We start from the raw sequence: 56,637 nt of genomic DNA on the forward strand, positions 1-56,637 counted from the left end.
TACAGCGAACCGATGCTCACCCCGGCGCGCTCCGCCACCCGCGCGGTGGTGAAACGTTGCGCGCCTTCGCTGGCCAGAACCTGAACAGCCGCCTCCAGGATGCTCGCCACCAACTCGCTGGAACGGGCCTGCTGCGGCTGCTTGCGCGAGGAAATACGCGGGTTTCGCTTGTCGCTCATGGAAGGCTCCGGAATGCGAATGGCGGAATGCGATGAATCCGTCGCATTCTAGGTCCACGCACTTACGCGCTCAAACATTCCCGGAGCCATCCATGAATACCCTCACCAACGCCCCGCTCGCCGATCTCCTGCAACGCCTGTTCGCCGAAGCCGAAGCCAGCGCACCGGGCGACAGTCCCGCCCTCGCCGACCTCTCGGAGGCCGAGCTGAAGCGCCTCATGGGCAGCAAGACCGAATACCGCGAGTTCTACGGCCGTCTGAAGGATCTGGCGCTGCCCGTCTCCCGCGAAACCGGCAGCCTGCTCTACATGCTGGCGCGCAGCAGCTCGGCGCGCAGCATCGTCGAGTTCGGCACGTCCTTCGGTCTGTCCACCCTGCACCTCGCCGCAGCGCTGCGGGACAACGGCGGTGGCCGCCTGATCGGCAGCGAGTTCGAACCCTCCAAGGCCGAGCGGGCACGGCACAACCTGGCCGCCGGGGGGCTGCTCGACCTGGTGGAACTGCGCGAGGGCGATGCCCTGCAAACCCTCGCCAAGGACCTGCCGGATAGCATCGACCTGGTCCTGCTGGACGGCGCCAAGGCGCTCTACCCGGAGGTCCTCGCCCTGCTGGAAAGCCGCCTGCGCCCCGGCGCGCTGGTGATCGCCGACAACGCCGAGCATAGTCCCGAGTACCTGGCCCATGTCCGCTCGCCGGCCAACGGCTACCTGTCGACGCCCTTCGCCGAGGATGTCGAGCTGTCCATGCGCCTGGGCTGAAGCCTAGCGACTGACGGCGTCTCGCGGGTTTGCTAGGGTCTGGCTCATGCCGCCCGGACAGCTCGAAGGAGACCCGCATGACCCGTGACCGACTCGCCGAGCGCTACCGCGCCTACATCGACTGCCTGAACCGCCAGGACTGGGCGCGCCTGGGCGACTTCGTCCATGACCGGGTGCGCTACAACGACGTGCAGATCGGACTCGACGGCTACCTGCGGATGCTCGAAGGCGACTTCCTGGCAATCCCCGACCTGCGCTTCGAGATCGAACGCCTGCTCGTCGATCCGCCGGGCGTCGCCTGCCGCCTGCACTTCGACTGCACACCCGGCGGCCGGCTGTTCGGCATCCCGGTCAACGGCCAGCGGGTACGCTTCGCCGAGAACGTCTTCTACGAATTCGAAGACGAGCGCATCGCCGGCGTCTGGTCGGTGATCGACAAGGCGGCGGTCGCCGCGCAGGTTCAGGCGACGCCGCCGTCGTCCTGAGGCGCCAGGGCACTGCGGGCCGACCATCTACCAGGTATCCACGAACGGCCGCTTGCGCCCCGTCCTCGGCGCCGGTTCTCCGGCGACGGCCAGGCCGCGCAGGAGCCAGGCGCGGGTCTCCGCCGGGTCGATCACCGCGTCGATCTCCAGGTAGCTGGCCATGTTCAGCGCCTTGCCATTGCGGTAGGCCTTGTCCACCATGCCGCGGAACAGCGCCTCGCGCCGCTGGGGGTCTTTCTCGGCCGCCAGCTCCTTGGCGAAGCCCAGCCGCACCGCGCCTTCCAGGCCCATGGCGCCGAACTCGCCGCTGGGCCAGGCGACGGTGAACAGCGGCGAATGGAAGCTGCCCGCCGCCATGGCCTGGGCTCCCAGTCCGTAGCCCTTGCGCAGGACCACGGTGAAGAACGGCACCGTCAGGCTGGCGGCGCTGACGAACATCCGCGAGACGTGGCGCACCGTGGCCTGTTTTTCCGCCTCCGGGCCAACCATGAAGCCAGGGGTGTCGCAGAGCGAGACGATCGGGATGTCGAAGGCGTCGCACAACTGCATGAAGCGCGCGGCCTTGTCGCCGGCCGCGGCATCGATGGCGCCGCCGAGATGGCCAGGGTTGTTGGCGATCAGGCCGAACGCCCGGCCCTCGATGCGCAGCAGCGCGGTGACCAGGCCGGGAGCGAACTGGCGCCGTAGTTCCAGCACGCTGCCCCGGTCGGCCAGGACCTCGATCGCCTGGCGGATGTCATAGGCACGCAGGCGGTTCTCCGGCACCAGGTGGCGCAACTCGCGCTGGTCGGCGCAACTCCAGTCGGCCAGCGGGCCCTGGAAATAGCCGAGGTAGCGCCTGGCCACCGCGACCGCTTCGGCCTCGTCCGCCACCAGTACGTCGATCACTCCGTTGGGCCCCTGCACGCCCGTCGGACCGACCTCCTCGGCGGCGAAACGGCCCAGGCCGCCGCCCTCGATCATCGCCGGGCCGGCCATGCCGATGGTGGCGTCGCGGGTGGCGATGATCACATCGCAGCAGCCCAGCAACGCGGCATTGCCGGCGAAGCAGCGACCGGAGACCACTCCCACCAGCGGCACCAACCCGGAGAGCCGGGCCATGCCGACGAAGGTATGGCAATCGAGGCCGGCGACGCCGACGAAATCGGTATCGCCCGGGCGCCCGCCGCCGCCCTCGGCGAACAGCACCAGCGGCAAGCGCCACTGTTCGGCCAGGCCGAGCAGGCGGTCGGTCTTCTTGTGGTTCATCACCCCCTGGGTGCCGGCGAACACCGTGTAGTCGTAGGCCAGCACCAGGCAACGCGCGGCCTGCGCGCCGAAGCTGGCGGCCCCCACCGTACCGGTGCCGGCGACCAGGCCATCGGCGGGGCTCAGCTCCAGCAACTCCTCGGCGGAGCGCCGGCGACGCTGGGCGGCCAGGGCGAAACCGCCATATTCGCTGAAGCTGCCCTCGTCCAGCAGGTCGAGCACGTTCTCCCGCGCGGTACGCTGTCCGGTCTTGCGCCGCCTGGCCAGCGCCTGCGGACGACGCTCGTCGCCCAGCGCTGCCTGGCGCTCGAGTACCTCGGCGAGATCGGCGCGGATATGCGCCAGGTCCAGCGCCTGTTCGGTCGGTGCCTGCTCGTCGTCATCCTCCGTCGGTTCAAGGAACAGCAGCGTCGCGCCCTCCTCCAGAGGCTCCCCGAGGCTCGCCGCGAGCCGCCGGACGATCCCCCCGCCGGGTGCCTTGACCTCGAATTCCATCTTCATCGCTTCCAGGATCGCGACCCGCTGGCCGGCACGCACCCGTTCGCCCTCGGCCACTTCCAGGGCCACCAGCACCCCGCTGCTCGGCGCAGGCAGCGGCAGGCTGCCGAGTGGCGCCTCGACCCGCGCAGGCGCGGCGTCCTCGGCGAGCGGGCACTCGGCGCGGAGCCGCGGATGGCTCGCCGGGATAGGCGCCAGCAGTGTCTCCAGGTGGCTTTCGACGAAGCGGGTGTCGACCCGGTTGGCCTGTACCGCCGGATGCAGCAGAAGGTTGCGCAGCAGGTCCAGGTTGCTCGTCACCCCCTCCAGGCGAAACTCGCAGAGCGCCCGGTAGGCCCGGCGCAACGCGGCGGGATAATCCACACCGCGCACGACCAGCTTGGCCAGCAGCGAATCGTAGCTGGGGCTGACCCGATAGCCGGCATAGCCGTAGCCGTCCACCCGCAGGCCGGGACCGCTGGGCGGTTCGTAGGCGCCGATAGTGCCCACCGCCGGACGGGCGCTGCCGTCGGCCGCCAGGGTCTCCAGGTTGATCCGCAGTTGCACCGCGCAGCCGCCGATCGCCGGCGGTCGCTCCAGGCCGAGGGCGGCAAGCTCCATACCGGCGGCGAGACGCAACTGGGCGTGCAGCAGGTCGACCCCGGTGACTTCCTCGGTGACGGTATGCTCCACCTGGATGCGCGGATTGGCTTCCATGAAATAGAAGCGCCCGGGGCGCTCCTCGTCGACCAGGAACTCGAAGGTACCGATCCCCCGATAGCGCACCGCGCCGGCCATGCGCAGGGCGCAATCGATCAGCGCCTCGCGGGTGGCCTCCGGCAGGTCCGGGCTGGGGGCGATCTCCAGCAGTTTCTGCTGGCGCCGTTGCAGGCTGCAATCGCGCTCCCAGAGGTGGCTGACCGCACCGCTGCCGTCGCCGAGCACCTGTACCTCGATGTGCCGGGCCCGCGCCACCCGTTGCTCGACGTATAACTCGTCCCGGCCGAACGCCGCCTGCGCCTCGGCACGGCAGCGGCGGTAGGCATCGGCCAGTTGCGCGACCTCCTCCACTGCACGCATGCCACGTCCGCCGCCGCCGGCAAGAGCCTTGAGCATCACCGCGGCGCCATCGCCCAGCCCTTCCAGGAACGCTTCGGCCTCTTCGACGCTGACCGCGCGGTTGATCCCGGCCACCAGCGGCACCTCCAGGCGCTCGGCCAGGGCACGCGCGGCAGCCTTGTCGCCGAACAGGTCGAGCACTTCCGCTTGCGGCCCGACGAAGTGGATGCCCGCGCGCTGGCAGCGCCGGGCGAATTCGCCGTTCTCGGCGAGGAAACCGTAGCCCGGATGGATCGCCTCGCAGCCCTGCTCCAGGGCCAGCGCGACCAGCCGATCCATGTCGAGATAGGCCGCCACGCCACGGCCGGCCAGCGGCAGCGCGACATCGGCCTTGCGCACGTGCAGGGAAGCGGCATCGTCCTCGGCGAACACCGCCACCGAGCGGATACCCAGGTCGGCGCAGGCGCGAGCGATGCGAATGGCGATCTCGCCGCGGTTGGCGATCAGCAAGGCGTTGAAGGGAGCGGTCACGGCAGGTTCTCCGGGGAGCGGGTCAGGCGGCCGGCGAAAGGAGCTGGCCCGGCGGCGCGTTGGTCATCATCGCAGGCATCTTAGGCAGCCGAAGGAAGCGGCAGAACTGAGGCTTATTCATCGCCATCCATGAAGCCTATGCATGGTTCTATCGGCGAGCATGCCTGCTAGGCTGGCGCCTTCCCCAGACAGGCGCGCGCAAACATGAATCAGCCACATGAATGGTCGCCCCTCAGCCGTTTCGATCTGAACCTGTTCCGGGTCTTCGAAGTGGTCTATCGAGAACGCAACCTGACCCGCGCGGCGGGCCTCCTGCATCTCAGCCAGTCGGCCGTCAGCCACGCCCTGGCGCGCCTGCGTGACCAGCTCGGCGACCCGCTGTTCGTCCGCCAGGGGCGCGGGGTTGCGCCGACGCCGCTGGCCGAGCGACTGGCGCCGGGCATCCATGACGCCCTCGCCGGCCTGCACCGCAGCATGAATCGCTGCCAGACATTCGACCCTCGGCGCGACGCGCGGACCTTCCAGTTGAACATGCCGGAGCAACTGGAGCCGCTGGTGCTCCCGGCGATCCTCGACCACCTGCGCCAGGCCGCGCCGCACATCGAGATACGCTGCAACAGCCTGCACTGGGCGGACCTGAAGGCGGAACTGGGCGCCGGACGCATCGACCTCGCCATCGAGATCGCCCGGCCCACCGACGCCGCCCTGCGCCGCCAGCACCTGCTCGACGATAGCCTGTGCGTGATGGCCGGGCCGGGCTTCGCCGGCGAACTGAGTGCGGAGGAGTACCTGGCGGCGGACCATGTCGCGGTGACCTCGCGGCGACGCGGCATCTGCATCGAAGACCTGGCCCTCGGCCACCTCGGCCTGACCCGCCAGGTGCGCCAGCGCTGCCAGCACTATCTGTCGGCGGCGTTGCTGGTGGCCCAGGGCGGCTACCTGCTGACCCTGACCCGAGGCTACGCCGAACTGATCAACCGCGGCCTGGGCAACCGCCTGCTACCGATGCCGCTGGCCCTGCCAGCGGTGACTCTGAATCTCTACTGGTCGCGCCAGGCCGACGACGAAGCCGGCAGCCTCTGGCTGCGCGGCGAACTGGCGGAGCTGGCGACGCGCCTGCGCTGAGCGCGGGCGCTGCGACTAGGGCTTCGCCGCCTTGGCGCGGGCCTTCTGCAGCCACTGCCCGGCCTTCGCCGAACACTCCGTGACATAGGTCGTATCGATCGCGCAGCGCTCCCCGGTGGCCTTGAGCAGGTAGGCGGCATCGGCTACCTCGTAGTCGGTGTGCCGGCGCGGCGTACCCTTCGCCTGGGATTCGCGTTCGTCCTCGCGGATGTCGCAGTACAGCGCATTGCTGCGGGCGAACAGTTCAAGGCACTCGGCATCCTTGCCCAGCAACGGGTTGGCGCTGTCCTCGGCGGACTTGGAGCAGCCGCCGAGCAGCAGGCAGGCGCAGGCGATCGTGGCAAGCGGGCTACGCATGTGTCCGTTTCCTTGGCCATGGAGAGTGCGCCATTAAAACAGCCCCGGCGCCTCGGCGCACCCGCGGCGTGCCCATGGTGCTACTCCGCATCCCCCTGCCCCAGCAGCGCCCGATACTTCACCGCCGCCGCGGTCCGCGACGGCACGTCCAGCGCCCGCAGCAGCGACGACACATGGATGCGCACCGTGTAGTGGGAGATGTCCAGGGCGCGGCCGATCTCCTTGTTGCTCTTGCCCTGGGCCAGCAGGCGCAGGACATCCAGTTGGCGCTCGGTGAGCCCCTCCAGGCGCGGGCTGGGCTGCAGCGGCAGGAGGCCGGAGGGTTCGTAGCGCACCAGCACTTCCCCGGCGCGGATGGCCAGAATCGCCTGGCCGAGCTCCTCGGGCGCGATGCTCTTGCCGAGGAAGCCGTCGGCCCCTGCGTTCATCACTTCGCCGATGAGTTGCGGGTCGTCGACCATCGAGACGACGATCAGGGTGGTGCGCGGGAACCGGCGGCGCAGGTCGGCGAGCATCTCGATGCGGGTCAGGCCGGGGAAACGCAGGTCGAGGATCAGCGAATCGGGCTGCTCGCCTTCACCAGCCAGGCGCAGGACCCCGGCGAGATCGCCGGCCTCCTCGATCCTGGCCTCGGGCAGCAGGCGCTGGAGGATACTCAGCATGCCCTCGCGAAACAGCGGATGATCATCGGCGACGATGATGCGGCCAGTCATTCTTGTAGTCTCCAGGAGTCGCAGTTTCCGCCGCGCATGCTACCTTAGCCCGCTACCGCCGCGCCCACCCTTCGTCCGTCTTCGTGACGAAGGGGGCGAAACAGAGGAAAAGGCGCGCGGCGCTCCCATGCACACGGAGGTGCACATGAAGTTCGAGAAGAATACCGAGCTGGACCAGGCCAACCTGCGACTGATCGTGGCCACCTGCGCGATTCTCTACGTGGTGCTGATCGGCCTGCTGCCCGGCCTGAAGGTCGAGACCTACCTGCCGATCGTTGCCTACTACGGCCTGTTCCTGATCGCCTCCATACTGCTGCGCCAGGCCATCGTGCGCTGGCCGGGGCACTACCCGGCGCGGCGGATCTTCTGCATGCTGCACGACTACGCCGGCACCTCGTTCGGCCTGATCGTGGGCGGCGAGGCGGCGCTGCCGCTGTACGCGGTGATGGTCTGGATCAACCTGGGCAACGGCATGCGCTACGGCTCGCGCTACCTGGCCATCGCCACCGCCCTGGCGCTGCTCGCGCTACTGGTCATCTATCGCCTGACCCCGGCCTGGCAGGCTCAGCCGTTCATGGTGCTGATGCTGATGACCACCAGCACCGTCATTCCCTTCTACGCGCACCTCCTGCTGGAGCGCACGCGCAAGGCCACCGAGGAAGCGTTGCAGGCGAACCAGGAGAAATCGCGCCTGCTGGCCCAGGCCAGCCACGACCTGCGCCAGCCGATCCACTCCATCGGCCTGTTCACCGCCTGCCTGCGCGACGCCCGCCTGGGCGACGAGGAACGGCGCCTGGTGGACAACATCGACCGCTCGCTGCTCAACGTCTCGCAACTGTTCCGCTCCATCCTCGATCTCTACACCCTCGACAACGGCCGGCTCCAGCCCAAGCAGGAGAACGTCCACCTGGGCGAGTTGCTGCGCGACCTGGTCCGGCGCAACGCCGAGGCGGCGCGCTGGGCCGGGGTGGAGTTGCGCCTGCGCCCTTGCCGCCTGTGGACGCGAACCGATCCGGGGCTGCTGTCGACCATGCTGCAGAACCTGCTCTCCAATAGCCTCAAGTACGCCGCCGAGCGCCCGCTGCTGATCGGCGTGCGGCGGCGAGGCGACGGCCTGGCCGTAGCCATCTACGACCAGGGCCGGGGGATCGCGGAGGAACACCTGCCGCGGGTGTTCGAGGAGTTCTACCGGGTACGCGAGACCCGCGACCGCGACGTCGAGGGAATCGGCCTGGGGCTGTCCATCGTCCGTCGCCTGGGGCAGTTGACCGGGATCGAGGTGACGCTGCGCTCGCGGGTCGGACGCGGCACCGCGGTGACCCTGCACGGCCTGCCGGCGGTCGCCGCGCAAGCCCTGCCCCGCCGCGACGATCCCCTGCAGGCCGGCCTGCTCACCGGTTTGCGGGTGTGCCTGGTGGAAGATGATCGCAACGTCCTGCGCGCCACCTCGGCGTTGCTCGAACGCTGGGGCTGCACGGTCCAGGCGGAAACCGAGGCGGACGGCTGGCGAACCGATTGCGACATCCTGGTCGTCGACTACGACCTCGGCCCCCACGCCTCCGGCGTCGAGTGCATCGAGCGGGTACGGCGGCAACGCGGAGAGGCGATACCGGCGCTGGTGATCAGCGGCCACGACATCGAGCGTATCCAGGCCAGCGTCGAAGACACCGACATCGCCCTGCTCTCCAAGCCCGTGCGCCCCACGGAATTGCGCGCCACCCTGCGCGCCCTGCGCGAGCGCCCGGAGACCGCCAGCCACGCTTCCTGAGGCAAGGCAGGTCGAGGAGCGCAGGCCTACGGCGGGCCGTACTTCATGCCGGCGCAGCCGTGGGACAGCAGCAACTCGCCGTCGTCGGCCTCGAACTGGGTGATCCGCTTGCTCTTGTCGACGGTGACGGAAATGATGCAGCGATTGGGGTGGTTGACGGTATCCCAGTAGTTGGTGTTCACCATCACGTTGCCCTGCATCTCCGAGCTGGAGCCCACCACTTCATAGCGGGAATAGCTGGTGTCGGTGTACCACTGCATCACCACCTGCGAGCCGTCGGCGGTGCGCTCCATGTTCTGCGGCGTACCGAAGAAGGCTATCGCTTCCTCGGCGGAACGGCCCTTCCACTGGCTGCGGGCATAGACCTCGGGCAGCGTGTCCATCTGGATGCAGCCGCCCAGGGAAAGCGACGCCAGTAACGGCGCGATGAATATCCGGCGCATGGGTTGACTCCGTGTCTAAGGGTTCTTCGGCGGGTTGCCAGGCAGCAGGTCGAAGGCTCGCAGGCCCGGCGCGGCGTCCTGCCCGGACGCTTGCGCGCGGTTCGCCTGCTCGGCCACGGCCATTCCGCGCGGTGCGGCGGCAGGTTTTCTCGACGCCGCAAGCGAACGCCCACCGGCGAAGAACAATTCGCGCGCCGGCTCGTCGCCGCTGCCGAAGCGCCACCAATCGCTGGCCTCCGGGCCGGTGGCGAGTGCGGATTGCCGAGTCATGGTTCCTTCCAAATCGCGTGCGTCCTGCACAACCGGTTTCCGCGAAACGCGGGGATCAAGGGCGGGACTATAGCGTCGCGGCGAAGAAGGTCGAATAGCACAGAGGTACTATTTTCTCGGCTCGTCCGATCGGGAAGTCACCTGCGGTGAGTTCCGGTCGAAGCTGCGCTATTCCATCGACCAACTCTGCGCCCCGGAAAACGCTGGATGCGTTCCCCTGTTTTCTCGGTCTCCAACAGCACCCTCGCGACCGAACACTGCACGGCCATGGCTGGAAGACAAATGAAACCAGCCACTTGCTTAAATACCTAAGGGAAAGAACATCCTACTGAAAATAAAGAAATTTCTTATACGCACTTATTTGGCGCAACGTTAACTTAACTAACTGCACAAACACGCCCTGACCGCGCATTAGAAGAAGTACCGGCCTCCAACGGAATCCAACTCCAACTTCGGGAGGTCCCCCTTCCCATGCAGTTAACCAATCCTCCAGGCAGAAACAGCGATGAACCCTCGTGAACATGGAAAACGATCGATCGATAACGAGACACGCAGTGCGCTCAAGCGCCAACGCCCAGCGGTCATCTGGCTGACCGGGTTGAGTGGCGCTGGAAAATCCACTATTGCGAATGCCCTGGAACTAGCGCTTTTCGAACAGAAGAAACATACGTTTCTCCTGGACGGCGACGATCTCCGCCTTGGTCTGTGCCGAAACCTTGGCTACAGCGACGAAGATCGCACCGAGAACATTCGAAGAATCGCGGAAGTGGCAAAGATCCTGCTGGAAGCCGGCCTTATCGTGATCGTTGCAACCATCTCGCCATTTTCGCGAGACAGGCGCCTCTCTAGGGAGCTTATCGGCATCGAGCATTTCATCGAGGTCTTTGTCGACACGCCGCTCTCGGAATGCGAGAGAAGAGATCCCAAAGGCCTGTACAGGAAAGCACGCTCGGGCAAGATCGAAAACTTCACCGGGATCGACTCGATCTACGAAACGCCCGCACAGCCGAACATAACGATCGATACGCTTTCAGAAGACCCCGACCTGGCGGTGAAGCGAATCATTTCCTACCTGGAGACGAACCAGCCATCCTGACAAGATGACTGGGCCTGGAGGCACGAACCGTCCGCAACACCACTTCCAGCTTGCGCTCAGGGACACCCCGTCTCGCTGCCGAACAGACGGGACAGGTTTCGCAATGGTTTCGTGAAACGCCAGAAGCGACTGTCCAATATAGCCATCAAACGGGCGTGAGTATCATCGCGATCTACCTGCGTGCGCCGTAGCAAGTTGTCCGTTTCGGCGAGATTGCGCTGAGCGGAAACAAGTTCTTCGCGACACACCGACAATCGCCGAGAAAGTTCCCGCATGGCTCGTTCGTTCTGTTCGTCCCGAGCACCGGCCTCAAGCAAGCGATCTCTCAGTCCATCGTTCAGTTGCCTCTGTGCGGTACAGCTCATGGCCAGGTCAGCCACCTGCTCGCTGAACCGCGTCATGCTCTCGTTGTGGGACGAAGCCGATTGCCAGAGTTGCCTGTCCAGCTCCCCCACGTACTCCAGCAACGGCATCGCTCTGCTGAATTCCCGCTCCAGGCCCTCCCACCCTTCGATGTTGAACCGGTCCACGGCAAGCTGCTGCAGTGCCTCATGCACCTCGAGCAGCGCCTGAAAGCTTCCCGCTGCGGCAGCCAACGCGCTCGCATCATGGGATGAGTGACGCAATGCGACATCCAGGACATCACCGACGAAGCGGGCGCAAGCCGACTCGTCCACCGGCAAGGAAAGTCGATGGCCAATACGGCTCAGTTCCTGTCGCGGCAGAGCCAGCAATCGATCGTAGTCGACCACCACGGCCCCCTTGTGGAGCGCCCACTGCATCGAGCGACAGGAATGTTCGTACCAGAGCATCAGGCTCTTTTCCCGACTCAAGTGGTCACGGGCAGCAAGAGACTCCGCGACGCTAAGAGGATGGCGAGCCGCAATGACATAGTCGACCCATAGCCCCAATGCATCGAACGCGGCTTGCCAGATCGGCATCAGACGCGGCATACGCGGATCCTTGATACCCAGCAGCGCCTTGCCTGCCAGTAGCTCAGTCAAAAGCGCCATGGCCTGCTGCACGATCTCTTCGAATCGCTCGACGCCCAGCACCCGGCGACTGGACAACCCGACGTCGCCCGACGAAAACCCGCACAGGGCCAGGACTCTGTCATTGAAAGCCACCAGGCGGGCATCTTCCCAGTATCCCTTGGGGTTGTCCGGCCTGGGTGGGATCAGATTCTCGCCAAACTCGACCCCGAGCGCCTCGAGTCCGGCGGAAAGTACGCTCGTACCGGAGCGATGCATGCCGAGAATCACCACCACCCTGGGCGTCATGGATGAAACCTCCCTATTCATTCAGTGCTTCCTGATCTTTTGCCAAAGCGCCTTCGCCCCGAATGTGCGCAAGAAGAACACCCCCTTCGCGCATCGCTCCAGGAATCTTGAAAAACGGCCGTGCTTCTGGATATCCAGCCGGCAGCGCAATCCGTTTGCCAGTCGGTAGGACGCCCATTGCATGGACAGCCTGGCCGCCCCCAGGGCAGGCACCGGACTATCCGTGCAAACGCCGCATGGAGTCGAAACCGGCACGCGTTCCAGCAACTCCCGCAAACGCCGCTCGAAAAGAGACAAGGTGAATGCTTCGCGGATGCGGCGTGCGGAGTTCTGCCCCATCCGCCTCAGCATTTCCGGTTCGCGCATGAGGCTCTCGAGCCTAGCGGCGTAATCCCTGGCCTCTCGTTCGGCATCGCGCCGCGGAACAAGGAAGCCGCAGTGGGCAGAGACCAGTTCTGCGTGACCGCCGACATCGGCTGCGACTATGGCCATTCCGCACGCCATCGCCTCGTAGAGAACCAGTGCGATACCTTCGCCGGCCGATGGCAGGAAAAATATATCGGAGGCCTGGAACAACTCGCGCAACGCAGCCTCGTCCTGCCAGCCCAGCATCCGTACCCGCCCGGCCAAGCCATGGCGCCGGAGGTCGTTCCGCAGCTCCCCTGCCAGCTCGCCATCGCCCAGTACCAACGCGACGAAATCACTACCACGGCGCGCCAACTCGCCAAGGCTGGCGGCAAACAGCTCCGGTCGCTTCTGCGCGCAGAGCCGCCCCGCATAGGCGATCACTACGCACTGCGGAGCTATTCCCAGGCGCGCTCGGACCTTCGCGCGCGTCAGGCTGTCGGGTTTCCACGAGTCCACATCGGCGAACCAGTGCAACACCTCGACCTTGCTCGCCTCGACGCCACGGTCGAGCAGCCAGTGGCGCAGGTGCCCGGATACGACCCAGTGCCTGTCCAGCAAGGCAGTGCATCGAGCGGCTCTACCCGGATGGCCGCCATCGTCCCAGCCCTCCTCCATATGATTGAGGTCGACCACGGGCAAGCCCGGGTAGCGGGTCCGGACGTACCCCAGCACGTCATAGGCGAATGCAGAGTTGGAAAGCAGCATCAGGTCGGGTTGTCGACTGTCCACCAGATAAGCAAGGAAGCCGCAAGCTTTCTCGGCAGCCAGAAAGTCCGGGAGCACCCAGACATCCGCAGTGAGCGCGGTAAAACGATCCCGCCACCTATGCTCGGCCGCCAGGCTGGCGACCACCGTCAGCATCCAGCCCTCCCGGGCCAAGGCTCGAAGCATATCCAGATTGCAACGATCCGCTCCGCCTGGCTCAAGCCAGGGCGCCAGCAGCAACAGGCGCTTTCCCGGTGCCTTAGGCAAGCCCCCCGGCGCCAGCATGGCCGGCGAGCAAGGCTGCCTGCGCCCGTTCAGCCTTGCGCCAATACGGCCCTCGGGCAACGACCTGCGACTGACGAAGAGGTCGCCGCGGCGCGCATCTTCGCGAAGTTCGACCCACGGCAGGGTCGGTCGGGACAGCAGGAACCAGATCGCCTCTTCCAGAGCAGTCGCCCTCAGGGCTGCCGGTGCTCGCGGCAAGTACAGTACCGCCATCCCCTCTACCGGCAGACAGTCACTGTCCACTCCTGGGCAATGAAGCCAGCGCCAGCGTTTCAGCGTCTGCGTCTCGAGAAATGCGGCGATTCGTTCGAGTTCCTCCACGCTGCAATCGCAGGCCGTGAGGATGGACAGCAACGGCACGGCATCGGCGACGGGACCTCGCGAAAGAACCTTCACCACGCCGTCCTGCCCACGGAAAACACCTTGGAGATTCCGCGGGTCCGCCTGAAGTTATCGATGAAAGCCGACCATTGCCGCTCGTGCAGCAGGTCGTCCAGCCAGTAGATGGCGCTCGCCCTCTCCAGCAGCCAGCCCGGGAGCTTCCGGCATCCACCGGCAATGACGAAAACCGTCGAGGACGCTGGCAGCTCATCGAATTGTCGACGCCATGCGTTCCAGTCCTCGGTGAGCGGTCTGTCGGCCACCACGGCTACCGCATCGGATATGACGGCGTTGTATTGGTCGGCGCGGGAGAGGTTGAGCAGAGGAGGATATGCCCAGCAGTCGTAATAGCCTTGCCGCTGCCCTCGAAGAAATGGACTCCCTCGATAGAAGCGAGGATGGCGAGTCCGCATACGCTTGTAAGAACTCAAGGCATGACGTTTGCCGGTCTCCAGTCTGGAGCCGACCTGGCGGTGATAGAACAACAGGGGTTCCCTGATCAGCCTGCCTCGCACCCCACATCCGACCAGGGCGATCCAGAAATCCCAATCCTCGAACTGTGCCTGCCTAGCTTCGTCGAAACCGCCTACCGCCAGCCAGTCATCGCGATGAAAGATCGCAGAGACACAGAACGGATTGAAGTAACGCAACAGTCCGGGATGAAAGCCGGCGGAACGATGCAGCCGATGCTCCTCTCCCACCACCTGGACCCAGCTGTACGCCAGGCGGACGCCAGAGTTTCCCTCCAGCAAGACCAGGCACTTTTCCAAATAGGTGGACGCCAGCCAGTCATCCGCATCCAGGCAGCAGATATAACGCCCCCTCGCCCGCGCCACACCGGCATTCCGCGCGGCGGATGGCCCACGATTGGGCTGGCGCAGGAGCGTCATGCCGGGCTCCTGGAGAGCCTCGAGGAGGTCCAGGGTCGAAGGGTCATCAGAACCATCGTCGACCAGAATGATCTCGAAGTCCTGGAAGCTCTGCCGGGCCAGGCTATCAAGCGCGCGCCTCAAATACCTCCCATGGTTGAAGCAGGGAATGACCACGCTCAGCAGGGGCTTCTGCGGATCCCACGGAGTGGCGTGTCCGGAAACCTGCCGGAGCGCCGAGGCCGAACCGATATCGAGGACAAGATGGACCAGGAGCCTTCCCTTCTCTCCCAGCCACGAACGAAAAGCAGGCGGTAGGGAAAATAGCAGACGTTGCAGAAAATGGGCCGACCTCACGCCCTTCACCTGGACACCGGTTCGGTTTCCATGGAGACCTCTTGCTCAGGCCGCACGCCCCCAGGCAGGTAGCCGGGTATGTTCCTGGCCGCATCCCTGAATGCGGCCCAGCCATGACGTCGCGTCAGCAACTCGCGGGCGCGTTTCACCCGTCTCGCCGTCTCCACGGGATTGCCCAGCGCACTCCTGATTGCCCTTGCGAACTCGCCGGCATCGGCGTCAGCGCCAACCAGATAGCCCGTTTCGGTATTCAGGAACTCAGCGATACCCCCGACGTCGGGGGCGACTATGGGCAGCCCTGCGGCAGTGGCTTCGAGCAGGATGTTCGGCAAGCCGTCATAGCGAGAGGTATACAGCAACATCGCATATCGCCCCTGCCGAGCCAGGGCCTGGAAGGAGTCGTAACGCCCATGAAGCCTGACATTCGGCAGGCGTCGCAGCTTCCTCTGGGTTTCTCCCCTGCAAGCAGGATCGACCTCGCCATGGACTTCGAACAGGTATTCGGGAAGCGCCAGGGCAATCTCGTAGAGCAGGCCCGGCCTTTTCTGCGGCGAGATACGGCTGGCCCAAAGAATCGTCGAGCCTGCGGTCGGAATCGCCTCTGCATGGTCGCTGGCGGGAAAGTAGAGCCCATGCATGAGCTCCGGCGGAATGCCGTCCCGCTCGTGAATCTGTTGGAGGAAGGTCCGGTTATCCGAAAGCAGGCCCGCCAGGTGCATCCAAGACCGTGGGAGGAACTCGCTGGCATAGCCGCAGCGAACCGCATTGCCGTCCAGGTCGTCGCAAAAGACGCTGGCGTAAATCCGCTTACCCTCGAACGTCAACGTCTTGCCATGCCGCTCGAGCAGTTCCCAGGCCAGTTGCGAGTTGATGATGTGGATACTCCTGGCAGGACATTGCAGCAAAAGGCGCAGCAGTACCAGGCGCCGGTCCTCCTCGCCGAGCAGATTGCCCAGGCGTCCGAATTCCACCACCCGAACCTCCGCCGGAAGCCGGTTGAGCCAGGGAGACACCACATCCCGCGTGACCACTACCGTCACCTTCACGCCCATCTCGGCGCATAACCGCACATGATGCAGGATTCCCAGGTCAGCGCCACCACGCTGCAAATGCGGGACGAGGAAGACCATATCCGGCGCATATTCGATGAAGTCCGCCAGACATCCCCGGTACAGTTGCGCCGGTCCGTTATCTATCGGGGCCTTCCAGGAAGTGAAAACGCGCAGCTTCGCCGCCGAGGGATACAGGGCAGGCTCGATCCGGGCCAACGCCTTCATTTCGTCGACTATCCATGGCGGCAGCGCCATCGGAGAGGGTGACGGTACGACGACTGCCTCCTTGAGCAACCAGCCCTTCAAACGGTCGCAGACCAGTATGAAGCGTTGTAATTGGCGCTCGGAGAGCACCCGCCGCAACGATCCAAGAATAGGTGGATAGGCTGTGCGAGCGAAGCTGGCCGCACGAGCTTTCAGTCTGCCGTTCAGGCTCATCAGGAAAGTTCCACTTGGTAGAAGTGCTGGATGCTCGGCTCATCGATGCGGGGCTGCCGCGGCAGGCATGTGCCTCCCCGGCCCCAGAGAAGCCGGCTAGTGATCGAAACACCGTCCATCGAAGAATCGTCCGGGGCGAACCACTGCGTTCAGCGCGCCCATGGCGGCCAGCATCGATGCTTCCTTGCGGCGATAGAACAGGCAGGTGCCGCTAGCCAGGGTGTGCTTCCGACCGGACGCAATCACCTCGAGATTCCAATGCCAATCTTCATAACCGAAGCCGGATTTCCCCACTCGGGTCTCCAGGTATGGAAGCTCCTGGAATACGGCTTTCTCGGCTACGGCAACGGAAACCCATGGGTGATGCTTGAAGCAACTTTCCACGGGATAGTCTTCGCTCAGTTGATCTACCGAACGCCCCAGCAAATGGCAGGCTCCATGGCTCACCGTGTACTCGGGATGGACCACGACGCCATTGCCCTTCTCGGATACCACCTGCAGGGCTTCGACCAACCAGTTCGCCGAGCAGTAGTCGTCGCCATCCAACACCCCCACCGTGGACGCATCCGCGCTATCGATCCCGGCGTTCCGGGAAAGCCCGAGATCGCCATGCTCGACCTGAAGGACCTTGTCGCCCTCGCGCAGGACCGGATGCTGCCTGACGATTCGCCGAGTCGTTTGCGAGGCGCGGTCGAGCACCGCCACCAACTGCACGGAAACCCCATGGTGCGACGCGAATTCACGCATGCGTTGAAAACCCAGCAGGCTCCAATGCGCCAGCACGTCTTCCGCATGGAAATTCATGATTAAACTGATATCCGGCATAAGGGTTCTCCCGGTTCTACAAGACGTAGTGGAATCGCTCGGCAACGTCGCAGACTATGTTGGCAACCAGCTCCTGCTCGTCCGGCGCCAGCCCCTTGCTCCATGCCACAGGCTCGTCGAAAGGCAAGGTGCGGTTGTTTCGCAGAGCGGCCAAGGTCGTTTGCGGCGCCTCGACGAAGTCCTCGCAGCGCAACAACTGGACGTAATCCCCGGCGTCCTCCAGTTGCAGTGCCAGGTAACGCCACCACAGAGCACGCCGGACAGCTAGGTGGTCGGTATCGGCAATGGCCAGCAGTGCCTTGCGCTGCCATCCCGTGAGGGCCAGGTCATCGGGACATCCGAACGGCTGGCGTTCGACGGCAGCCTGGCGCAGGTGCTCGAAGGTGTTCGCCCAGGAGTTCAGGGTGTCGTAGGGATGACGGATGGTTGCGATCAGCAACGCCGTCGGCATGACCTTGCGGATCAGGGGCAGCCGGGCGATATAGGCAAGCGTGTTCTTCGTTCCCAGGTGAAACGAAGCCCCCCGCACCTCAGCGAAATAGTCGCTGGACTGATCGTTGCCCCTGGCAGTGTCGTCGACTAGGCGGCCATTCACATGCTTGTTCGGCACGGGCCTGCCCGCCAGGATGTCGCGACGTAACTCTGCGTAGTAGCGTGGCAGTCCCCAAGGAAGAGGCGAGAGTTTCAGCGCTTCGAATACCTGAGGAGGTTCATTGAGCACCACGGTGTCGGGCTGCTGGGAGAGCAGACGGCATAGACGGCTGGTTCCGCTCCGGGGAATCCCGGTGATCACCAGGTCCTGTCCGGCCTCGACAGTGCCGGTGGAATCACCTTCCGAGAAAGCCAGCCGAGGCGCAGGAGCCAGGATTGCCTTCTTCCAGTTGGCATCCAGCGCAAGCACTTCGCGCAGCTCAGGGAAACGCTTGGCCAGTTCGTCCAGTTCGGCCCATAGCGAACGCTCGCGGACAAGTGTGTCGAGAGAATGGTAGTGGCAGAAGAAGGGCGGTAGGGACGCAGCGGATAGCGGCTTGATATGAAGCGGATAATTGAACCGTTCGCTGAGCGCTCTCGTCTTGTAGTTCAACGCGTGCAGAGCGACGGGTAGCGTCAGCTGGTCCAGCCAGGGCATCTTGTTGGTGATCAGCGGGTCCGCATGGACGCGTTCGGCGAGCCTGTACCAGACTTCGGCGAAACGCCTGGCATCACGTACCAGGATAAAGCCAGCGTTATAGTACGCAGGCATCGCTTCCCCGGAACAAGTGGTCACTACCCGATCTCCAGGCAATGCCGATCCCGCATGGGCGTATATGCGTTGCCAGTAATCGTTCTGTTTTTCCACCAATGCCATATCGGCAGGTTTGAGTGCCGCGTCGAAACGACAAAGCATGTCAGCTTCGAATGCATCGACACAGATCATGTCACTGTCGAGAAACAACGTATGCCCAACAGCCGGCCCCAGCGCCAACGCCGAAAACTTGTTGCCTATTGGATACTCTGGCCCGAAAGGACTATCCATAGGCAAAAGAGGAATGCCCAAACGCTCATATAAGCGCTGGGATGCATCGCTTGGCACACCCCAGTCAGCCTTTCCCGATGGACATGCGGCAATGATATCTATGGAAAAGCCAAAGCATTTGCGTAGAGAAGCCGCCAACACGGCAGACTTAATTTCCAGCTCGCCGGCGTGGACGACGAATACCATGGTCAAAGACGATGACTTCATTGGGTAGCCCGGGTCTCGCAGCAGAACGAAACCGGCTCGAATGCTCCATGCAGATTCACCACTGCATCGAAGCACTTGGGCGAATTGAAGACCCTGAATATCGCCGCATTGACCTGTTTATCCATGAGTTCGCAAACGGACTCCGACAAAGAGTTCTCCAGACGAAACGTCAAGGCGTATTCGCCGGCCTGCAAGTCGCAGTCGAAGCTGATACGTGTTCTCAAGCGCCCGTCAGGCTCGACATTCAGAGCCTTGCCCTGCAATAAATTGTTTATGCCATAGAGGTTGTAACCGCGCTGGTCACGGATAGTCAGGGTGATCTTTGGGTGCTCCGGGACGGGTAGGTCAAATTGCACAAGTACCTCGACCCAGACACGTTCGCCCGAATCGAAGTAATCCCGGGCTTCGTCAAGTACACCCATGCGGATGGATAGAAACCTGCCCTGCCCATTTCCATATGCAATTACCGAGTTCCCGTGTTCGCCAGAAGCGATCAGGCTTCCTGAGCGGACTTCCGCCCGCTGTGTCTCTATACTGTCCCGCAGATAGAGTTCCGTGGCTGTTTCACAGTCGCCATCGAATATCACTCTACCTTTGGATAGATAGATCGCTCGACTACAATAACTCTTGATCAACTGTATATCGTGGGAGACCAGCAGGATGGTGATGCCTTTCAGCAGCAGTTCTTCAAGCCGGTTCAGGCATTTGAACTGAAACGCGGCGTCACCTACCGCCAGGGCCTCGTCCACGATCAGCACATCGGCATCGACATATGCCGCAATGGAGAAAGCCAAACGCACGAACATACCGCTCGAATATGTTCGAACCGGACGATCGATGAACTCACCGATATCGGCAAACTGGATTATCTCGTCGAGGCGTTCAGAAATCTCCTGCTCGCCCAGTCCAAGAAGCATGGCATTGAAGATTATGTTTTCCCTGCCGGTGTACTCCATGTTGAAACCGGCCCCCAGCTCCAACAATGCCGCTACCCTTTCTGGGCGAACCACCTGTCCACTCGTAGGGCGCAAGGTACCCGCAAGTATCTGCAGCAAGGTGGACTTCCCGGAGCCGTTGCAGCCGATTACTCCAACCACCTCCCCAGGAAAAACCTGGAAACTCACATTCCGCAGAGCCCAGAATTCCGAATAAAACTTCTTTCTCTCACCCCAGATGGCCTGCAACATCCTTTGATGAGGAGCCCTGTAGACTCTAAAACCCTTGCTTATATCTACGGCCGCAAGTACCGGCGCCTTACCATTCATACAACTCACAGCCAGATCCCTACAACGCAGAAAGCATCGTATTGTTTATCCTGAAAACGTCATAGCGCTGTTCCGCCAACGATCTACTGGCTTCTCCCATACGTGCGATGAGCGAAGGCGACTCGATGAACTTCAACATTGCCGCGGCTAAACTCTGCGGACTCTTGATCGGTACCAGAAACCCATTGACACCATCCAGTACCGTTTCACGACATCCCGTCCAGTCAGTCGTTATCACAGGTTTCCCCAGGGACATGGCCTCCTGACTACTTCTCGGCACACCTTCTCTATAATAGGATGGCAGCACGAATACACTCGTATTGGCCACCCATGCCTTGATGTCATGCACATGGCCAGGCCACTCCAACAAGCCTTCGGCTACCCACTGGTTCATTTCTTCCCGTGAAACCTTTCCTGGATTACTGTCGACGCCTCCCAAGACCAGAAAACGCGCGAGCGGACTGCGTTTTCTAACGATTCTCGCGGCTTCCACAAAATCATAGATACCTTTCTCCTTGAGAAGACGAGCGACAAACACGAAAGTAATAGGCCGCAACACGGGAGAACTCGCGGCAAAATAATCAAGATCGACGCCTATACCCGGCAATATCAAGGCACGTCCCGTCTTGGCCAGCCGAGTGCTCACAAACAGGTCATAGTCATCCTGATTGAGCAGAAATACACGAGACGAGAACCGAAGGACCAACCTGATCGAACAGGTCACGACATGCCTAAGCAGCTTCCGTAGAAAATGGGTATAGCCTTCTTCCGAATAGATGAAACCAGCGCCTTCGATCATCGAATAGCGTAATCTGACGCCCGTCAAAAAAGCCGCGATACCACCGTAGATAACGGGCTTTATAAAGTAACTGAACACGGCATCGATCTTCAGCGCCCGCAGCTTGCAGATCAGGCTCAGGAGCGCGTGCAACTCCTGAAAGGGATTCATGCCCGCACGTTTCAAGCTGTAGGAAACCGGAATTGCTCCAAGCTCCGAAACTTGACGGCTTGTCACCTCGTCGTAGTCTGGAGCGAAAGCGTAGACCTTCGCTCCTCGACGTACGACCTCTCGAATGAAATCGCCACGAAAATTGTAGATTGAAAAAGCCTGATTGGAGATCAGCGCAAGGTTGCTAAAAGGCAACCCATCGACAACAGCGGCGTGATTCATGAATACCCACTCGGATTGGAAACCTGCCAGCGCCAGGCATCCGCAATCATGCATTCGAGACCCAGCCCCGCCTTCCAGCCCAACTCTCGCTCCGCCTTGGAAACATCCGCCCAGCACTCGGCCACATCGCCTGGGCGGCGACCGGACACCGTAAAGGGAATGCGCCTGCCAGAGACTCGCTCGAAAGCTTCGATGACCTGCAAGACCGAATAGCCGGTGCCCGTCCCAAGATTCCAGACGTGGTAGCCGTGCCCCTGCCCCAGGTATTCGAGCGCCCTGGTATGTCCTGCTGCCAGGTCGCAAACATGGATGTAGTCCCGGACTCCCGTCCCGTCGATAGTCGGATAGTCGCCGCCATGTACCGTCAACCGACTCAAACGTCCCACTGCAACCTGGGCGATATAGGGCAGAAGATTGTTTGGGGTACCGCATGGGTCCTCACCGATGAGGCCGCTTTCATGAGCACCGATGGGGTTGAAGTATCTGAGCACCGCGATGGACCAACGCGCATCGGAGCGAGCCAGGTCATCGAGCATGTGCTCGGCAGTCAGTTTTGTCCGGCCATAGGGACTGGCCACGCCTCCCACTTTCGAACTCTCGGATATAGGCAAGGTGCCAGGCATCTGATAGATCGTTGCGGAAGAACTGAAGACAATCTTGAATACCCCGACCCTCTGCATGGCGCGTAGCAGCGAAATAGTTCCCTGAACGTTGCTCTCGTAATACTCCAGCGGGTCATCAACGCTTTCTCCAACAGCTTTCAACCCCGCCAGATGAATGACCGCATCAACCTTCTCATCGATCAGCAGGCGCTCAACAAGAAGACTGTCTCTAACATCTCCCAGTACGAAGCCAACCGGATGCCCGGTTATTCTTTCCACTCGCTTTAGAGATTCCGAAGAACCGTTGACAAGATTATCCAGAACCACAACCTTGGCGCCTTGGCCTAAGAGTTCGACCAACACATGAGAGCCAATGAATCCTGCACCTCCTGTGACCAATACGCGCATCTCGCCTCACCTTGATACGTACAGAGCTGGGTTTTCAGGGGTAAGAACTCCCATCGAGCCCGTCTTTAACGCACTCTCTTTCTACTTACCCAGTGGAAAAGGAGGCGATCGAGAAGATCGCCTCCTTTGGCCTGCAGCTAAAGTGACTTAGTTGCGGTTGTTACCAGCCTTGTGGTTCTCCGAGGTGGACGAGCCATCTTCGTTGAAGTTGCCTTGGGTGGTGGAGGTCATGTTGGTGATGGTGCCATTGGCAGAGCGGATCAGGCCGAGCGCCTCGCAAGTTGGGAACTCGCCTTCCAGGACCAAACGTGCGCGACCGTTGGCACCGTTCCAGTTGGTACCGTCGATACCGAAGGCCTGGGCTACTTCGGTTACGGTGTACACACCGGTTTCGTGCGCTTTCAGGGCAGTCTTCCCGCTCGAGTCGGTCAGGTAGGTGCTGCCAGTCGCCGGATAACGCTTACCGTTCTGGTCGAACAGTACCCCGCGCACCTTGCCGTCCCGACCATCGTCGCTGGTGTTGGTCAGACGAATGAAGAACTGGTCGGAAACATTGGAGCCAGGCAGATTGAACAGACTGGCGACGCAACTGTTCTTCCAGAACTCGTCGAGACGGTTGCCTGCAATGGTACGGTCGACATAGCGTACGTTCTCGAAGTCGACCTTCAGATCACCCACATCGAAACGTTGCAGCGCCTGCATCGGCACGGTGCCGGAAGCCTTCACGCAGACGTTGTAGGTCTGGTTGATATTCGAGTTGTCGAACGATACCGGCAAAGTACCGTTGCCCTGCGCATCCACTACACCTTCGATGGCGGCAGAATTCCAGAGCTTGGCGGCAGACCCCGGATTGGCGGCAAAGGCGGAGCAGTTCCCGGTGGTCAGGCCGATGTCGCTGATCCCGTTGAAGTTACCCGACAGGGTGCTGGTCACCTTGTCGCCACCGGCGAAACCAAACACGGTTCGACCCGCCTCGTTGAGCACATCCGTATTGATGCCGAGCCGTACGGCGCCCAGACGCGCATAGTTGGCACCATAATAATCGGTGTTATCGCCACCGACGGACACCGTGGTATCGAAGGAGCGATCCTGATTGTTCAGGTTCAACGGATGCAGGACGCGATTCTGCCCATACTGGTTGGTGTTGAGAACATCCCAGTAAACCGCGGGCAACGAAGTGAAAATGGTCAGGGGCGGTGCAGAGTCGTTATTCGCAGGGTTGCCGGCATCGGCGCCAGTGGTGGTATCGAACTGTGCGGAAACCGTGACCTGGAAACGCAATTCGTTCAGCGGGTCGTTTTGCAGGCTCACTTTCGGATTCCAGGATCCAGCCACGAAGGTGGCATCGCCCTGAAGTGGAGCGCGCATGTTGGTGACCTTGGCAGGCTGGCTGTCCTGGCTGCTCGGCTCGCGGAAGTTGAAGAACACCACGTTGCCGCCGGTCGCGGTCTGCTTGATCATGTCGGCACCCGCCTGGTCGAGGCGCAGCTCAAGCGTGTTGTCGGTGGCGCCAGTGCCGCTGGTGATGACGAAGCCGCTACCCGCCGCCAGGGCGCCGATCTTGATCTGGTTGGCGGTCACGGCCTTGGCGAAGCGCACGACGGTACGACCAAGGGTCAGCTTGATGGTGTGGCCCGCAGCGGCATTTCCAGCCTTCACTGGATCGATGGTGTAGGTAACGCTGGGCAGGTCAAAGGTAGTTTCTTCGGACTTGTTGCCGAAAATCTCCTGAGCCAGGGTGATGTTGGCCGCCTTGCTGTCGAGGTTGGCACCATTTTCCACACTCTTGCCGACGACATAGTTGGCCTGTCCTGGTCCGTACTGCTCGGTTGCACCAGGCGAGTTCGCCTCCAGAGTGGGGCTTGTGGCAATAGCAACCACTCCGGCAGCGTTCGCGACTCCAGCAAACAGTGCCGAAGCTACAGCGGCGCTGAGTAGTGTTCTTTTGAGCATGAGAAAATAACTCCTTGAAGCGTTTATATTGAGCATTCCAGTCAAGTGTCCATCTTTGGACGACACGCTAATGATCATGTATCGGTAATCAACCAACACATCGACAGGCCTGACACCATGAATACTTCCAATCATTCCGGTGACACCGATCGAATTGACGCCCAACCACTACCTGAAGTGGCCACACAGGCACCAACGGATGGCTTTATATAATTGCCAAAGCACCTCAGCAATAGCAAAAAGTGCGTTTTCACCTCTTCCTATTTAATAAATGAATTTTCCTACGAAAGAAGGTAAAAACAAAAACCGTAAAATAGAGAAAATTCTTAAGAATATCTAAGCGATCACGAACAAACGTTTCTAAAAACCGGGTCACACCCAGAAGTAAAAGGCTACTTTTGAGCATTTAGAAAGAAGATTCGCAATAGATTTTTATGGATGGATACGGCGCGGAAAGTTCCAGGCCTATCGGGAAGCACGACGAGAGTCGTCTAGATGAGTGTTGCAGGTGACCGACCTCATTCCATACGGCAGGCGCCCGGTCTATCGGAGCAGGCCAGTGTCTTGCTCAGCATGGCGCGCAGCTTTTCCGTCACTTCCCTGGCATCGGCATCACTTTCCAGCACGTAAGGCTGGATCAACATGATGACTTCTTCACGGGTCTTCACGGCTTTCTGGCGTCCGAAGAGGAAACCGATCCCGGGAATGTCCTTCAGGAGAGGCACGCCAGCGTTGGAGTCCGTTATGTTGTCCCGAATCAGCCCCCCCATCAGCACCGACCCACCGCTTTTCAACGTAAGCGATGTTTCCAGCGACGTCCTGGAAATCTCCGGAGCGCTGATTCCTCCGCCACTGGCCTTGCCACCGCCGCCGGAAGAACCGCCACTGTCGCTCAACTCCTGGCTGACCGTAAGATCGACCCGACTATCCGAGTAGACTACGGGGGCGACATTCAAAATTGTGCCGGTAGAGCGGTAGGCAATTTCATTGCGCAGGTTGGTGCTTCCAGCAGTGGTGCTGTCGTCGTTGACCTGAGCCGTTGGGATAGGAATATCCCGACCGACATTGATGTTGGCCTGCTCGCCGCTCTTGACCAAGATACGGGGAGTGGCGAGTACCCGGACTCGTTGATTGTCCGCCATTGCCTGGATGGCTGCGGTATTGCCTCCGGCGGTGTTGATGACGTAGTTGAAGCCTCCTTTCCCGGCGCTGCCCTTGCTTCCGGTCGAGGTCGCGCTATTGAAACTGCCGTTGAGCATCTCCCACTCCACGCCCAACTCCTGGGTGTCGCTGAGACTTACGCTGGCCACCGTCACCTCGATCAATACCTGGCGGGCCGGCTTGTCCATTTCCCGGAGCAAGCCCTGCATCTGCTGCCAGGTACGCGCCGCTCCTCGGAACAAGATGGCGTTTCGATTCTCGTCCTCCACTATGGTGCCGCTGCCGCTGATACCGGCCGCCAAGCCACCGAGCAAACCGTTAGCACTGTCGCCCCCCACCAACGCGGCGGCACCTGCGGCTTGCAGCAAGGGAGCGACCGCCGGTGCCGCGCCATCTTCTCCGGCGCGCCTGCCACCGCCAGATCGCTTGGAAGCGCTGCTTTGCAGTCCGGAGGTGATCCCGTAGGCACCCTCCCCAGCGAACCCCGATACCAATGCCCGCAACGACTTGGCCAGTTCGGTGACACGGGTATTGCGAGCTTCGTAGAAGAACAGCCCTTCCTTCTCCTCGCCGATACCTGCGGCAACCGCCATCGGAGCCCTGTCGACCTGCTGCGCCCACTCGCGCACCAAGTCGAGAAGCTGGCCATCGTTGGCAAAGACGATGAGGCCATTGGAACTTTCCAGCGGTACCAGCATTATGCTGCCGACCGCTTCGCCGATACCGACGCTGTAGCCTTGCGCCGCAATCACGCTCTTGAGTTGACTGGCCATGTCGGCAGCACTGACGAAGGCCGGGTCGATACGCAGGCTGTGACGTCCACGCATGAAAGGTTGATCGAGAAGGCGGACGGCTTCGGTGGCCTGGTTGACGATGGAAGACATGCCCTTGAGCATCAAGCCACTCCGCGCACCATCGGCCATCACGCTCAGGCCGGATTTTTCGTAGGCACTGTTCAACCAGGGAATCACATCCTTGGGGTCGACGCTGTGCAACGCCACGAATTGAAATACCGGCCGATAGGCAATCGGCACACTAGGCCGTGCTTCGCCACTGATGAGAATGGGCGGCTCGTCCGGGCTGAGCCCTACCTGCTTGATCTGGAAGCGATAGATATCGCCTTGGTGGAGTATCTCCACGCCGTAGTTGACGAGCACCTGGCGCGCGACTTCGTAGACCATCTGTGCAGTCTGCGGCTGTTCCAAACGAACGGTCACGCGATCAGTCTTTTCCTTCAGAGCGCTTTCGATCTCAAACGGCAAACCGAGGATGTTGCCGAATACCTCGTTGATGAATGCGGCAAGCTGCACGTCCTCCACGTTCAGACTGATGTCAGCCTTCTTGTCGTCGAGGATCGCCTTGTCCATTCGATCGACTACACCGCCTACGATCGACCGAGGCGATGTGGGCGTGCCACTGAACTCCGTCTTCGGAACAGCCAACGATGCCGGAGCTTTCTTTCCGTCGTCGCTCACCAGGGCTACGCCCTCGGTTGCCTTGGCTTTTTCCGACTTCGCGAGCAATGGTTCGGGAAACTGCAATGGGGAAGTACTGCAACCTGCCAATAGGGCCAGACAGACGACAATGGACAACGGGTGGCGCAAGAAGGCAAAGCTCGGCCTATGGCAAGGGTGCATACAGTTTCCTTTCAAAACCCTGGGTGTTCCCGTCCTGCGAGAACGAGAAGCGGATTCCTTGTTCAGTGATGCTCTCCAGACGCTCGCCGCCAGGCAGAGTGGCGCCCGCCGCAAAACGCCGCAGAGGCCCCTCGGCGCTTTTGGCAACAAGGGCGAAGATGCCGCCTTCATCGCGGACAATGCCGCGTAGCAGCCAATCGACCTTGATTAGCGCCACTCCATCCACGCCCACCGAAACCCGCTTCGATTCAGCTTCGCGCTCCTCGTCCACGGTTCTCCCCCACCACGACATTCCAGCCAACTTGCCGGCAACCGTCGTATCAACCGCAACGGACGGAACTTCCACCAGAACCCACTTCCGGGCTTCAGGAGTGGGCAAGGCGGAAAGATCGGCACTCGGAGCAAAGACAAGTCCGGCAAAGATGGAAGCGACCAGAAGCAGAAGATTCCAGCGAGCAAAGGCATGAGGCGTCATTGGGTTTGCAAATGGCAGGATGGAAAGCGATGAGTTGAAGATGCGGGAAGTGTGGCATTTATAGAAAATTGAAAATCCTGAGTTAGAAGTAAGAAAACTCCCAACTTACAAGTCGTAAAACCCAATCATTTCGAGACTCCATCGCCAAGCACGCAAGGACCCGACCATTACGGCAGGCGGCACCGGATGGATAGGCAAACAGTGCAGTCGGTACGGGTAACGGCTTGCACACCCCGCGCAGGATTCGCGTCACTCGGCCAGGACTGTCACTGCACCGAGACGCCAACAGCGGCAATGCAACCGACATTCACCTAGCGAACTCGGCCAAGAGCAGGAAGGCGAACCGACTCCACGCTCGCCCTAATGCGACGACACGTACTCCGCCTCCCCCTGCGCCGGCGGCAGCGAGAATCCCGCGCGCAGGCGTCGGGCCTCGGCCAGTGGCGAACGGCCGAACAGACGCTTGAATTCGCGGTTGAACTGCGAAGCGCTGGCGTAGCCGACCGCATGGCAGGCGTCCTGGGCGCTCATGCCCTGGCGCACCATCAGCAGACGCGCCTGGTGCAGGCGTGTGCACTTCAGGTACTGCATCGGCGAGGTCTGGGTGATCGCCTTGAAGTGGCTGTGGAACGACGGCACGCTCATCCCCGCCTCGCCCGCCAGTTGCGCCAGCTCGAGCGGCTCGGCGTATTGCGCGTGGATGCGGCGCAGCGCCCGGGCAATGTTGCCGAAGCGCCCGCGCATGGCCAGTGCCGCGCGCATGGCGCCGCCCTGAGGGCCGGTGAGCACGCGGAAGTACAGCTCGCGCAGTAGCGCAGGCGCGAGGATCGCTGTCTCCAGCGGATCGCCCAGCGCCTCCAGGAAGCGCAACACCGATGCCCGCAGCGGCGCGTCCATAGGGCTGGACATCAGACTGCGCGGCGCTTCGACCTGCGCAAGCGCGCGCTGACGGTCGATCTCCACCGCCAGCCCGGCCGCCAGCGGGAAATCCAGGTGCAGGTAGATCGCCAGCAGCGGTCGCTCTGGCGTGGCATCGGTCTCCATGGTGAACGGCACCGGCACCGCCACGGCCAGGTAGTGCTGCTCGTCGTACAGGTAGATCTGCTCGCCGAAATAGCCGCGCTTTCGCCCCTGGCAAACGATGACGATCCCCGGATCGTAGAGCACCGGCGTCCGCGCCAGCGGACGATCCGAACGCAGCAGGCGGACGCTGTCGAGCCCGGTGAGGTTGTAGCCCTCCTGGGGCGCCAGGTTTTCGAGCAACGCGACCATGCGCTGTCGGTCGGCGGAGCGGATGGCTTCTGAATCAGGCAGTGATGCGCTCATAGAATCAGGCAATAAAACGAGAAATTCCGGTCTCTGAGATAGGGAAATTTCTGCGTATTGTGCACTCATTCCCCCATAACGGAGTCACACCATGTCGTTTCGCAAGACCCTGTTGATCACCGGCGCCAGCAGCGGCTTCGGCCAGGCCCTGGCCCGCGAGGCCCTGAATGCCGGTCACCGCGTGGTGGGCACGGTGCGCAGCGAGGAGGCCAGGAGCGCACTGGAAGCCGTGGCGCCGGGCCAGGCCTTCGGCCGGCTGCTGGACGTCACCGACCTTGCCGCCATCGAGCCGACGGTCGCAGCCATCGAGCGCGACATCGGTCCGCTGGACGTGCTGGTGAACAGTGCCGGCTATGGTCATGAAGGCATCCTCGAGGAGTCGCCGCTGGCCGAGATGCGCCGGCAGTTCGAGGTCAACCTGTTCGGCGCGGTCGCGATGATCCAGGCCGTGCTGCCCTACATGCGCCGGCGCCGCCGCGGTCATATCCTCAATATCACTTCCATGGGCGGCTACATCACCATGCCCGGCATCGCCTACTACTGCGGCAGCAAGTTCGCCCTGGAAGGGGTTTCCGAAGCCTTGGGCAAGGAGGTGGCCGGCCTCGGCATCGCCGTCACCGCCGTGGCCCCCGGCTCCTTCCGCACCGACTGGGCGGGCCGCTCGATGGTCCGCAGCCCCCGCACCATCGCCGACTACGACGCGCTCTTCGACCCGGTCCGCCAGGCTCGCCAGGAAAAGAGCGGCAAGCAACCGGGCGACCCGCGCAAGGCCGCGCGCGCCATGCTCCAGGCCATCGACGCGGAAAACCCGCCGGCGCACCTGCTGCTGGGCAGCGATGCACTGGGGCTGGTGCGGCAGAAGCTGAAGGCGCTGGAGGAGGAAATCGCGGCGTGGGAAGAGGTCACGCGGTCGACGGATGGATGAGATTTGGAAAGTCGTAGACGGATAATTCCACGGCATTATCCGCTGATACCGCGCCGAACCGGCGGATAACCGCACTGCGGTTATCCGCCCTACGCCATGGCCAGGTTGCTGGCCCGCTCCGACAACGGACAGCCCTTTTCCTGCAAGTACCGAATCGCCTGCCGTGCCGTGGCGGGGTTCATCGTATTGCCGATGAAGGTCGTCAGCGAGTCGGTGAACTCCAGTACGATGTTCTCGGTGTAGTGCCATTTCCGGTAGTCCACCCGGGAAATGCTGGAATACGGCTTCGAGCGCGTGCGGATGACGCGGAACTCGACACGGTCCGCATGCAGGACCAGCCGCGGGGACAGGTCGCTGTGGGCCCAGCACAGCCAGGGAATGCCTTTCCAGCCGGCGAACGCGGCGACCAGGCGCACGTTCAGGCCGCTGTCCGTCGCAGGATCCTTCGTCACGCGCCCTCGCCTCCCAGATAACAGCCGCGCTGCTTGTCCACTGTCACCGTATGCCCGAAGCCCAGGACGAACCTGTCGTGGAACGGAAGCCCGGCGAGCCAGGAGGTCGCGCCGGTCCGCAGCCTCTCGTCGCGCCCGCCCCTCACTCTCCCACACGCCCCTCGACCCTCCGCAAGCGCGCCATGCTGTACACATCCACGAAGCGCCCATCCCGCACCGCGTAGTCGCGCATTTCTCCTTCGGTCTCGAAGCCGAACTTGCGATACAGCGCCAGCGCCGGGGCGTTGTCGGTGTAGACGGTGAGTTCGACGCGGCGCAGGTTCATCCAGTTGTCGGCGATGTCCAGCAGTTCGCCGAGCAGGCGGCTGCCGACGCCCTTGCCCTGCCAGGCGACGGCGACGCCCAGGCCGATGCTGCCGCTGTGGCTGCGGCGGATGCGCGGGTGCTGTTCGAGGCTGGCGCTGCCGATGACGTCCCCCTGGTGCAGGGCGACGAGGATCAGCAGGCGGTCGTCGTCCGCGCTGTCGTGCAGGCGCTTGCGGCGCTGCTCCACCGACTGGTAGGGCATCTGCAGGACCTGGCGGGCCACGGCGGGGTCGTTGTACAGGGCGGTGAGGCCTTCCACGTGGCGTTCGCTGTAGCGTTCGAGGCGGATCGTCGGCGATTCGGCGGTCATTGCGGTCATCCCTGGGCTGTCTGGCCACCCAGCATAAGCGTCTGCGCCGGGCTCGACCAGCCGGTCGGAGATCGCGCTTTCCCTGCCGCGCGGCTCTGGCTAAGCTCGACCTTCGAACAACGAAAGGACGCCAGCATGGTCCAGAGCGCCCCAGCCAGCGAAATCGCCGCCCTCATCCTGCGCGGTTTCGACGATTACCGAGAGCAGTTCCGCGAGATCACCGACGGCGCCCGTGCCCGCTTCGAGCAGGCGCAGTGGCAGGAAGCGCAGCGCGCCTCGGCGCAGCGGATCAACCTCTACGAGGAAAAGGTCGCCGAGACGGTGGCCGGGCTGCGCGCGGGGCTGGCCGACAGCGAGCTGCTGGACGTGGAGCGCTGGCCGATCATCAAGAGCGCCTACATCGCGCAGATCGACCTGCGGCTGGACGACGAGCTGGCCGAGACCTGGTTCAACTCGATCTTCTGCGGGCTGTTCAGCCACGACAACATCAGCGACGGCACGATGTTCGTGCACACCACCCGGCCCTCGCTGCGCGCCCACGCCCGCGCGCCCTACACCCGCACCTACCGGCCGGGCGGCGACCTGCGCCAGGCGCTGGAGAAGATCTTCGACGACTACCGCTTCGACGTGCCCTACGACGACCGCGAGCGCGACCTCGAACGGATCGACGCACTGCTGCACAGCAACCTGCCGGACTGGGTGTGCAAGGACCCGGACCTGGCCATCGAGCTGATCGGCTCGGTGTTCTATCGCAACAAGGGCGCCTACCTGGTGGGCCGCCTGTTCACCCCGGACGAGCAGTGGCCGCTGGTGTTCCCGCTGCTGCACCGCGAGGGCCACGGCATCCAGTTCGACACGGTGATCACCGACGAGGCGGAAGTCTCGATCATCTTCTCCTTCACCCGCTCCTACTTCATGGTCGACGTGCCGGTGCCGGCCGAGCTGGTGGCCTTCCTCAAGCGCCTGCTGCCGGGCAAGCACCTGGCCGAGCTGTACACCTCGATCGGCTTCTACAAGCAGGGCAAGAGCGAGTTCTACCGCGCCCTGATCAACCACCTGGCGACTACCGACGACCGCTTCGTCATGGCCCCCGGCGTGCGCGGCATGGTGATGAGCGTGTTCACCCTGCCCGGCTTCAACACGGTGTTCAAGATCATCAAGGACCGCTTCAACCCGTCGAAGAGCGTCGACCACGCCACGGTGATCCAGAAGTACCAGTTGGTGAAGAACCACGACCGGGTCGGACGCCTGGCCGACACCCAGCAGTTCGCCGACTTCCGCTTCCCGGTGAGCAAGTTCGAGCCGGAGTGCCTGGCAGAACTGCTGGAAGTGGCGCCGTCGACGGTGGTGATGGAAGGCGACGTGGTGCTGATCCGCCACTGCTGGACGGAGCGGCGCATGACCCCGCTGAACATCTACCTGGAGAACGCCAGCGAGGCGCAGACCCGCGAGGCGCTGAACGACTACGGGCTGGCGATCAAGCAACTGGCGGCGGCGAACATCTTCCCCGGCGACATGCTGCTGAAGAACTTCGGCGTGACCCGCCACGGCCGGGTGGTGTTCTACGACTACGACGAGATCTGCTACCTCACCGAGGTGAACTTCCGCTACATCCCCGAGCCGCGCTTCCCCGAGGACGAGATGTCGTCCGAGCCCTGGTATTCGGTGGGGCCCAACGACGTGTTCCCGGAAGAATTCCCGCGCTTCCTGTTCGTCGACCTCAACCAGCGCCGGCTATTCGCCAAGCTGCACGGCAACCTCTACGACGCCAAATACTGGCAGGGCCTCCAGGAGCAGATCCGCGAGGGCAAGGTGATCGACGTGTTTCCCTATCGGCGGCAGGAGACGCCTGAGCAGTTGCTCAAGTAGACCGAACCAGCCGCCCATTCCTAGACCAACTGCGCCCCCAGCGCCCGCACCACCCGCTGCAACTCCGCCTGTCCACCGGTGGCGACGCGCAGGCCGGTGATCTCGCGGCGCGGCGGGTAGTGTTTGCGCAGGGCGTCGAAGGCGGCGCGGCGGGTGGCGCTGTCGCCGGTCAGGCTGCGGCGGAAGGCGGCGTCGTCGCTGCGCGGGTCGTATACCGCGCGGCACAGAGTGGCCAGCGCCCAGGCCGGGTCGCAGCCGGGGTTGAGTTGCAGGCCGGCGAGCCAGGTTTCCGGCAGCACGTCTTGCAGGCTCACACGTTCGGCGATGCCGCGCCAGGCGCAGTAGGCCTGGTAGATCTGCGCGGTGCCGCGCAGCTTGCCTTCCAGGCTGTAGCCGGCGATGTGCGGCGTGGCGATCAGGCAGCGCGCGGCCAGCTCGGGGTCGGCCTGCGGTTCGCCTTCCCAGACGTCCAGCGCCACTTCCAGGTCGGCGCCGCCTTCGAGCAGGCGGCGCAGGGCCTGGTTGTCGACCACCGCGCCACGGCTGGCGTTGACCAGCCAGGTGCCGGGACGCAGGGCGGCCAGGCGGGTCTCATCCAGCAGGTGACGGGTCGGGTATTCGCCGTCGCGGTTCAGCGGAGTGTGCAGGCTGATCACGTCGGCCTCGGCCAGCAGCCGTTCCAGCGAGACGAACTCGCCGTCCGGCTCGCGTGCCTGGCGCGGCGGATCGCAGACCAGCACTTTCCAGCCCAGCCCGCGCAGCACCTCCACCAGCCGCCCGCCGACCTGCCCGGCGCCGACCACGCCATAGGTGCGTTCAGCCAGGTCGGCGCCGCGCTTCTCGGCCATCGCCAACAGGCAGCCGAGCACGTAGTCCACCACCCCGCGGGCGTTGCAGCCGGGCGCGCTGGACCAGGCGATGCCGGCCTCGGCGAAGTAGTCGAGGTCGAGATGGTCGGTGCCGATGGTGCAGGTGCCGACGAAGCGCACCGGCGAGCCGGCCAGCGCGGCGCGGCTGACCTCGGTGACCGAGCGCACCAGCAGCACGTCGACCTCGGCCAGCGCCGCGCGGTCGATGGCGCGCCCGGGCAAGCGGCGAATGGAGCCCTGGTCGGCGAAGAAGGCGTCGACCACGGGAATGTTTTCATCGGCGAGAATACGCATGCAGACCTCCGCGAACGAGGCTGCACACTCTAGCAGGCCGAGGGCTCGCGGTGTTGCCGAACGGCTCGCGAGGCGGACCTGCCAGCGCCATGCGCAAGCCTCGACGATCGCGTTTCTCCCAACCACGACCGCGAACGATGGCCAGCTACAAGGAACAGAACCGCGAACGCCTCGTCCGCCTCCTCGACCAGGCGGCGTACGCCAGGGAGCCCGTTCATCGAGCCGGTAGCTCACTCCGCTCCGGCATGGCCGCCAGGCGCTGGCGCATTTCCTCGCTGGCGGCAGGCCCGGCCTGCACGGTGCATTGCTCCAGCGGTACCGTTCGGCCATCGGCGAGAGCCGCCATGAACGAGCGCACCGGCCGCCCGCTTGTTCGCTCGACGAGCTGCACGCTCTGCCCTTCCTCTGCGTAATGGCGATTGCCCCAGGCGACGAAAGCCATGAGCACGACGCGAAAATCCTCGCCCTTGGCCGTGGGCACGTACTGATAGCGCAGCGGACGCTGGCTGTAGGGCTGGCGTTCGAGCAGGCCCGCCTCCACCAGCGCGTTCAGGCGCCGGGTGAGCATGTTCGGCGCGATATCCAGGCTGCGGGAAAATTCGTCGAAGCGGCGCAGGCCCTGTAGCGCATCGCGCATGATCAGGATGCTCCACCATTCGCCGACCCGTTCCAGGCTGCGGGCTATGGGGCATTCGGCATCGGCGAAGGTCTTGCGTTGCATGGTTCTTCCTTGGCGAGGCTCACAAAGTGCTGGTCCGCATGTTACTTTCATGATGATAGTTACGTCCACTGACTGCTATTCCATCGGAACAGAAGGACTCGGACCCTCATGAGCAAACGTATCGTCGTCACCGGCATGGGCGCGGTCAGCCCGCTGGGCTGCGGAGTCGAACCCATATGGCAACGCCTGCTGGCCGGGCAATCGGGCATCGCCACGCTCCCAGCGGAGCTGATCGGCGACCTGCCCATCAGCATCGGCGGCCAGGTCCCCGACCGTGTCCAGGACCCGCAGGCCGGCTTCGATCCCGACCTGCTGCTGGCCGCCAAGGAACAACGCAAGATGGACCGCTTCATCCTCTTCGCCCTGGCCGCCGCGCAAGAGGCCCTGGCGCAGGCCGGCTGGGCGCCGCAGAGCGCCGAGGCGCAGGAGCGCACGGCGACCGTCATCGCCTCCGGGGTGGGCGGCTTCCATGCCATCGCCGAAGCGGTGCGGACCACCGACGGCAAGGGACCGCGGCGCCTGTCGCCCTTCACCATCCCGTCCTTTCTCTGCAACATGGCGGCCGCCCATGTGTCGATCCGCCATGGCTTCAAGGGACCGCTGGGCGCCCCGGTGACCGCCTGCGCGGCGGGCGTGCAAGCCATCGGCGACGCGGCGCGGATGATCCGCGCGGGAGAGGTCGACGTGGCGCTCTGCGGCGGCGCGGAAGCGACCATCCACCGGGTCAGCCTGGCCGGCTTCGCCGCCGCGCGCGCCCTGTCCAGCGATTTCAACGACAGCCCCGAACGCGCCTCGCGCCCCTTCGACCAGGCCCGCGACGGCTTCGTCATGGGCGAAGGCGCTGGCCTACTGGTCATCGAGGAACTGGAGCACGCCCTGGCGCGCGGCGCCAGGCCCATCGCCGAGCTGGTGGGCTACGGCACCAGCGCCGACGCCTACCACATGACCGCCGGGCCGGAAGATGGCAGCGGCGCCCGCCGGGCCATGCAGCAGGCGCTGCGCCAGGCCGGCGTGGAAGCGGCCGCGGTGCAGCACCTGAATGCCCACGCCACCTCCACCCAGGTAGGCGACAAGGGCGAACTGGCCGCCATCAAGGCGGTGTTCGGCACCGGCAGCGGGCTCGCCATCAGCGCGACCAAATCCGCCACCGGCCACCTCCTGGGCGCCGCCGGCGGCATCGAGGCGATCTTCACGGTCCTGGCACTGCGCGACCAGCTCGCCCCCGCCACGCTCAACCTGGAAACGCCCGACACCGACGCCGAGGGCCTCGACCTGGTTCGCGGCGAAGCCCGGCGATGGCCGATGGAACATGCGCTGTCCAATGGCTTCGGCTTCGGCGGGGTGAATGCCAGCCTGTTGTTCCGGCGCTGGGTGTAGGGTGGGCGGCCCCTCTGCCAGTCGTTCCTGAGCACGCTGGCGGAGGGGAGCCACTCATGTCGCATTGCCCCAGAGCGTGTGGGTTTTCCTATGCTGTAACTGCGTCGTGATGGTCTAGGCGCGATCTGGATTCGTGGGGCAATTGCTTGTGGAGTGGGCGTTCAATGACCGCTTTCGGCCAGAAGCAGCCGCTCGATTTGGGCTGAATCTTACCTGTGGCGTTGCGTAGTCTATTACTAATGTCATCAGTCGGGATTTGGCAGGCTGCGGTGTGAAGCACGCGGCAGGCGAGAGCGAAGTCCAAGCAAGGGGGCAGTCGTGGAAAACTTCCATATTCTGGCGACCGTGCTTTCGATGATTCTGGGCTTGTCCATCACTAGGGTTCTGTTGGGCGCCATGACCGTTTTCAGGATTCGCCGCACGGCACAGCCAGACTGGGTCGCACTTGCTTGGGCACTCGTGCTTTTCCTGTTCCAACTGCAGTTCTGGTGGGCCCTAAACGACCTCCCCACCTTAAAAAATGCCTTTTCGTTCATCGAGTTCCTGCTTTTGGTCTGCCTGTCACTATCGCTGTTTAGTGCGGCGGCGTTGATATTGCCAAGTCGCAGCGAAGACGAGGCCGATGGCCTTCAGGTCTACTTTGAACAAGATGGACGCTTTGCCCTATTGGCGATCTGCATTTATCTAGGATTAGGAAGTACGACCAATATCCTGTTCTTCAACGCCTCACCATTCCAGCTATGGGGTGCGTTGGATTTGGTCATGTTCACAGTATCGCTGGCAGCGTTCTTCTCTCGCTCTCGCCGCTTTTACGCGCCACTGACACTGGTGTATCTACCCTTGGCAATGATAGATATCGCTGTTTCGTTGGGAGCGTAGAAAGTTAGCGCTTTTCAACACTCAGAGGCTACTGCCCGCTTGTGGCCGGTAGCTATCGCTCATTACCCGCTGCTTTCGCCCCCTGGCTGCCGTCAGCCGCTGACAGAAAAGGCCACAAGGAGTTTTGTGAAGCCAAGCCAAGGACACGTTCAACCCAAAACTAAAAATCCATGTCTACACAAAACCCTACCGCGACTCATAGAGTTATCGCAGAGCAGTGCAGCGAAGCGTGGTATGCTCCAGCGCACACTCAGATATCTGCCAAAGTGCAGGCAATAGCGCTTACTCTGATGGGCAATTTCGCATCATTACCTCGAACTCATTGTAATCAAACGCCAGTACGCGAACGGTAGCAACCTCACTACTAAACGAGCGGCTTGCTCATATTGATACCGGTCACACAAAAGCCACTGCCTTCATAAACATGTTTGGCTCGTTCGTTGTCGCCAGCTACTCGTAATTTTATCTGTTGAAATCCTCGAAGTTTAAGCTCCCGCTCCAAAGACTCCAAGGCCTGCTTGGCGAGACCTTTTCCCTGGTGGACGGGAAGAATGTGGAAATCATTTATAAATGCCAAGTGCAGGGACAGATCCTCTTCGTACCACAGATATCCTATGACTTCTTCGGGGCCATCTGCCGGATCGTACAGGCACAGCAAAAATTGTCCAGCCGTATTGATACCGTCAGGTAAATCATCTGCTATCTCCAATTTGGCTTGCACAAGAGATTCACTGTACGAAAGCCTATGACTGGATGAAATCTCAGATGCATAGGCAGGGACAAAATAATCGAGATAACCTGAGAATTCGCTTTCTCGCATAGGTCTTAACGAGATCATTGGACGCTTCCATTTTTTAATGTTTTTTCTTGGCAGAACATAAGTATTCAAAAAGTGAGAATTTCACAGCGCTAGCGCGATAATAATCAGCTACCAAAGGCATGACAGCATCTCACGATAGAGCCCGAAAGGGTCCCGCCAGCACTAACGGAAAGACCAGACTTACACCCGCCCATGAGAGTTTACCGTATCGTCTCTCTTAAGTCTGGTAAACATCTGGGTCGGCTATTCGACCCGAGAGCCTGCCGATCATTGCCGAGGGCAACTCATGGTGCAAACTCTGTTAGGTAGTTCGTCTTCTTTGGTCGAACGGCAGCTTCCGAGCCCTAGCCGCTTCTCGTGGAGGACAGCTAACGCTGGCTCGTCACGCTCCCCACGAGAGCACGCTGCACTACACCGCTTGCACTGACATAAAGTCCAAGGACGATGTCCATCATGATTGAGTAAGCAAGATCAGTTCAGCGGCCTTCGATCATTCCATTTCCTTACTGACTCCCTGCTGGGCAGATCAATCTAAACGAAAGGGTAAGTCCGCTCTTGGCCGATTGCAGCCCCTGACGAGAGCCCCCAAGCCCCCTCGAAAGTCCGCACCCCGGTTTCAGACATCCGCCCCCTGCCCTATCCTCCCCCGCCACAACCCCAGGAGGCGCCATGCCGGTTTCGTTACCCTTCGAGCAAGTCGATGTCTTCTCCGAACAGCCCTTCAAAGGCAACGCCGTTGCCGTGGTGATTGGCGCCGACCGCCTGAGCAGCCAGCAGATGCTCGAGTTCGCCGCCTGGACCCAGTTGAGCGAGACGACCTTCCTGCTGCGGCCGACCACTGCCGAAGCAGACTACCGCGTAAGAATCTTCACCCCGCTGCGGGAGTTGCCCTTTGCCGGGCATCCGACGCTGGGGAGCTGCCAGGTCTGGCTGAACCAGGGGGGCGGCAATGCTGCTGACGAGATCGTCCAGGAGTGCCTGGCGGGCCTGATCCGTATCCGCCGCAAGGGCGCCTTGCTGTCGTTCGCGGCGCCTCCCCTGCTTCGTGGCGGAGCGGTCGAAGACGAGGTGTTGCGACGGATCGAGAGCGGGCTTGGCCTTTCCCCGGGGCAGGTACTCGGCAGCCAATGGGTGGACAACGGACCCGGCTGGGTCGCCGTTCGGCTGGCCACGCGTGACGAGGTCCTGGCCATTCGCCCGGACTACGCGAAGCTCGACGGGCTCAACGTGGGCGTGGTCGCGCCCTGGCAAGGTCCCCAGGCGGAGGCGGATGTGGAAGTGCGCGCCTTCATGGGCGAGGAACTCAATGAAGACCCCGTTACCGGTAGCCTCAACGCGAGCCTGGCGCAATGGCTGATCGGCACGGGAGTCATGCCCGGGCGCTACACGGCGAGCCAGGGCACGGCCTTGGGTCGCCGGGGGCGGATAAGCGTCGAGCAGATCGGCGGCGATATCTGGATCGGCGGTGAGGTGCAGCCGGGCATGTCGGGGCAGGTCGTGTTCTGAGCGGGACGGCGTACCCTGTCCTTCCCCATTACCTGGCCGACCTGGATCGGCGTCCGGCATTGGACGGAAATGCCCGCCCATGACAACGGGGCCGCCTTCCCTCTGGAAGCACCCTCCCTGCCCACCGGGCCCGCCCAGGCCCGGTGGCTCCGCCCTCCCCTCACCAGTTGTGCGTATAGCTCGCCGTCAGCACCGTGCCCGGCGCCGGCAGGTGGCTGGTGTTGTTGTTGTTGCGCAGCAACTGGCTGTAGAGCGGGTAGTAGTCGCGGTTGAACAGGTTCTGGATGCCCAGGCTCAACTGGTCGTCGGGGGTGATGCGGTACTGGCTGACCAGGTCGACCGTGGTGTAGGTGCTGACCTGGCGCCGGCCGAAGCTTTCCACGCCGTCGAGACGGTAGTCCTTGGAGTCGAAGAAGGTGGCCTGCAGGCGGTTGTTCCAGTCGGCATCCGGCTTGTATTGCAGGTAGGCGGTCAGCTTCAGCGGCGGCACGCGGTAGCCGGTCATGTCCTGCCAGTCCTTGCCGTCCGGCTTCTCGCGTCCGCGCATCCAGGTGGCGCTGCCGCCCGCGCCCCAGACTTCGTCGTCGCTGAGCCAGTCGGCGCTGGCCTCGACGCCGTAGATGCGCTCCTTGGTGCGGGTGAGGATCAGGCCGTTGTTGAAGCTCTGCACGTCGCCCAGCTTGGAGGTGGTGTAGAACAACGCCAGGCTGCCCAGGGTGTTGCCGCCGATGGCGCCGCGCCAGCCGAGTTCGTAGTTGTTGGTCTTCACCGGTTCGAGGTTCGAGGAGCCGATATCGAAGCCACGGCGGGCGTTGCGCAGCTGGATGCCGACGTCGGGCAGCTGGAAGCCCTGACTGAAGGAGGCATAGATTTCCTGGCCAGCCACCGGCGAATAGACGATGCCGAGGTTCGACAGCACCGCGTCGTAGTCGAGGTCGCCGCCCTTGACGGTCACCGGCGAGGCTGCCTTGGACTCGGAGAGCGGGATGAAGTCGTCGAATTCGGCGGTGGAGTATTCGTAGCGCAGGCCGCCGTCGATCGACCAGTGTTCGTCGAAGCGATGCTGCAACTGGGCGAACGCGCCGGCGCTGCGGGTGCGTAGCGGCGGCATGTAGGTGAGCTTGCCGATCTTGTCGAAGACCAGCCCGCCGCTGGCGTCGTAGGCCGCCGGGTCGAACACGTCGAGCGGCATGTCGCTGCGTTCCTGGTTGTAGTCGCCGCCCCAGACCAGTTCGGTATTGCCGCTTTCGCCCAGCGGCGTGCGCAGGGTCAGGCGGCTGCCGAACACTTCGCTGTTCTGCATGATCTGGTCGACGTTGCCGCCGCGGGTGGAAACGGCGCGGGCGTCGAACGGGGTGAAGCGGGTGAAGTAGTCGCGGTAGTAGAGCTGCGCGGAGAGCCGGCTGCCGAGGATGTCGAGGTTCTCGTACTCGAGGTTCGCCAGGGTGTTGCGGATTCGGTTCTGCTCGTCCAGCTCCAGGCCCTTGACCGCGTTGGCCGGGACCGAGCCCGGCGGCAGCCTGGCGACCCTCGGGTCGGTGGCGTAGTCGGTGTCCTGGCGGGCGTCGTAGTGGCTGAGGGCGAGCTGTACGCGCTGGTTCTCGTCGATGCGCAGGCCGAGCTTGCCGCCGATGTTGTAGACGTTCGAGTCGAACAGGTCGCCCTGGCTGGGTTCCGGGGCGATGCGGTCGCCATGGGCGTCGTAGGAAGCGCCGACGTGGCGGGTGCCGAAGTCGAACGAATAGTCGAGCGCCCCCAGGGAGCCGGCGAAGTATTGCTGGAACTGGCCGCCGAGGCCATCGCTGCCCAGCCGGGTCAGCGGCGAGGTGGCGCTGAGACGGGTCTCCGCGCGGTTCTCGCCGCCGGCCGGACGGGTGGTGATGGAGATGATCCCGCCGGTGGCGCCACTGCCGTAGATGGCGCTGCTGCCACGGATGACCTCGATCCGCTCGATCAGCGCCGGGTCGATGTTGGCCAGGTTGCGCGAGGAGTCGCGGTTGGTGTTCAGCGGCACGCCGTCGACCATCACCAGCATGCTGCGCCCGCGCAGGGTCTGGCCGTATTCGGTGATGGTGCGGCTGGAATCGGACATCCCCGGCACCGCCTTGGCCAGCACGGTGGCCAGGCTGTCGGAGCCCTGGCGCAGCTCTTCCAGCTGGGCATGCTCGATGACGGTGGACTGGCGCGTGGCGGAGACCAGGTCGCTGCTGGTGCGCGAGGCGGTGATTTCCATCTGCTCCATGTCCAGCGGTTCGCTGCGGGCATGCGTAGCGGGCACGGCGGCTTCGCTGGCCGGAACGACGATGAAGGTATGTTCGTCCCTGGCCTGCGCCTTCAGGCCGCTGTCCCTGAGCAACTGGCGCAATGCCTCTTCGGGGGTGAAACGCCCCTTCAGCGCGGGCGCCTGGCGGCCGGCGCCGAGATCGCCGGCGAAGAGGATCTGTACCGAGGATTGTTGCGCGAGGGCGTTGATCGCCTGGCCGAGCGGCGCGGCGGGCAGATCCACGTCGAGCTTTTCCTGGCCCTGGGCCGACACCGCCAGGAGCAGGCTGCTGGCGAGCAATGAAGGACGCAGGTGGCGACTGCGGAGGGAAAAATGCACGTCTCGATTTCCTATGCAGGTTGGCTTTTCCTGGATAGCCGCCACGGCGCGCGGGAAACCCTACCTGCGTCCGAGAATTATTTTCGCGTCGATTTGCGTTGGATCTCGACGCTGCCGTCCTCCTGCCGCGACACGGCCACGGGAAGGATGCTCGGCAGCAGGTCGAGCAGCCGGTCGACGTTGTGCGCGGCGAAGACGCCGGTCAGCCGGAGGGAGGCCAGGCTGGGGTCGTCCAGGAGAATGGGCGCCTTGCGGTAATGGCGCAGCAGCGCGACGGCTTCGCCCAGGGGCGTGCGCTCGAAGACCAGGCGGTCGTCTTTCCAGGCCATCGCCGTGGCGGCATCGACCTTGGCCAGCGGCATCAGTTGCCCGCCAATGGCATCGACCTGCTGGCCCGGCAGGAGCACGACTGGCGCTTGCGCCGTAGCCGAGGTGCCGACCTCCACCCGGCCACGCTCCAGGGTCACGCGGACGTCGTCGTCCAGGCGGCGCACGTTGAACCGGGTGCCGAGCACACGGACGTGGGTCGACCCCGCGGACACCACGAAGGGCCGATAGCGCGCCGGGGATACCTCGAAAAGCACCTGCCCCGCGCGCAACGCGACCCGGCGGCTGAGCGGGTGCCAACTGACCTCGATCTGGCTGCCGCTGTCGAGCAGGAGCTGGCTGCCGTCGGCCAGGGTCACGTCGCGCCGCTCACCGATGGCGGTGGCGAAGCGCTCGCGCTTGTAGGCCGGGTCCAGCCAGGTCAGGGCGCCGATGGCCAGCGCCAGCAATAGCGCGACGCCGGCCGCCTTGCTTGCCTTGCGCGATTTCGGCCGGGAGGGCGGCAGCGGAAACAGGTCCTTCAGCGCGTCGCGATGGCGCTCCAGGGCGTCGTCCAGCGGAACCTGCCCATTCCGTTTCGAGGGCTGGGTCATGGCCGTGCCTCGCCGCGGCCGAGCCGTTCCCGGCAGGCCGCCAGTCCGAGGCGCAGGTGCTTTTCCACGGTCTTGACGGAAATGCCGAGGCGGTCGGCGACTTGCGCCTGGGGAATTTCGTGGATCTTGTGCATGACGAAAACGGCCTGGCAGCGAGGAGGAAGCGTGGCGATGGCGTCGACCAGTGCCTGGAACTCGCGCTCGGCCTCATGGCGACCCATGGGCGTCGCCGCCATGCAGGCGACTTCCGGAAGCTCGGCGACGGCTTCTACCCAGGCGGTTCGACGACGGTCGCTACGATAGCGGCTCACGGCGGTGTCGTGGGAGATTTTCCGCAGCAGGGCCAGGGGGGTGTGCACGTTCTCCTTCTCGTCGCGCTCGAGCAACTGCACGCACACGTCGTGCACCACTTCGCGCGCCATGCCCCGGTCGCCGAAGCGCCGGCGAACATGGTCGACCAGTTCCTCGTAGTGACGAACCAGTGTGGACAACAGCGTCGGCTTGGCGGGATCGAACGGCACGATGCACCCAGGAAAGGAGCCTGGCTCCGAAGAATGGGGGTCGAGTGTAAATGAGAAACAGTCGCAGATGAAAGACCGGTCATCGTCAGGGATTGCCTGGGCTGGCGTGCGTAGCGGGCAGGTGGCTTTCGCCCGCCCGCGCAACTGCCGAGCCAGGGCGGAGAGGGATCCCCTTTTCGCCCCGCTACTCAACCCCCCGGCCTTGCCGGGGGGCACCGCCTCCGTCGGTTATCGGTGTCTGCGTGCGTACTCCGCCTCGAACAGCGACAGGGCGTCGCTGAGCAACGACAGCAGGGAACCGGTGATGCGGCAGATGCTTTCGCCGGGCTCTTCGGTTTCGTCGAGCAGGTCGAGGACGCTCAGCGTTCCGATCGCCGACTCCAGCCGGCGGCGGGCGGTGTCGAACAGGTCTTCGCTGGCTGCGCTGCTGTCCAGGTAGAGGGTGGCGCAGCCGGGGTGCTGGTTGCATTGCGAGGTGCGTCGCAGGGGGATGAAGGTGGAAGGGGACTGTGCGGTTATTGCGGGATTCGACGTATCATCGGCCTTAGCCATGGGTCAGCTCCTTGATTAGCTGGTCTCTGGTTAGCGGGTCGTAGGTGTTCCTGCACCTGCGGCTCGCGTCTTTTCTGCCCCCAAGAAAACAGATGGACTTGGCGACCCCTCCATCTTCCTCCTACTGGTTTTTTATCCAATTCCTGGGCGTCTGAGAGAGGCGGCGGAAAAGTCTGGGGGAGATGTCCGGCGTTTCCAGGGCATGTCATCCGCCGCTGTCACGGGTATGTGGCGGATAACCGCAAAGCGGTTATTCGCCCTACGGGATCGGGCCTCAAGCGGGCAGCGCGGGGGCGTTTGTCTGCGCGTAGCGCGGTGGTGGGGCGAATAACGCCGTAGGCGTTATCCGCCGCTGCCATGGGTAATCGGCACGACCCTGCTGACCCTTCCTGACCACCCCGTCAACCCGTAAACTACGCGGTTCCCCTGCCCAGACAAGGACTGCCGTGAACAGCCCCGCCCTGCCCCTTTCCCGTGGCTTGCGCATCCGCGCCGAACTCAAGGAACTGCTGACCCTCGCCGCGCCGATCATGATCGCGCAACTGGCGACCACCGCCATGGGCTTCGTCGATGCGGTGATGGCCGGGCGCGCCAGTCCGCACGACCTGGCAGCGGTGGCGCTGGGCAACTCGATCTGGATCCCGATGTTCCTGCTGATGACCGGCACCCTGCTCGCCACCACGGCCAAGGTCGCCCAGCGCTACGGCGCCGGCGACCAGCCCGGCACCGGGCCGCTGGTGCGCCAGGCGCTGTGGCTGGCGCTGCTGATCGGACCGCTGTCGGGGGCGGTGCTGTGGTGGTTGTCGGAGCCGATCCTCGGCTTGATGAAAGTGCGCCCGGAACTGATCGGGCCGAGCCTGCTGTACCTCAAGGGCATCGCCCTGGGCTTCCCGGCGGCGGCGCTGTACCACGTACTACGCTGCTACACCAACGGCCTGGGACGGACCCGGCCGAGCATGGTGCTGGGGATCGGCGGGCTGCTGCTGAACATCCCGATCAACTACGCGCTGATCTACGGCCACTTCGGCATGCCGAAGATGGGCGGCCCCGGCTGCGGCTGGGCCACCGGCTCGGTGATGTGGTTCATGTTCCTCGGCATGCTGTTCTGGGTGAACAAGGCCTCGATCTACCGCGCCAGCCAGTTGTTCTCGCGCTGGGAGTGGCCGGATCGCGCGACCATCGGCCCGCTGGTGGCGGTCGGCCTGCCGATCGGCATCGCGGTGTTCGCCGAGTCGAGCATCTTCTCGGTGATCGCCCTGCTGATCGGCGGGCTCGACGAGAACGTGGTGGCCGGCCACCAGATCGCCCTGAACTTCAGCGCGCTGGTGTTCATGATTCCCTATTCGCTGGGGATGGCGGTGACCGTGCGGGTCGGCCACAACCTCGGCGCCGGCCTGCCGCGCGACGCGCGCTTCGCCGCCGGCGTGGGGATGGCCGCGGCGCTGGGCTACGCCTGCGTCTCGGCGAGCCTGATGTTGTTGCTGCGCGAGCAGATCGCCGCGATGTATTCGCCGGACCCGGCGGTGATCGCCATCGCCGCCTCGCTGATCGTGTTCTCCGCGCTGTTCCAGTTCTCCGACGCCCTGCAGGTCACCGCCGCCGGGGCCCTGCGCGGCTACCAGGACACCCGGGTGACGATGATCATGACCCTGTTCGCCTACTGGGGCATCGGCCTGCCGGTAGGCTACAGCCTCGGCCTCACCGACTGGTTCCAGGAACCCACCGGACCGCGCGGCCTGTGGCAAGGCCTGGTGGTGGGCCTGACCGGCGCGGCGATCATGCTCTGCATCCGCCTGGCGCGCAGCGCGCGGCGCTTCATCCGCCAGCACGAGCGCCTGCAGCGGGAGGACGCGGAGGCCGCCTCAGTCCTTGGCCGGTAGCGCCGGGACGGCGCCACGCGACTTGACGCTGAGGGTAGTGCCGACCGAGGCGAGGATGATCGCGCCGATGGCCAGCCATTGGGTCGGGCTCAGCCGCTCGCCGAGGAACAGCAGCCCGGAGAGCGCGCCGAAGGCCGGCTCGATGCTCATCAGGGTGCCGAAGGTGCGCGCCGGCAGGCGGGTCAGCGCGACCATTTCCAGGGTGTAGGGCAAGGCCGTGGAGAGCACCGCGACGCCCAGCGCCAACGGGATCAGCGCCGGGTCGAGGAGGTCGGCGCCGGCGTGGGCGACGCCGATCGGCACAACCAGGATCGCCGCCACCAGCACCCCCAGCGCGGCGCCCTGGGCGCCATGGTCGGCGCCGGCGCGCTGGCCGAAGAGGATGTACAGCGCCCAGCACACGCCGGCGCCGAGGGCATAGGCAGCACCGACCAGGTCGAGCGGCTCGGCGCTGTTGCCCAGCGGCAGCAACAGCCAGATGCCGAACACCGCCAGGCCGATCCAGAGGAAGTCCAGCAGGCGCCGCGAGGAGAGGATCGCCACCAGCAGCGGCCCGGTGAACTCCAGGGCCACCGCGATGCCCAGCGGCACGGTGCGCACCGAGAGATAGAACAGCAGGTTCATGCCGCCCAGGGCGATGCCGTAGACCACCACCGAGCGCAGCGATTGCAGGCTCAGGCGCTTGCGCCAGGGACGCAGGAGCAGCAGCAGGATCAGCGCGGCGAAGAACAGCCGCAGGGCCGTGGTGCCCTGGGCGCCGACCAGGGGGAACATGCTTTTCGCCAGGGAGGCGCCGCTCTGGATCGAGGCCATGGCGATCAATAGCAGGCCGACCGGCAACAGCGTTCCGGCGAGGCCGCGGGAGGTGGAGGTCATGGAAGAGGTCCGGCAGTGGGAAGCAGCCCGATGGACTGCGGGAAACGGGATGTGCACTATAATGCGCAAAACCGCGACAGTGAGCAATATATTGCCCAGCCCTACCGAACGCCCCAGCGTCCTCGAACATGTCTCCGGCAACGTCCGCCGCCTGCGCCTGCAAGCCGGCCTCAGCCAGGAAGCGCTGGCCCGCGCGGCCAGTGTCAGCCGGCGGATGCTGGTGGGCATCGAGAGCGGCGACGTCAATGTCAGCCTGTCGACCCTCGACCGTATCGCCGCCGCCCTCGGCGTGCTGTTCCCCGACCTGGTCCAGGCCCCGGCCACCGACCGCTCGCGGATCAATGCGGTGGCCTGGGTCGGCCACCACCCCGAGAGCCGCGCCACCCTCCTCGCCAGCGCACCGGCGCGGCGCGAGGTGGAACTCTGGGCCTGGTCGCTGGGACCGGGCGAGCGCTACGTATCGGAACCCGACGCCGCCGGCTGGCGGGAGATGGTTCTGGTCATCGAAGGTCGCCTGCGCCTGGAACTGGCCGACGGCGAACGGCGCATCGAGGCCGGCGACTTCCATGCCTTCGCCAGCGACCAGCCGTACGCCTACGTCAACGATGGGGACGAGGTGGTGCGTTTCACCCGCAACGTGGTGAGCTAGGCTCTAGCCTCGAGCCAGCCTTCCAGAGGAGACCGCGATGAGCACACGCGTACGCCCCTTCCTGATGTTCCAGGGGGTCCAGGCCGAGGCGGCCATGAACTTCTACCTGTCGCTGTTCGACGACGCCGAGATCCTCCAGATCCAGCGCTACGGCGCCGAGGGGCCGGGCCCGGAAGGCTCGGTGCTGAAGGCGCTGTTCCGCCTCGGCGACCAGAGCGTGCATTGCATCGACAGCCATGTGCGGCACGCCTTCGATTTCACCCCGGCGTTCTCCTTCTTCGTCGACTGCGAGAGCAACGCGCAGATCGAGCGCCTGGCCGAAGCCCTGGGCGACGGCGGCAAGGTCCTGATGCCGCTCGGCGACTACGGCTTCAGCCAGCGTTTCGCCTGGCTGGCCGACCGCTTCGGGGTGTCCTGGCAGCTCAACCTGGCCTGAGCCCGGCAGTTGCCGTCAGGCTTCCTGGAGGACTTCCTGGCACACATCGACCCACTGCGCATCCACCAGCTCGGCCATCCGTTGCGGGGCGATGCGGACCGCGCTGTGCACCGCCCCGGCGGCCGGCAGCACTTCGTCGAAGGCTTGCAGCGAGACGTCGCAGTACACCGCCAGCGGCGTCGCCAGGCCGAACGGGCAGACTCCGCCGACCGGGTGCCCGGTCAGCTCGACCACGTCCTCGGCGCCGAGCATCTTCGCCTTGCCGCCGAAGGCGGCCTTGATCTTGCGGTTGTCCAGCCGCGCGTCGCCGCGCGCCACTACCAGTACGGTGCGCTCGCCGACCCGCAGCGACAGGGTCTTGGCGATCCGCCCCGGCTCCACGCCATGGGCATCGGCGGCCAGGGCGACGGTGGCGGTGCTGGTTTCCAGCTCGATGATGCGCAGGTCCGGGGCTTTCTCGGCGAAGAACCGGCGGACGGATTCGAGGCTCATGGGGTGGGCTCCTTGGCGAAAACCCACGAACTTATGCAAGCACGCCGAGGCTGTCCAGCGCCGCGCGCTCAGGCGAAGCGCACGCAGTAGATCGGCGGCAGGTTGGCGGAGAGCTGCCGCCAGTCCTCCCCGCCGTTCTCGCTGAGCCACAGGCCGCCGGTGGTCGAGCCCATGGCCAGGCGCTCGCCGCTGGGGTCGATGTCCAGGCCGTGGCGGTAGACCAGGTCGTAGGCCGGGCCGTCGGGCAGGCCGCGCTCGAGGGTCTCGAAGCTGCGGCCGCCGTCGCGGGTGCGGGTGACCACGAAACGGGCGTCCCTGGGAATGCGGCATTCGTCCTTGGTCGCCGGGACGAACCAGGCCGTGTCCGGCTGCCGCGGATGCACGGCGACGGCGAAACCGAAGCTGGACGGCTCGGCGACCACGCCCTGCCAATGCAGGCCGCCGTCGCGGGAACGGAAGATGCCGTTGTGGTGCTGCACCCAGAGGAACTCCGGGCGCGCCTGGCACTGCACCAGGCGGTGCGGGTCCTGGATCGCCGCCTCCTCGCTCTGCTCCGGCGGCATGTAGTCGGCGCGCATGCCTTTGGTGGTGCAGGTCCAGCTGCGGCCGTCGTCGTGGCTCTGCCAGACGCCGCCGCAGGACACCGCGACGGTGAGGTGGCGACTGTCGCGTGGGTCGACGCAGATGGAGTGGATGCCGGGATGGTCGTAGCCGCCGCCGAACCACTGGGCGCGCTCGGGTCGTTCCCAGAGTTCGCGGTTGAGGCGCCAGCTGGCGCCACGGTCGTCGGAGCGGAACAGGCCGCCGGGGATGGTCCCGGCCCACAGCGTGCCGGGCCGGTCGGCGCCGCCTGGCTCGAGGATCCACAACTGCTGTAGCGACCAGGGTGGCTCCGCCGCCTGGCCTTCCAGCGGTTCGGCCGCTGGCGGCTGCGGCGGATAGACCGGCACCGCGCATTCCATCCAGTCCGTCGCGCCGGCGTCGCGACGCCACAGCTTGACGCCGAAATGGCCGAGGTTCAGCGCCGCGTAGAGCGCGCCGTCGCGCGGGTCGGCGAGGAGCATGCTCAACGGCTCGCCGAGGAAGTGGCTGGCCATCGGCAGCCACTGGCCCGCCGCGTTGCGCCGCAGCTCGAACAGGCCCTTGCGGGTGCCGACATAGAGTCGCTCGCTCACCGGATGTCCTCCTCTGTCATGGTCAACCGCCGCTCAGCGCCTGCACCACGTAGATCTCGCTATCGTCTTGGAGCGGATCGCCCAATCCCCGGCGATCGCGGACCTGCACGCCATCGACGAACAGCGCCACATGCCGGCGCAGGCTGCCCTGGTCGTCGAGCAGGTAGCCGCGCAGGCGCGGCTCGCGGGCGAAGGCCGCCTGCAAGGCGGCGGCGACGGTGGCGGCGCCGACATCCAGCGCGGGCATGGCGACGTGCCGCTGGATGGCCGGGGCGAAGACGATACGGGGCATGCAGAGGCTCGCGAAAATGGCTCTGCTGGAACAGTGTAGAAGCCCTGCAGGCCACGGCTGGCGCGGCCCGCCCAGCGGTCGGCACACTCCGCAGCGACGCTCGTCGGCCATCCCGGCCGCTCGGCGCGGGCCTCCTATACTGCCCCGGCCAGCGAAAAAACCGCCGTCGCCTGTCGATCCGCCGGCCCGCCGTTCGACCAGTTCGGGAGGCGGGCCAGAACGGGCCGTCATTGCGCAGAACAACAAGGAGAACGCAGATGAGATTCATGGTGATCGTCAAGGCCACCCAGGCTTCCGAAGCCGGCGAGATGCCCAGCGAGGAACTGCTCGCGGCGATGGGCCGCTACAACGAGGAACTGGTCAAGGCCGGGGTGATGCTCGCCGGCGAAGGGCTACAGCCCAGCGCCAAGGGCGCCCGGGTGCGTTTCTCCGGCAACGCGCGGACGGTGATCGACGGCCCCTTCGCCGAGACCCGCGAGCTGATCGCCGGTTTCTGGATGTTCCAGGTGGCCTCCCTGGAAGAGGCCATCGAGTGGGTCAAGCGATGCCCGAACCCATTCGACGGCGAATCCGAGATCGAGATCCGCCAGGTCTTCGAGGCCGAGGACTTCGGCGAGGAGTTCACCCCGGAACTGCGCGAGCGCGAGGAGCGTCTGCGCGCCGAGCTGGAAAAACGCAACTGAACCGCCCCGCACTCCGCCAAGAACGAGGAAAGCGCCATGCAAATCGTCCCCTACCTGATCTTCAACGGTAATTGCCGGGAGGCCTTCAGCTGCTACCACCAGCACCTGGGCGGCACCCTGGAGGCCATGCTGCCGTTCGGCGACAGCCCCGAGTGCGGCGACATCCCGGCCGACTGGAAGGACAAGATCATGCACGCACGGCTGGTGGTCGGCAGCTTCGCCCTGATGGCCTCGGACAATCACCCGGCCTATCCCTACGAAGGCATCAAGGGCTGTTCCATCAGCCTCAACGTCGACAGCAAGGCCGAGGCCGAGCGCCTGTTCAACGCCCTCGCCGAGGGCGGCTCGGTCCAGATGCCGCTGGGCCCGACCTTCTGGGCGGCGAGCTTCGGCATGTTCACCGACCGCTTCGGCGTGGCCTGGATGGTCAACTGCGAGCAGGACCGGTAGCGTCCGCTACGCGGGCCCGCCGCCAGGTGAATCGGCGGCGGGCCCGCGTTCCGCTGTGCGCGAGTCGCGATCGATAGACGCACTGCTGCGATAACTTAGGTTGCATTTTAAAACCAAAACTCCTAGCCTCCGCATAGTTTCATATTGAAACCTTACGGAGCGCTTCGCATGCCATCCTCGCCATCCTCCCTCCCCTCCGCGCTGGTGCTGCTGTTCGCCGTCGCCTGCGGTCTCAGCGTGGCCAACGTCTATTACGCCCAGCCGCTGCTGGACGTCCTCGGTGCCGAGTTCGCCATCGGCCAGGCCGGGGTCGGCCTGCTGTTCGGCGCGACCCAGGCCGGTTGCGCCCTGGCGCTGCTGTTGGTGGTGCCGCTGGGCGACCTGCTGGAGCGGCGCCGGCTGATGTTCGTCCAGCTCCTGCTGCTGGTGCTGTCGCTGCTGCTGGTGGGCTTCGCCGGCGATACCCTCGGCCTGGCGCTGGGGCTGCTCGGACTGGGCCTGCTCGGCACCGCCATGACCCAGGGACTGCTGGCCTACGCCGCGGCGCTGGCGGCGCCTGGCGAGCGCGGGCGGGTGGTCGGCGCGGCGCAGGGCGGCGTGGTGATCGGCCTGCTGCTGGCGCGCAGCCTGGCCGGGCTGCTCGCCGACCTCGGCGGCTGGCGCAGCGTCTACCTGGTCTCGGCAGCGAGCATGGGCGGGCTTGGCCTGCTGCTCTGGCGGGTACTGCCGGCGGCGCCGAGCAACGAACTGGGGCTGTCCTACCGGCAGCTGCTCGGCTCGATGTTCGGCCTGCTGGCGAGCCAGCGCGTGCTGCAGGTGCGCGGCCTGCTCGGGCTGTTGATGTTCGCCGCCTTCGGGGTGTTCTGGAGCAGCCTGGTATTGCTGCTCGGCGCGCCGCCGTATTCGCTGTCGCACAGCGCCATCGGCGCCTTCGGCCTGGTCGGCGCGCTCGGCGCGCTGGGCGCGGCGCGGGCCGGCAGCCTGGCCGATCGCGGCCACGCCCAGGCGCTCAGCGGCGGCGCCCTGCTGCTGTTGCTGCTGTCCTGGCTGCCGCTCGCCCTCGGCGCGCATTCGCTGGCGGCGCTGATTCTCGGCGTGCTGCTGCTCGATCTCGCCGGCCAGGCGATCCATGTGCTCAACCAGAGCCTGGTCTTCGCCATCGACCCGCGCGCCCACAGCCGCCTGGTGGGTTGCTACATGCTGTTCTACGCCGCCGGCAGCGGCCTCGGCGCCAGCGCCGGCACCGCCATGTACGCCTGGGCCGGCTGGGACGCGGTGAGCCTGCTCGGCGCGGCGATCAGCCTGGCGGCCCTGGCGTTCTGGTGGTTCACCCGTGGCGTTGGCGGCGAAGCGCGTACGGCCTGCGCCAACGGCGCCTGAGCCGGCTTCAATCGAGTTCGCGCAGGCGCTGCTCGATGAAGCGCCGCTCCGGCTCCTGGCGCGCCAGGGCCAGCGCCGCGCGGTAGGCCTCGCGGGCCTCGCGGCGGCGACCGAGACGGCGGCAGAAGTCGGCACGCGCCGAGTGCGCCAGGTGGTAATCGGCCAGTTCACCTCGCGCCAGCAACGCATCGACCACGGCCAGCCCGACCTCGACGCCATCGCGCATGGCCAAGGCCACGGCGCGGTTGAGTTCGATCACCGGCGATGGCGCCAGGTACAGCAGCGCGTCGTAGAGGGCGACGATCCGTGCCCAGTCGGTGTCCTCGGCGCGCGGCGCCTGGGCATGCACCGCAACGATCGCCGCCTGCAGGGTGTAGGGCCCGACGCGGCGGCTGGCCAGGGCCCGCTCGACCAGGCCGAGCCCCTCGACGATCAGTCCACGATCCCACAGAGCGCGGTCCTGCTCGTCGAGCCGCACCAGTTCGCCGCTGGCCGAGATCCGCGCCTGGCGCCGCGAGTCGTGCAGCAACATCAGGGCGAGCAGGCCGAGGGCCTCGGGGTCGGGCAGCAGCTCGACCAGCAGGCGGCCGACGCGGATCGCCTCGCCGCTGAGATCGGCGCGGGTCAGGCTGGCGCCGGTGGAGGCCGAGTAGCCCTCGTTGAACACCAGGTAGATCACTTGCAGGACGTTGCCCAGCCGCTCGGGGAGTTCCTCCAGGGTCGGTACCTGGTAGGGAATCCGGGCCTCGCGGATCTTGTTCTTGGCCCGCACGATGCGTTGGGCGATGGCGCTGGGCGCGGCGAGGAAGGCGCGGGCGATCTCCTCGGTGCGCAGGTCGCAGACCTCGCGCAGGGTCAGCGCCACCTGTGCCTCGGGGGTCAGCGCCGGGTGGCAGCAGGTGAAGATCAGGCGTAGCCGGTCGTCTTCCACCGCATCGCCCTCCTCCGCCGGCGCCTCGGCCTGCTCTTCCAGTTGCTCGGCGAGCAGTCGCTGCGAGGCGTCGAAACGCGCTCGCCGGCGCAGGTTGTCGATGGCCTTGAAGCGCCCAGCGGAAACCAGCCAGGCGCGCGGGTTGCGCGGGATACCGTCGCGCGGCCACTGCTCGACGGCGGCGATGAAGGCGTCGTGCAAGGCTTCCTCGGCCAGCTCGAAATCGCCGAGCAGGCGGATCAGGGTCGCCAGCACGCGCCGCGACTCCTCGCGGTACAGCGCCTCGATGCGGCTGCGCAACGGCTCGCCGTGCTCCCTCAATGGCTGGCCTGCGCGTGGCAGCAGGCGCTTTTCGGCGCCTCGTCGTAGCGGTCGTGGTGACGCAGCCAGTCCATGATCGCGTCCTCGTTGCGCCCCTTGGGCGTCAGGTCGAGGAAGTTGTAGGTGGTGAGCAGGATGTCGAGGCCGCGCGCATAGGCCGAATAGGTGTGGAACACCTCGCCCGCCGGATTGCGCAGGAACACGCTGGCACCCGGCATTTCTTCGCCGGCGTCGGGGGTCGGCTGGTAGTTGTAGTCGACGCTGCCGGCGGCCAGTTGCGCCTTGTCGAAGGACACCCCGAAGTCACGGTTGAAATCGCTGCCGTACGAGGAGTACCAGTCGAAACGCCAGCCCATGCGCCGGCGGAACGCCTGGAACTCCTCCAGAGGCGCGCGCGATACCGCCACCAGGCTGACGTCGTGGTGCGCCAGGTGCCGGTTGGCGCCGTCGATGTGGTCGGCGAGGAACGAACAGCCGACGCAGCCTTCGCTCCAGCCCGGCGCGAACATGAAGTGGTAGACGATTAGCTGGCTATTGCCGCCGAACAACTCGGCCAGCGAACGCTCGCCGCGCTCGCCCTGGAAGCGGTAGTCCTTGTCCACCCTGACCCAGGGCAGTTCGCGTCGTTCGGCGGCGACCTGGTCGCGCAGGCGGGTGAGTTGCTTTTCCCGCGCCAGCAGACGGCGACGGGCGTCCAGCCATTGTTCCCGGTTGCTCACCGGGTGGTCCTGCAAAGAAGGATTCATTGCCGATTCTCCACGGAAATTCTCGGTTTTCCAGCCTGCCCGGGGTCGTTCCGCCAGCGGCGCCGGCGCCCGGTCGCCAGGGCGAAGCCGGCCAGCGAAGCGCCGCCGGCGCACAGCAGGGACAGGGATGCGATGCACAGGGGGCACATGCTTCACCTCCGGCGCCGGGCGCCCTCACTCCCATTCCTTGACCGGTCGCACTTCGACGCAGCCGAGCCGTCCCGGCGGAATCTTCGCGGCGATCTGCAGGGCCTGGTTGAGGTCGCGCGCCTCGATCAGGTAGAAACCGCCGAGTTGCTCCTTGGTCTCGGCGAACGGCCCATCGGTCATCGCCAGCCGCCCGCCCTGGTGGCGCAGGGTGGTGGCGGTCTGCACCGACTGCAGGGCGTGCGAGGCGATGTAGTGGCCGGCCTTGCCCAACTGGTCGGAGTAGGTCATGCACTCGTCGACGATGGCGGCAAGCTCCTCGGCCGGCACGGCGGCCAGCTTCGCTTCGTCGAAATAGATCAGGCAGAGGTATTTCATGGCGGTGGGCTCCTGGTGCGGATCGACGATCCGTTCGTTCGGTAGTCGCCCGGCGAGGGCGCCTTTCGACAGCGGCGGGGAAAAAAGCCCGCGGCGCGGACGAACGGTCGGCGCTCGCCGTGGAACGCCGCCGACCGCAGCACAAGCCTAGACCCGCCCGGCCACCGGGCGCGGGCCGTCGGTCAGGGCTGGCGCGGTGCGTAGGGATTCAGGCGGGGATCGCGCAGCGGGCTTTCCCGGGTCGGCGCGGGATCGTCCTGGCGCAGGCGGAGACTGCCGTTGCCGATCTTCAAGCCGTCCTTGGTCGTCGCCTCCCCGTCGGCGCTGGCCGCGTCGCTGCCCGGCAGGTCCGGCTCGGCGGCCTCCGGTTGCGGCTGTGGCGCGCTGCCCATGGGCAACGGCGCGACCGGCGGCGCGGCGGGCAAGGCTGCCGGCAGCTCGTCCGGCAGGGGCGCGGCGAGGGTCGGTTGGCCCAGGCCGGCGAGCACCATGGCCAGGAGCAGGAAAAGCACACGCGACATGACAAAGCCTCGATAGGCCTCGGGACTTCCACCATAGCCGCGCAACGGCCCCGGCGAGCGAAGTACGGACCAGCGGCATCGCGCATTGGAAAAAGGGAATTCCTGGAATTGTTCGATAGGACCCTGGCCACCTCCGTCAGCTGTCAATCGACTTTTCGAACAACGCGCCCGCCCCCTATTAGAACAGCGCAAAAAAACTCGATCAAAAGTACAGCCTGGGCATGAGGTCGCGGATATAACCTGAAATCGAATTGCGCCCCGGCGTAGTTGCTCCGGTAACACTTCGCAGACGCAGGAGTCGAACGCCACCGAAAAGAAGATAGCACTTGCCAGAGAAACTTCCGCAGGACCCAACGAACATCCCGGCACGCACTCGCCTCGCCATCTTTCTTCCATTCAAAGACCCGCCCACATGTAAATGAGTGGAGTAGCCAATGACGCTATTGGATATCGAAAAGCTGCTGGACATGACTCACCACATGTCGGTGCACATTCCCATCGAACTGATCATTTCCTGGGAGCAGAGCGAAGAGGCCTGGAGTGTGAAAGACAACTGTCTCAACTTCGTCTATGTCAATCGTCGCTATACCGAACTGATCACCCCGCGGTTCGGCCAGAAGAACTCCCTGCTATCCCCCTTCAGTGCCAGCATCGAAGAGCACGACAAGCTGGTCATCCAGACCGGCAAGCGCATCGAGGCCCTGGCGCTGCTCAGGCCGGACGATCATCCGGCGCCCTGCTGCCTGTATTTCGAACGCATGCCGCTGTATGACCGGCGCGGCAACCGCACCGGGGTGATCGCCCATGCCAAGACCCTGACCTCGGTCGCCCCGCGCGGCTTCATCGCCACCGACGGCATCGGTACCTTCACCTTCACGCCCCCCTCGGAGTTGTTCACCTCGCGCGAATGGGACGTGATCTACCTGCTGCTTTCCGGCCTCTCGGAAAAAGAAATAGCCGAACAGATCAGCCGCTCCCTGAGTACCGTCAAGTTCCACAAGAGCAACATCTTCCAGAAGGTCGGTTGCAGTTGCATCGGCGCCTTCAAGGCACTCGCCCGGCAAAAGAAGTGGAACTTCTATATCCCGCCGACCTTCGCCAGCGCCAAGTACATCATCAATCACTAGTCGCGCCTCGCGAGAGCCTTCGGCGTGCCGGGCGACGCTTTTGCCGGCGAAACCGAGCGGTTCGAATGGACAAGGACAACAGCATGTCTCGAAACAATCCTTCGCGTCATTCAATACTCGTCACTTCCAACATAAACGCGGCCAATGATGCGAATCGTCTTTCCGAGCTTTGTCGACAACTGGAAATACGCGGCTATCGACTCTTCCAGGCGCCAAGCCGCAAGGTCGCCCTGGATTTTCTCGGCAACGCCGCGCACCCCGCCGGCATCCTCCTGCTCGTCGCGGAGCCGACAGGCGAGAACGAAGCCGCACAATTGGCGGCGCTCGATGAACTCCGCCA

General features: G+C 64.4%; 54 protein-coding genes (2 of these 54 cut by a window edge). 18 read left to right on the forward strand and 36 right to left on the reverse strand.

Annotated features, from left to right (window positions below; all coding sequences use genetic code 11):
- Positions 1-179: the 5' end (the start) of a TetR family transcriptional regulator gene (locus tag VQ067_RS18950; RefSeq protein WP_003109573.1), read on the reverse strand. It extends 454 nt beyond the left edge of the window; the window shows 179 of its 633 coding nt (coding positions 1-179); its start codon is at positions 177-179; the stop codon falls past the left edge of the window.
- 92 nt (positions 180-271) lie between these two features.
- Between VQ067_RS18950 and VQ067_RS18955 the strand changes: the two genes are divergently transcribed.
- Positions 272-937: an O-methyltransferase gene (locus VQ067_RS18955; RefSeq protein ID WP_023875576.1), complete on the forward strand. Its 666-nt coding sequence runs from the start codon at positions 272-274 to the stop codon at positions 935-937.
- Positions 938-1,014: 77 nt separating this feature from the next.
- Positions 1,015-1,422: an ester cyclase gene (locus VQ067_RS18960; RefSeq protein ID WP_003145185.1), complete on the forward strand. Its 408-nt coding sequence runs from the start codon at positions 1,015-1,017 to the stop codon at positions 1,420-1,422.
- Between the two features lie 27 nt (positions 1,423-1,449).
- On the opposite strand, the gene VQ067_RS18965 is transcribed toward VQ067_RS18960, so the two are convergent.
- Positions 1,450-4,737, reverse strand: coding sequence for an acetyl-CoA carboxylase family protein (locus VQ067_RS18965; RefSeq protein ID WP_033991677.1), 3,288 nt, complete (start codon positions 4,735-4,737; stop codon positions 1,450-1,452).
- 204 nt (positions 4,738-4,941) lie between these two features.
- Here VQ067_RS18965 and VQ067_RS18970 point away from each other — a divergent pair, with 204 nt between their 5' ends.
- Entirely contained in the window at positions 4,942-5,862 is a 921-nt protein-coding gene (locus VQ067_RS18970; RefSeq protein WP_003086983.1) for a LysR family transcriptional regulator, read from the forward strand.
- Positions 5,863-5,877: 15 nt separating this feature from the next.
- On the opposite strand, the gene VQ067_RS18975 is transcribed toward VQ067_RS18970, so the two are convergent.
- Both VQ067_RS18975 and VQ067_RS18980 read right to left on the reverse strand, forming a co-directional pair.
- A complete protein-coding gene (locus VQ067_RS18975; protein ID WP_003086981.1) occupies positions 5,878-6,219 on the reverse strand; it encodes a hypothetical protein in 342 nt (113 codons plus the stop codon).
- A gap of 80 nt (positions 6,220-6,299) precedes the next feature.
- A complete protein-coding gene (locus tag VQ067_RS18980; protein ID WP_003086978.1) occupies positions 6,300-6,932 on the reverse strand; it encodes a response regulator in 633 nt (210 codons plus the stop codon).
- Between the two features lie 145 nt (positions 6,933-7,077).
- Here VQ067_RS18980 and VQ067_RS18985 point away from each other — a divergent pair, with 145 nt between their 5' ends.
- Positions 7,078-8,700, forward strand: a complete 1,623-nt coding sequence (locus tag VQ067_RS18985) for a two-component system sensor histidine kinase (protein ID WP_016253649.1) — start codon at positions 7,078-7,080, stop codon at positions 8,698-8,700.
- Between the two features lie 26 nt (positions 8,701-8,726).
- Here the strand turns inward: VQ067_RS18985 and VQ067_RS18990 are convergent, their stop codons facing one another.
- Positions 8,727-9,143: a hypothetical protein gene (locus VQ067_RS18990; protein WP_003086969.1), complete on the reverse strand. Its 417-nt coding sequence runs from the start codon at positions 9,141-9,143 to the stop codon at positions 8,727-8,729.
- 15 nt (positions 9,144-9,158) lie between these two features.
- Positions 9,159-9,413, reverse strand: coding sequence for a hypothetical protein (locus VQ067_RS18995; protein WP_003133288.1), 255 nt, complete (start codon positions 9,411-9,413; stop codon positions 9,159-9,161).
- A gap of 505 nt (positions 9,414-9,918) precedes the next feature.
- Here VQ067_RS18995 and cysC point away from each other — a divergent pair.
- Positions 9,919-10,509: an adenylyl-sulfate kinase gene (gene cysC / locus VQ067_RS19000; protein WP_003133289.1), complete on the forward strand. Its 591-nt coding sequence runs from the start codon at positions 9,919-9,921 to the stop codon at positions 10,507-10,509.
- A 56-nt stretch (positions 10,510-10,565) separates the two neighbouring features.
- Here cysC and VQ067_RS19005 read toward each other — a convergent pair whose 3' ends face one another.
- The 13 genes from VQ067_RS19005 to VQ067_RS19065 all read right to left on the reverse strand — a co-directional run bounded on the left by VQ067_RS19005 (position 10,566) and on the right by VQ067_RS19065 (position 28,830).
- Entirely contained in the window at positions 10,566-11,810 is a 1,245-nt protein-coding gene (locus VQ067_RS19005) for a sulfotransferase family protein (RefSeq protein ID WP_033991678.1), read from the reverse strand.
- On the reverse strand, positions 11,811-13,583 hold the full coding sequence (locus VQ067_RS19010) for a glycosyltransferase family 4 protein (protein ID WP_033991679.1): 1,773 nt from the start codon (positions 13,581-13,583) through the stop codon (positions 11,811-11,813).
- Positions 13,580-14,794 (reverse strand): glycosyltransferase family 2 protein, encoded by a 1,215-nt coding sequence (locus VQ067_RS19015; protein ID WP_169311249.1) that lies wholly within the window; start codon positions 14,792-14,794, stop codon positions 13,580-13,582. The genes VQ067_RS19010 and VQ067_RS19015 overlap by 4 nt, the downstream gene beginning before the upstream one ends.
- 5 nt (positions 14,795-14,799) lie before the next feature.
- Positions 14,800-16,284 (reverse strand): glycosyltransferase family 4 protein, encoded by a 1,485-nt coding sequence (locus VQ067_RS19020; RefSeq protein ID WP_023126313.1) that lies wholly within the window; start codon positions 16,282-16,284, stop codon positions 14,800-14,802.
- Positions 16,285-16,380: 96 nt separating this feature from the next.
- A complete protein-coding gene (locus VQ067_RS19025) occupies positions 16,381-17,109 on the reverse strand; it encodes a glycosyltransferase family A protein (protein ID WP_023092053.1) in 729 nt (242 codons plus the stop codon).
- A 16-nt stretch (positions 17,110-17,125) separates the two neighbouring features.
- A complete protein-coding gene (locus tag VQ067_RS19030; RefSeq protein WP_033938843.1) occupies positions 17,126-18,682 on the reverse strand; it encodes a sulfotransferase in 1,557 nt (518 codons plus the stop codon).
- A gap of 146 nt (positions 18,683-18,828) precedes the next feature.
- Entirely contained in the window at positions 18,829-20,097 is a 1,269-nt protein-coding gene (locus VQ067_RS19035; protein WP_031627960.1) for an ABC transporter ATP-binding protein, read from the reverse strand.
- A gap of 19 nt (positions 20,098-20,116) precedes the next feature.
- Positions 20,117-21,241, reverse strand: a complete 1,125-nt coding sequence (locus tag VQ067_RS19040) for a glycosyltransferase family 4 protein (protein WP_033938844.1) — start codon at positions 21,239-21,241, stop codon at positions 20,117-20,119.
- A 23-nt stretch (positions 21,242-21,264) separates the two neighbouring features.
- Positions 21,265-22,278, reverse strand: a complete 1,014-nt coding sequence (gene galE, locus VQ067_RS19045; protein ID WP_023092057.1) for a UDP-glucose 4-epimerase GalE — start codon at positions 22,276-22,278, stop codon at positions 21,265-21,267.
- A gap of 147 nt (positions 22,279-22,425) precedes the next feature.
- The gene (locus tag VQ067_RS19050) at positions 22,426-24,231 is read right to left on the reverse strand and encodes a hypothetical protein (protein WP_079381499.1); all 1,806 of its coding nucleotides are present in this window, start codon (positions 24,229-24,231) and stop codon (positions 22,426-22,428) included.
- Between the two features lie 518 nt (positions 24,232-24,749).
- Positions 24,750-27,029 carry a type II secretion system protein GspD gene (locus tag VQ067_RS19055; protein ID WP_031686013.1) on the reverse strand — a complete coding sequence of 760 codons (2,280 nt, stop codon included), beginning with the start codon at positions 27,027-27,029 and terminating at the stop codon, positions 24,750-24,752.
- Positions 27,013-27,504 (reverse strand): hypothetical protein, encoded by a 492-nt coding sequence (locus VQ067_RS19060; protein WP_023980797.1) that lies wholly within the window; start codon positions 27,502-27,504, stop codon positions 27,013-27,015. Before VQ067_RS19060 ends, VQ067_RS19055 begins: the two co-directional genes overlap by 17 nt.
- Before the next feature lie 360 nt (positions 27,505-27,864).
- On the reverse strand, positions 27,865-28,830 hold the full coding sequence (locus tag VQ067_RS19065) for an AraC family transcriptional regulator (RefSeq protein WP_033991682.1): 966 nt from the start codon (positions 28,828-28,830) through the stop codon (positions 27,865-27,867).
- Between the two features lie 91 nt (positions 28,831-28,921).
- Here VQ067_RS19065 and VQ067_RS19070 point away from each other — a divergent pair, with 91 nt between their 5' ends.
- On the forward strand, positions 28,922-29,755 hold the full coding sequence (locus tag VQ067_RS19070; protein ID WP_003086966.1) for an oxidoreductase: 834 nt from the start codon (positions 28,922-28,924) through the stop codon (positions 29,753-29,755).
- 89 nt (positions 29,756-29,844) lie between these two features.
- Here VQ067_RS19070 and VQ067_RS19075 read toward each other — a convergent pair whose 3' ends face one another.
- Positions 29,845-30,207 carry a hypothetical protein gene (locus tag VQ067_RS19075; protein WP_003082890.1) on the reverse strand — a complete coding sequence of 121 codons (363 nt, stop codon included), beginning with the start codon at positions 30,205-30,207 and terminating at the stop codon, positions 29,845-29,847.
- 142 nt (positions 30,208-30,349) lie between these two features.
- Positions 30,350-30,883, reverse strand: coding sequence for a GNAT family N-acetyltransferase (locus VQ067_RS19080; protein ID WP_003109583.1), 534 nt, complete (start codon positions 30,881-30,883; stop codon positions 30,350-30,352).
- Positions 30,884-31,018: 135 nt separating this feature from the next.
- On the opposite strand from VQ067_RS19080, the gene aceK reads away from it, so the two are divergent.
- The gene (aceK, locus tag VQ067_RS19085; RefSeq protein ID WP_003133326.1) at positions 31,019-32,752 is read left to right on the forward strand and encodes a bifunctional isocitrate dehydrogenase kinase/phosphatase; all 1,734 of its coding nucleotides are present in this window, start codon (positions 31,019-31,021) and stop codon (positions 32,750-32,752) included.
- Between the two features lie 20 nt (positions 32,753-32,772).
- Here the strand turns inward: aceK and pdxB are convergent, their stop codons facing one another.
- Both pdxB and VQ067_RS19095 read right to left on the reverse strand, forming a co-directional pair.
- The gene (gene pdxB / locus VQ067_RS19090) at positions 32,773-33,915 is read right to left on the reverse strand and encodes a 4-phosphoerythronate dehydrogenase PdxB (RefSeq protein WP_023092011.1); all 1,143 of its coding nucleotides are present in this window, start codon (positions 33,913-33,915) and stop codon (positions 32,773-32,775) included.
- A 214-nt stretch (positions 33,916-34,129) separates the two neighbouring features.
- On the reverse strand, positions 34,130-34,636 hold the full coding sequence (locus tag VQ067_RS19095) for a winged helix-turn-helix transcriptional regulator (protein ID WP_003086962.1): 507 nt from the start codon (positions 34,634-34,636) through the stop codon (positions 34,130-34,132).
- A gap of 108 nt (positions 34,637-34,744) precedes the next feature.
- Here VQ067_RS19095 and fabF point away from each other — a divergent pair, with 108 nt between their 5' ends.
- Positions 34,745-36,013: a beta-ketoacyl-ACP synthase II gene (gene fabF / locus VQ067_RS19100; RefSeq protein WP_003133331.1), complete on the forward strand. Its 1,269-nt coding sequence runs from the start codon at positions 34,745-34,747 to the stop codon at positions 36,011-36,013.
- Between the two features lie 318 nt (positions 36,014-36,331).
- Positions 36,332-36,892, forward strand: a complete 561-nt coding sequence (locus VQ067_RS19105; protein ID WP_025991802.1) for a hypothetical protein — start codon at positions 36,332-36,334, stop codon at positions 36,890-36,892.
- A 364-nt stretch (positions 36,893-37,256) separates the two neighbouring features.
- Here VQ067_RS19105 and VQ067_RS19110 read toward each other — a convergent pair whose 3' ends face one another.
- The gene (locus VQ067_RS19110) at positions 37,257-37,730 is read right to left on the reverse strand and encodes a GNAT family N-acetyltransferase (RefSeq protein WP_071534443.1); all 474 of its coding nucleotides are present in this window, start codon (positions 37,728-37,730) and stop codon (positions 37,257-37,259) included.
- Positions 37,731-38,381: 651 nt separating this feature from the next.
- On the opposite strand from VQ067_RS19110, the gene VQ067_RS19115 reads away from it, so the two are divergent.
- A complete protein-coding gene (locus tag VQ067_RS19115) occupies positions 38,382-39,218 on the forward strand; it encodes a PhzF family phenazine biosynthesis protein (RefSeq protein ID WP_003086930.1) in 837 nt (278 codons plus the stop codon).
- A 160-nt stretch (positions 39,219-39,378) separates the two neighbouring features.
- Here the strand turns inward: VQ067_RS19115 and VQ067_RS19120 are convergent, their stop codons facing one another.
- From VQ067_RS19120 to VQ067_RS19135, 4 genes are all read right to left on the reverse strand, one after another.
- Entirely contained in the window at positions 39,379-41,820 is a 2,442-nt protein-coding gene (locus VQ067_RS19120; RefSeq protein ID WP_033990176.1) for a TonB-dependent siderophore receptor, read from the reverse strand.
- A gap of 77 nt (positions 41,821-41,897) precedes the next feature.
- Positions 41,898-42,740 (reverse strand): FecR family protein, encoded by an 843-nt coding sequence (locus tag VQ067_RS19125; RefSeq protein ID WP_033990179.1) that lies wholly within the window; start codon positions 42,738-42,740, stop codon positions 41,898-41,900.
- Positions 42,737-43,261: an RNA polymerase sigma factor gene (locus VQ067_RS19130; RefSeq protein WP_023132119.1), complete on the reverse strand. Its 525-nt coding sequence runs from the start codon at positions 43,259-43,261 to the stop codon at positions 42,737-42,739. The genes VQ067_RS19125 and VQ067_RS19130 overlap by 4 nt, the downstream gene beginning before the upstream one ends.
- 228 nt (positions 43,262-43,489) lie before the next feature.
- Positions 43,490-43,813 carry a hypothetical protein gene (locus VQ067_RS19135; protein WP_003082848.1) on the reverse strand — a complete coding sequence of 108 codons (324 nt, stop codon included), beginning with the start codon at positions 43,811-43,813 and terminating at the stop codon, positions 43,490-43,492.
- A gap of 446 nt (positions 43,814-44,259) precedes the next feature.
- Here VQ067_RS19135 and pmpM point away from each other — a divergent pair, with 446 nt between their 5' ends.
- Entirely contained in the window at positions 44,260-45,693 is a 1,434-nt protein-coding gene (gene pmpM / locus VQ067_RS19140) for a proton-coupled multidrug efflux MATE transporter PmpM (RefSeq protein ID WP_023084432.1), read from the forward strand.
- Here pmpM and rhtA read toward each other — a convergent pair.
- Complete coding sequence (rhtA, locus tag VQ067_RS19145) at positions 45,676-46,569, reverse strand: threonine/homoserine exporter RhtA (protein WP_015503232.1); 894 nt, start codon at positions 46,567-46,569, stop codon at positions 45,676-45,678. The genes pmpM and rhtA overlap by 18 nt on opposite strands.
- Between rhtA and VQ067_RS19150 the strand changes: the two genes are divergently transcribed.
- Positions 46,568-47,218 (forward strand): helix-turn-helix domain-containing protein, encoded by a 651-nt coding sequence (locus VQ067_RS19150; RefSeq protein WP_003133347.1) that lies wholly within the window; start codon positions 46,568-46,570, stop codon positions 47,216-47,218. The two genes, rhtA and VQ067_RS19150, sit on opposite strands and share 2 nt — an antisense overlap.
- A gap of 37 nt (positions 47,219-47,255) precedes the next feature.
- Positions 47,256-47,654, forward strand: coding sequence for a VOC family protein (locus VQ067_RS19155; RefSeq protein ID WP_033990182.1), 399 nt, complete (start codon positions 47,256-47,258; stop codon positions 47,652-47,654).
- Between the two features lie 15 nt (positions 47,655-47,669).
- On the opposite strand, the gene VQ067_RS19160 is transcribed toward VQ067_RS19155, so the two are convergent.
- The 3 genes from VQ067_RS19160 to VQ067_RS19170 form a co-directional block, all read right to left on the reverse strand.
- On the reverse strand, positions 47,670-48,146 hold the full coding sequence (locus VQ067_RS19160; protein WP_033990184.1) for a YbaK/EbsC family protein: 477 nt from the start codon (positions 48,144-48,146) through the stop codon (positions 47,670-47,672).
- A gap of 68 nt (positions 48,147-48,214) precedes the next feature.
- Positions 48,215-49,321, reverse strand: coding sequence for a WD40/YVTN/BNR-like repeat-containing protein (locus VQ067_RS19165; RefSeq protein WP_023126327.1), 1,107 nt, complete (start codon positions 49,319-49,321; stop codon positions 48,215-48,217).
- Between the two features lie 22 nt (positions 49,322-49,343).
- A complete protein-coding gene (locus VQ067_RS19170; protein ID WP_003086912.1) occupies positions 49,344-49,613 on the reverse strand; it encodes a MoaD/ThiS family protein in 270 nt (89 codons plus the stop codon).
- Positions 49,614-49,870: 257 nt separating this feature from the next.
- Here VQ067_RS19170 and VQ067_RS19175 point away from each other — a divergent pair, with 257 nt between their 5' ends.
- From VQ067_RS19175 to VQ067_RS19185, 3 genes are all read left to right on the forward strand, one after another.
- A complete protein-coding gene (locus tag VQ067_RS19175) occupies positions 49,871-50,296 on the forward strand; it encodes a YciI family protein (protein WP_003086910.1) in 426 nt (141 codons plus the stop codon).
- Positions 50,297-50,332: 36 nt separating this feature from the next.
- Positions 50,333-50,746, forward strand: a complete 414-nt coding sequence (locus VQ067_RS19180) for a VOC family protein (protein ID WP_003082839.1) — start codon at positions 50,333-50,335, stop codon at positions 50,744-50,746.
- A gap of 168 nt (positions 50,747-50,914) precedes the next feature.
- A complete protein-coding gene (locus VQ067_RS19185) occupies positions 50,915-52,126 on the forward strand; it encodes an MFS transporter (RefSeq protein WP_003145238.1) in 1,212 nt (403 codons plus the stop codon).
- A 7-nt stretch (positions 52,127-52,133) separates the two neighbouring features.
- Here VQ067_RS19185 and VQ067_RS19190 read toward each other — a convergent pair whose 3' ends face one another.
- From VQ067_RS19190 to VQ067_RS19205, 4 genes are all read right to left on the reverse strand, one after another.
- A complete protein-coding gene (locus tag VQ067_RS19190) occupies positions 52,134-53,357 on the reverse strand; it encodes an RNA polymerase sigma factor (protein WP_029528628.1) in 1,224 nt (407 codons plus the stop codon).
- Positions 53,358-53,374: 17 nt separating this feature from the next.
- Positions 53,375-54,124 (reverse strand): DUF899 domain-containing protein, encoded by a 750-nt coding sequence (locus tag VQ067_RS19195; protein WP_003107663.1) that lies wholly within the window; start codon positions 54,122-54,124, stop codon positions 53,375-53,377.
- A 174-nt stretch (positions 54,125-54,298) separates the two neighbouring features.
- Positions 54,299-54,649, reverse strand: a complete 351-nt coding sequence (locus tag VQ067_RS19200) for a YciI family protein (protein WP_003082795.1) — start codon at positions 54,647-54,649, stop codon at positions 54,299-54,301.
- 182 nt (positions 54,650-54,831) lie between these two features.
- Positions 54,832-55,170 carry a hypothetical protein gene (locus VQ067_RS19205; protein WP_033937651.1) on the reverse strand — a complete coding sequence of 113 codons (339 nt, stop codon included), beginning with the start codon at positions 55,168-55,170 and terminating at the stop codon, positions 54,832-54,834.
- Positions 55,171-55,604: 434 nt separating this feature from the next.
- Here VQ067_RS19205 and VQ067_RS19210 point away from each other — a divergent pair, with 434 nt between their 5' ends.
- A complete protein-coding gene (locus tag VQ067_RS19210; RefSeq protein WP_003082787.1) occupies positions 55,605-56,297 on the forward strand; it encodes a helix-turn-helix transcriptional regulator in 693 nt (230 codons plus the stop codon).
- A gap of 65 nt (positions 56,298-56,362) precedes the next feature.
- A protein-coding gene (locus tag VQ067_RS19215) for an Orn/Lys/Arg family decarboxylase (protein ID WP_033990187.1) crosses the window boundary here: on the forward strand, positions 56,363-56,637 show its beginning. The gene runs 1,291 nt beyond the window's last position; 275 of the gene's 1,566 nt are visible here — the first part of the coding sequence; the start codon lies at positions 56,363-56,365; the stop codon falls past the right edge of the window.

This window comes from Pseudomonas sp. KBN12P06040 (genome assembly GCF_037574965.1).
GTDB classification, from domain to species: Bacteria; Pseudomonadota; Gammaproteobacteria; order Pseudomonadales; family Pseudomonadaceae; genus Pseudomonas; species Pseudomonas aeruginosa.

Coding starts and splice junctions, on each gene's coding strand:
- VQ067_RS18955 (WP_023875576.1), top strand. CDS start 272: ATGAATACCCTCACCAACGCCCCGCTCGCCGATCTCCTGCAACGCCTG.
- VQ067_RS18960 (WP_003145185.1), top strand. CDS start 1,015: ATGACCCGTGACCGACTCGCCGAGCGCTACCGCGCCTACATCGACTGC.
- VQ067_RS18970 (WP_003086983.1), top strand. CDS start 4,942: ATGAATCAGCCACATGAATGGTCGCCCCTCAGCCGTTTCGATCTGAAC.
- VQ067_RS18975 (WP_003086981.1), bottom strand. CDS start 6,219: ATGCGTAGCCCGCTTGCCACGATCGCCTGCGCCTGCCTGCTGCTCGGC.
- VQ067_RS18980 (WP_003086978.1), bottom strand. CDS start 6,932: ATGACTGGCCGCATCATCGTCGCCGATGATCATCCGCTGTTTCGCGAG.
- VQ067_RS18985 (WP_016253649.1), top strand. CDS start 7,078: ATGAAGTTCGAGAAGAATACCGAGCTGGACCAGGCCAACCTGCGACTG.
- VQ067_RS18990 (WP_003086969.1), bottom strand. CDS start 9,143: ATGCGCCGGATATTCATCGCGCCGTTACTGGCGTCGCTTTCCCTGGGC.
- VQ067_RS18995 (WP_003133288.1), bottom strand. CDS start 9,413: ATGACTCGGCAATCCGCACTCGCCACCGGCCCGGAGGCCAGCGATTGG.
- cysC (WP_003133289.1), top strand. CDS start 9,919: ATGAACCCTCGTGAACATGGAAAACGATCGATCGATAACGAGACACGC.
- VQ067_RS19005 (WP_033991678.1), bottom strand. CDS start 11,810: ATGAATAGGGAGGTTTCATCCATGACGCCCAGGGTGGTGGTGATTCTC.
- VQ067_RS19020 (WP_023126313.1), bottom strand. CDS start 16,284: ATGAGCCTGAACGGCAGACTGAAAGCTCGTGCGGCCAGCTTCGCTCGC.
- VQ067_RS19025 (WP_023092053.1), bottom strand. CDS start 17,109: ATGCCGGATATCAGTTTAATCATGAATTTCCATGCGGAAGACGTGCTG.
- VQ067_RS19035 (WP_031627960.1), bottom strand. CDS start 20,097: ATGAATGGTAAGGCGCCGGTACTTGCGGCCGTAGATATAAGCAAGGGT.
- galE (WP_023092057.1), bottom strand. CDS start 22,278: ATGCGCGTATTGGTCACAGGAGGTGCAGGATTCATTGGCTCTCATGTG.
- VQ067_RS19050 (WP_079381499.1), bottom strand. CDS start 24,231: ATGCTCAAAAGAACACTACTCAGCGCCGCTGTAGCTTCGGCACTGTTT.
- VQ067_RS19055 (WP_031686013.1), bottom strand. CDS start 27,029: ATGCACCCTTGCCATAGGCCGAGCTTTGCCTTCTTGCGCCACCCGTTG.
- VQ067_RS19060 (WP_023980797.1), bottom strand. CDS start 27,504: ATGACGCCTCATGCCTTTGCTCGCTGGAATCTTCTGCTTCTGGTCGCT.
- VQ067_RS19065 (WP_033991682.1), bottom strand. CDS start 28,830: ATGAGCGCATCACTGCCTGATTCAGAAGCCATCCGCTCCGCCGACCGA.
- VQ067_RS19070 (WP_003086966.1), top strand. CDS start 28,922: ATGTCGTTTCGCAAGACCCTGTTGATCACCGGCGCCAGCAGCGGCTTC.
- VQ067_RS19080 (WP_003109583.1), bottom strand. CDS start 30,883: ATGACCGCCGAATCGCCGACGATCCGCCTCGAACGCTACAGCGAACGC.
- aceK (WP_003133326.1), top strand. CDS start 31,019: ATGGTCCAGAGCGCCCCAGCCAGCGAAATCGCCGCCCTCATCCTGCGC.
- pdxB (WP_023092011.1), bottom strand. CDS start 33,915: ATGCGTATTCTCGCCGATGAAAACATTCCCGTGGTCGACGCCTTCTTC.
- VQ067_RS19095 (WP_003086962.1), bottom strand. CDS start 34,636: ATGCAACGCAAGACCTTCGCCGATGCCGAATGCCCCATAGCCCGCAGC.
- fabF (WP_003133331.1), top strand. CDS start 34,745: ATGAGCAAACGTATCGTCGTCACCGGCATGGGCGCGGTCAGCCCGCTG.
- VQ067_RS19110 (WP_071534443.1), bottom strand. CDS start 37,730: ATGATCTCGTTAAGACCTATGCGAGAAAGCGAATTCTCAGGTTATCTC.
- VQ067_RS19115 (WP_003086930.1), top strand. CDS start 38,382: ATGCCGGTTTCGTTACCCTTCGAGCAAGTCGATGTCTTCTCCGAACAG.
- VQ067_RS19125 (WP_033990179.1), bottom strand. CDS start 42,740: ATGACCCAGCCCTCGAAACGGAATGGGCAGGTTCCGCTGGACGACGCC.
- VQ067_RS19135 (WP_003082848.1), bottom strand. CDS start 43,813: ATGGCTAAGGCCGATGATACGTCGAATCCCGCAATAACCGCACAGTCC.
- VQ067_RS19150 (WP_003133347.1), top strand. CDS start 46,568: ATGGAAGAGGTCCGGCAGTGGGAAGCAGCCCGATGGACTGCGGGAAAC.
- rhtA (WP_015503232.1), bottom strand. CDS start 46,569: ATGACCTCCACCTCCCGCGGCCTCGCCGGAACGCTGTTGCCGGTCGGC.
- VQ067_RS19155 (WP_033990182.1), top strand. CDS start 47,256: ATGAGCACACGCGTACGCCCCTTCCTGATGTTCCAGGGGGTCCAGGCC.
- VQ067_RS19160 (WP_033990184.1), bottom strand. CDS start 48,146: ATGAGCCTCGAATCCGTCCGCCGGTTCTTCGCCGAGAAAGCCCCGGAC.
- VQ067_RS19170 (WP_003086912.1), bottom strand. CDS start 49,613: ATGCCCCGTATCGTCTTCGCCCCGGCCATCCAGCGGCACGTCGCCATG.
- VQ067_RS19175 (WP_003086910.1), top strand. CDS start 49,871: ATGAGATTCATGGTGATCGTCAAGGCCACCCAGGCTTCCGAAGCCGGC.
- VQ067_RS19180 (WP_003082839.1), top strand. CDS start 50,333: ATGCAAATCGTCCCCTACCTGATCTTCAACGGTAATTGCCGGGAGGCC.
- VQ067_RS19185 (WP_003145238.1), top strand. CDS start 50,915: ATGCCATCCTCGCCATCCTCCCTCCCCTCCGCGCTGGTGCTGCTGTTC.
- VQ067_RS19195 (WP_003107663.1), bottom strand. CDS start 54,124: ATGAATCCTTCTTTGCAGGACCACCCGGTGAGCAACCGGGAACAATGG.
- VQ067_RS19200 (WP_003082795.1), bottom strand. CDS start 54,649: ATGAAATACCTCTGCCTGATCTATTTCGACGAAGCGAAGCTGGCCGCC.
- VQ067_RS19205 (WP_033937651.1), bottom strand. CDS start 55,170: ATGTCGCGTGTGCTTTTCCTGCTCCTGGCCATGGTGCTCGCCGGCCTG.
- VQ067_RS19210 (WP_003082787.1), top strand. CDS start 55,605: ATGACGCTATTGGATATCGAAAAGCTGCTGGACATGACTCACCACATG.